This is a genomic window from Salinispora fenicalii, assembly GCF_000514815.1.
GTDB classification, from domain to species: domain Bacteria; phylum Actinomycetota; class Actinomycetes; order Mycobacteriales; family Micromonosporaceae; genus Micromonospora; species Micromonospora fenicalii.
Window position 1 is genome coordinate 57,672 of the sequence record NZ_AZWQ01000009.1, and the last position, 56,916, is coordinate 114,587.

Sequence of the window (56,916 nt, forward strand, 5' to 3'; positions counted from 1 at the left end):
GGGTTAGCTGACGGGTTCGGGACGGAAGATCCCTACCGCTGACGCGGATGCACCCCAGGTACCTGGTTCCCCGGCTCACCCGGGCGGGTGATTAGGCGGCGGCCTCGCCGGCACCGGTGTGCCGCCTGGCGCAGGCCGGCTCAGAGCCTAACCGGTGCGGCTGAGGCGGGCGTACTCGGTAGTTGAGCGGAGCTCACTACCACTCGACGGACCCGCAGTCCCCGCTGTCCGGCCCCGACTCGACCTGTAACGTCGCGTGCTCGATGTGGAAGTCCTCCTTCAGCGCGGATCGGGCGGCTCCGAGGACCGCGCCGACATCGGCGGTGGAGGCGACGGTGAGGTGCGCGGAGGTTACCTCCATGCCGGAGGTGAGGGTCCAGATGTGCAGGTCGTGCACCTCGCTCACTCCGGGTACGGCGACCAGCCGGTCGTGCACCGCGGTGACTTTGAGGTGGTCCGGCGCGGCCTGGACCAGGATGCGTAGGGCTGCCCGCCCGAGCCGCCAGGTCCGCGGCAGGATGAACAGCCCGATCGCCACTGCTACGAGCGGATCAGCCCACCGCCAGCCCGTGCCGGCGATAACCAGTGCCGCCGCGATCACGCCGAGGCTGCCGAGCAGGTCGCCCAACACTTCGAGGTAGGCGCCCTGAATATTGATGCTCTCCTTTGCGCCCGGGCGTAGCAGTGCGAAGGCGACGATATTGGCGAGAAGGCCCAGGATGGCCACGACCAACATGGGCCCGGTGCTTACCTCGGGCGGATCACCGAAGCGGCGGACGGCCTCCACCAGCACATAGATCGAGACAGCGGAGAGGAGTAGGGCGTTGGCGAGGGCGGCCAGCACCTCCAGCCGGTAGAGCCCGAAGGTGCGCTGCGGGTCCCCGCCGCGGCGCCGGGTGGCGGTCAGCGCGGCGAGGGCCATGCCGATGCCGAGGACGTCGGTGAACATGTGCCCGGCGTCGCTGAGCAGGGCCAGAGATCCGGTGCGGACAGCGGTCACCGCCTCCGCCACCATCAGGGCGGCGAGCAGGGCGAAGGCGGCCCAGAGGCGCCCCCGGTGCCGCTGCCCCGCGTTGGCTACCGCCCCATGGTGGTCATGTGCTGCACCCACTCGGACACCTTCCGCCGGCTGTCCGGTCCTGCACCCAACCTATGTTCACATTGCCATGTGTATGCCGAAATCGCCCTGAGCCGTGCCGCGGAACCGCGACCAGCGGGGACGCCCTGGGCGGTGACACCCTGGGCGGTGACAACCCAGCGGTCGCGCCCCGGGCGGCGACACCGGGCAGCGCGATCAGTCGAGCGCCGCTCAACCGGACACGTCAACCGTGGTGAGCCGTTGGGTGGCGCGGGACAGCGCGACGTACAACGTCCGCACGCCCGACCCCGGCTCCGCTCGGATCTCACCCGGGGCGACCAGGACGACGCCGTCGTACTCCATGCCCTTGGCCTCCAGACTCGTCACCACCTGCAACCGGGGCGCGTCGAGCCCGTCCAGCCAACCGGCGACCTCGGCCCGGCGCGGCACCGGCGTGACCACGCCGACCGTACCGGGGACCTCGGCGAGCAAGGTGGTGACCGCCGCCAGCACGGTGGTCTCCAACTCGGCCGGCGGCACACTCAGCCGCACCGGGTCGACTCCGGTCGAGCGGACGGCGATCGGCAGCGGGAGGTCCGGGTCAACCCGCCGGATTTCGGCCGCCGCCACCGCGAAGATCTCCGCCGGGTTGCGGTAGTTGGTGGTCAGGGTGAAGTGGTGCCGCGGACGCCGGCCGAGTGCTTGGTCGCGGGCCCGCGCCAACTCCGCCGGGTCGCCGGTCCACGCCGTCTGCGCGGGATCGCCAACCACGGTCCAGGAGGCCAACCGCCCCCGCCGGCCGATCATGCGCCACTGCATCGGTGACACATCCTGGGACTCGTCCACCACCACGTGCGTGTACTCGCGATAGTCCTCGGGCCGCTCGCGGGCGGCCTGTCGGGCGGCGCGCTGCCGATCGGCGAACGTGCTCAGCTCGCGCACCCCGCCCGCTAGCTGGAACGGGTCCCGCCGGGGCCGGGCCGGCTTCATCGGTTTGCCGAGCAGGGCGTCCAACTCGTCGAGCAGCGCGACGTCGGCCACGGTCAACCCAAGGGCACCCCCGGCCCGGTACGCCTCGCCGAGCAGGCGGACCTCGTCGGCGGAGAGTACGCCCGCGGCGTACCGGCGCAGCCGCTCGGGCTGGGCCAGCCAGTCGAGTACGTGCCGCGGGTGTAGCCGGGGCCACCACGCCTTCAGGAACTCGCGGAAGTCCGTCCGGTCGGCCAACTCGTCCTCGAACGCCCGCTGCTTCGGCAGCCCGGGAATGCCTAGCTTCCGGGCCTGCGCCCAGAGCGCGGCGAAGACCCCGTCGAAGCCCACCCGGCGTACTTCGTTGCGCCGTGCGCCCCGCCGCAACGCCCGATCGCGGATCGCGGTCAGTTCGCGACGGTCCACCCGCAGTAGCTCGCCCTGGTAGAGCAGCCGCAACTCGTCCGGGGTGCCCGGCGCTGCGTCCCGGGCGGCCCGCTCCAGGACCCGCCGCATCCGCAGCGAGCCCTTCACCGCGGCGACCTCCGGCGGGTCGGTACGGGTCGCACGCACCCCCGGGAAGAGCCCACCGAGGGCGGCGAGGGTCGCGGTCTCCTCGCCCAGCGACGGCAGCACCGACCCGATGTACTCGACGAACACGGCCGACGGCCCGACCACCAGAATGCCGCCGCCGGCGTACCGGCTGCGGTCGGTGTAGAGCAGATACGCCGCGCGGTGCAGGGCCACTGCCGTCTTGCCGGTCCCCGGGCCGCCGGAGACCACGGTGACACCGTTGCCCGGGGAGCGGATCGCCTCGTCCTGCTCGCGCTGAATGGTCGCCACAATGTCCCGCATTCCCCGTCCGGTCGCCTGGGACAGGGAGGCCAGCAGGGCGCCGTCGCCGACCGTCGTCATCTCCGGCGGAGTGGCAGCCGGGTCGAGTAGGTCGTCCTCGACTCCGGTGACCCGCTCTCCGCTTGAGGAGATCATGCGGCGGCGGATTACGCCCAGCGGCTGCGCCGGGGTCGCCCGGTAGAAGGCGGCGGCGGCCGGGGCCCGCCAGTCCACCACCAACGTCCTGGCATCCTCGTCCCGGATGCCGAGGCGCCCAACGTGCAGCACCTGCCGGTTGTGCAGGTCGAGTCGGCCGAAGACAAGCCCCTCGTGCTCAGCGTCGAGCAGGTGCCGGCGCTGCGCCGCGTGGAAGACCATCGCGTCCCGCTCGACCAGCGCGCCAAAGTTGCCGACCCGAGCCAGGCGATAGCCGTCGGACTCGGCGCGGACCGCCGCCTGGCGCAGCTCGGCGAGGCGTGCGTACACCCGGTCCAGGTGCCGTTGCTCGACGGCAATCTCCTGCTCCAGCTCGGTCCGGTCGGTCAACGTTCGTTCCTCCTGGCGTCGGTGACCTGCTCGGCGGTCAACCGCACGAGGGTACGCCCCGTTCGTCGAGGACCTGGCCCAGCACCCCGGCCAGGGCGGTGTTCACCACGCCGGGGCGTTCCAGCATCAGCAGGTGCCTGCGCCGGGGCACACGGTCCGCCGGAAGGTCGGCAGCGCGGCGGTGATGGACTCCGTGCACGGCAGCGGGGTCAGCCGGTCCCGGTCGCCGACCAAGGTGGCCCTTGGCAGGTGGGCCAGGCCAGTCAGGGCCGCCAGCCGATGTTGGGCTCCGGTCGAGGCGCGGAAGCCGTCGATCGAGCGGAGTGACGCGTGGGCCACGGCGCGGGTGACCAGGCGAAGATCGGCTGGGTTGTACCGGTCGCCGAAGAGCACCCAGCGGCTGCTGGGCCGGGGGGCGCGGAGTAACGGCCGGGGCGGCCGCCGAGTTCCGCAGCGGGCCAGGACGCCGGCGCCGGTGCTCTCCGCGAGTCGGATCAGCCGGGCGACCCGGGGCGACAGGGCATAGACGGTGTGCGCGTGCCCCTCGGCGGTGGTGGAGACGAAGACCAGACCGGCGACGCGGGCGGCGACGTGTGGGGTGGCGGTGGGCGTACCCCATATAGCGGGAGCGCAACTCCGCTGACCAGCGAAAAATGGTGCGGCACGGCGGGAAATCCCGCCGTGCCGCACCATTCGTTGCTCCCCCAGCGGGGCAGCCGGGTAGCGGGAGGGTCAGCCCTCGAAGACGCCGGCCTCGACGAGGCGCTTCTCGGTGGCGTCCCAGCCGTCACCCGGGTGGATGGTGTTGAGGGCGCTCAGCTCCGCCCGAATCTTGGCGGCGTGGCCCGCGGCGGCCAGCGTCCGGATCTCCTCGACGAAAGCGTCGGAGTCGGTGCGCAGGTGCTCGGTCTTGCCGTTGGTCAGGTTACGCACGTACACGTTCTGGCCGCCGTTGAGTGGAATCAGGTACTTGAACTCGCCCAGCACGCTGAGGGCACCACCCTGGCCAGCCTGGCCGGCCCGGACAGACGCGCGCGCGGTCTTCGAGGTGTTGCTCGCCACGGAGGTACTCCTTGCAGACGTACGGGAGGACGCGGGTAAGACGTCCGGGGGCTGGTGCGGACCTCACCCGGTGGGTGATCCGCGGAGAAGTTCGCGGCACAGGCCGCCAATGGAACTGTACACGAGCGGGTGGCTGGGTTGGCCACCGCCTCGGGTTGGTCCAACGGGCTCACCCGACCGGCTATTCCGGGACCCGGATTTTCCGAATCCCTGGCGTACCATCCGTCACACCAGTCATGATGTGCCCCGGTAGCCACCTGGCTCGACGAGGTCGTAGGGGAAGACGCACCTCGCTCCCCGGGAGGTCACCGTGCCAACGCGTGGCGTCGTATACGTCCACTCGACCCCGCTCGCCGTGTGCTCGCACGTCGAGTGGGCGATCGCGCGCGTCCTCGCGGCGCCGGTCAACCTGCAGTGGACAGCTCAACCCGTTGACCCCGGCGCCCGCCGGGCGGAGTGCGGGTGGACCGGTCGCCCCGGAACGGGCGCCGAGCTGGCTGCTGCCCTCCGGCAGTGGCCCATGATCCGTTTCGAGGTCACCGAGGAGCCGAGTCCCGGCGTCGATGGGGAACGCTTCATGTATGTCCCAGGCCGTGGGCTCTTCCGGGCAACCATCGGCGCAGCCGGCGACATTCAGCTCGGTGAGGACCGGTTGCGCAGCATCATGACGGAAGCCCGGGCGCCCGAAGCGCTCGCCCATGCCCTGGAGAAGGCCCTCGGGGCGGCCTGGGATGCCGAGCTGGAGCCCTACCGGTACGCCGGTGATGGCGCCCCGGTGACGCTGCTCACCCGCGTTGGCTGAGGTGCACCCACGAAGGTGAGGGCGCTACGTGTTTCGGTGGCGGCCACTCGGCGCGGGTAGGGTCGACTTGCCCCGACCGGCGTCGAGAGAGTGGGATGACTCGCGTGTCGATACCTTCACGACGTGGCGGTGTCGCGGTCATCGCGCTGGCCGCACTCACTGCCCTGCTCCTTGCCGGCTGCACCGGCGGTCCGGGGCGCGCGCAGCCGACCCCAGCGCCGAGTGGCCCAGCGGCTGGCTCGCCGCCCACAGGTTCGGTTGACGATCCGGCGGCCAGTGCCGCTGCCCTGGCCAACTCGCTGGCGGATGAGGATCTCGTCGGCCAGGTATTGATGCCGTACGCCTACGGCGCCGCCGCCGATCAGGTCTCGGCCGGCTCGGCCGCCGGCAACCAGGAACTGGCCGGCGTCGACACCCCCGCCGAAATGATCGCGAAGTACCGCCTCGGCGGGCTCATCCTCGTTGGTTTCAGCGCGGATGACCCGACCAGCGGCAACCAGGAAACCACCAACGTCGACAACCCGGAACAGGTCCGGGAGTTGACCACCGGGCTGCGGTCCGCCGCCGCCGGCCTGGCCACCGGCGCGGCGCCGTTTCTGATCGGCACCGATCAGGAGTACGGGGTGGTCACCCGGATCACCGACGGGGTCACCCTGCTGCCCAGCGCGTTGGCCACGGGGGCGGCCGGCAAACCGGAGCTGACCGAGGCCGCTTGGCGGGCTGCCGGCACCGAACTCGCCGCGATGGGCGTCAACATGGACTTCGCTCCTGTCGCCGACGTACTGGTCACCCCCAGCGCCGTGATCGGGTCCCGGTCGTACGGCGCCGACCCGTCAGTGGTGGCCGATCAGGTCAGCGCGGTGGTGAGCGGTCTGCAGGCGACCGGTGTTGCGGCAACCCTGAAGCACTTTCCCGGCCATGGGCATAGCGCCACCGACTCCCACGAGGCGCTGCCGGTGCTGCCGCAGCCCCGCACCGTGCTTGAGCTGGAGGCCTGGCGTCCCTTCGCGGCTGGTATCGGGGCCGGCGCCCTCGCCGTGATGTCCGGGCACCTCGACGTCCGCGCGGTCGACCCGGGCACCCCGGCGACGTTCTCGCACACCCTGCTCACCGAGGTGCTTCGGGGCGAGCTTGGCTTTCAGGGGGTGGTGATCACCGACGGGATGAACATGGCCCCTGCCAAGCGCTGGTCGCCCGGTGAGGCCGCGGTCCGTGCCCTGAAGGCCGGCAACGACCTGATCCTCATGCCCCCGAATGTCGGCCAGGCGTACGACGGGCTGCTCGCCGCGCTGCGTGACGGCTCGTTGCCCCGGACCCGGCTGGTGGAGGCGGTGACCCGGGTACTGACCATGAAGTTCACTCTGGCCGGTGCGGCCACCCCGAAACTGGATGTGGTCGGTGCGCCGGCCCACCAGGCGGCGGCCACCGAACTCGCCACCGCCGCGGTGACCGCGCTACGCGGCCCATGTGGCAGCCCGGTCTCCGGGCCGGTCACCGTGACCGCTTCCGCCGGCCGGGAGCACACCCGGGCGACGCTGATCGAGAAGCTGACTGCGGCCGGGGTACCGGTGACCGACACCGGCGGTGCCGTGATCCACCTGGTCGGCTACGGCGACAGCGCCGACGATCTGAGCGCCGACGCCGCCGTGACCGTCGCCATGGACACCCCGTACCTGTTGGCCGAGGCGGACTCCCCGGCGTTGCTGGCGACCTACTCGTCGAGCCCGGCGTCGATGACCGGACTGGCCCACGTGCTCGCCGGCGAGGCCACCCCGGCCGGCCGCGCATCGGTGCCGGTGTCCGGCCTGCCCGCCACGACCTGCGGCAGCTGAGTGACCCGGTCGGCCGGGGCCAGCCGGTCGGCCGGTCGGGGGGGTCAGCCCGCGGTACGCAACCCCTGTACCGCCAACCGATACACCGGCAGTAGGTCGGAGTGGTCGGCGAGCAGGCTCTCGTTGGTCACGAACAGCAGGGCTTGCCCGTTGGCCGAGACGGCCGTTCCCCAGCTTCGGCTGTCCTCGTCAAGCGCGTTTTGGCTGACCCAGGTCGCCTCCACACCGGTGAGATCATTGACGGTCAGGTCGCGGAACTGCGCCTCGGTGGCCTGATCGAGCGACGTGTCGGCGAGGAAGGCGTCCAGGGCCGCCCGGGGTGTGACGCCCTGCTCGGTGGTCCAGACCCGAAGGAAACCGCCGCCTAGGCCGCGGCCCACCTCGCACTGTACGGTGGCGCCCCCGCGCAGCGTCATTATCGCCGCCATCTCGGCGGCCAGCTCCGGGTCAGCGGCGGTAGTCGGGTCCAACTCGATGGTCTCGGCCTGCCAGCCCTCGGCGACCGGGAAGGTGACCGGCAGCGGGCACGGCCCGTCCGCGCCACCGGCGGCACCCTCGGCGTCGGCTGGGGTGATCTCGTCGTACCAGGGTTCGCCGACGGCGGTGTTCTCGGCCGGCGCCGGCTCGTCGGCCGGATTCTCCTCCGCGCCGCAGCCGGCCGGCACCAGGAGGGCGAGAACGGCCAGTGTGGCCGGTAGACGATGACGCAGCACAGTACACATCCCCAGGATCGAACTGGACCGACACTGTGCAGCGTGCCGGCCACCCACTGGGATAGAGGTATACCGCAGCCCCCGGACACCGCGGTTTCAGCGGTACCCGGGGGCCGTCGGAGGTCCGCTAGAGCGGGATGTTGCCGTGCGCGCCGCGGCCGGCTGGTGCCCCCGCGAGAGCCTCAGCGATCTGCCGGCGGGTCTCGGCCGGCTTGATGACGTTGTCGACCACACCGATCTCCAACGCGCGGTTCACTCCACCCGCGACCCGGATCTGCTCCTCGATCAGCTCGGCGCGCAGCGCCTCGCGCTCCTCCGGTGGGGCGGCAGCCAGCTTCTTACGGTGCAAGATGTTCACCGCCGCGCTGGCGCCCATCACCGCGACCTCCGCGTTCGGCCAGGCGAAGACCGCGGTCGCGCCCAGGGAACGGGAGTTCATGGCGATGTACGCGCCGCCGTACGCCTTGCGGGTCACCAGCGTTACCCGCGGCACGACCGCCTCGGCGAAGGCGTGCAGCAGCTTCGCGCCGCGCCGGACCACCCCGTCCCACTCCTGGCCCAGCCCGGGCAGGTAGCCGGGAACGTCAACGAGCACGATCAGCGGTACGCCGAGCGAGTCGCACATCCGCACGAAGCGGGCCGCCTTCTCGGCGCTGGACGCGTCGAGGCAGCCGCCGAGCCGCAGCGGGTTGTTGGCGATCACTCCGACCGTCCGGCCGGCGAACCGCCCCAGGGTGGTGACGATGTTCGGGGCCCACTTGGCGTGCAGCTCGACACCGGGCGCGTCGAGCAGTGCCTTGACCACCGGCTTGACGTCGTACGCCCGGTTGGTCTCGGCCGGCATCTTCGCGGCCAGGTCGTGCCCCTCCTCGGCGGTGGCCGGCACATCGTCTGGGCAGAGCCGACCCTGGTGGCCGAGGAGCGCCGCGAGCTGGCGCGACTCGGCCAGCGCCTCCGCATCGTCCCGGCACGTCACGTGGACGACGCCGGAGCGTCGGCCGTGCGGTTCGGGACCACCGAGGCGGGCCATGTCGACCTGCTCGCCGGTGACGCTGCGGACGACCTCCGGGCCGGTCACGAAGATCCGGCCGGCACCGCTCATCACCACGATGTCGGTGAGCGCCGGCCCGTAGGCGGCGCCCCCCGCGGCGGGACCGAGCACGACGGAGATCTGTGGCACCCGGCCGGAGGCACGGACCATGGCGGCGAAGACCTGACCGACCGCGTCGAGCGCGACCACGCCCTCGGCGAGCCGGGCTCCGCCGGAGTGCCAGAGCCCGAGCACGGGCACCCGCTCCCGGACGGCGGTGTCAATCGCGTCAACGATGTGTCGGCAGCCGTCAAGGCCCATCGCGCCACCCATCTTCGTGGCGTCGGTGGCGTACGCGATGGCCGGTGTGCCCTCGATCTCGCCACGGGCACAGAGCACGCCGGAGGTGTCGCGGGGGGCGAGTAGGCGGAGCGTGCCCGCGTCGAACAGGGACCGGAGCCGCAGCTCCGGATCCCGATAGTCCACGGTAGACGTATCGGGGCCGGCAACAGTGGTGGTCACGTGAGCCTCCAAGGCTGTGGTCTCAGGCCCGCGTGAAGACGAGAGCCACGTTATGCCCGCCGAAGCCGAAGGAGTTGTTCAGCGCAGCGGGGATCTCCAGGTGGCGCGCTTTGTTGGCGGCCACATCCAGGTCGAGACCGTCGTCCGGGTCGTCCAGGTTGATCGTGGGCGGTACCACGCCATCCCGGATCGCCAGGATCGTGGCGATCGACTCCAGTGCGCCGGCCGCGCCGAGCAGGTGCCCGGACATCGACTTCGTCGCCGTCAGGACTGGGTGGTCGCCCAGCGCCTGGCGCAGTGCCTTGATTTCGGCCAGGTCGCCGACCGGGGTTGACGTCGCGTGGGCATTGACGTGCATGATGTCGCGCCGGTCGATGTCCGCGTCGGCGATCGCCTTCGCGATGGCCCGAACCGCGCCGGCGCCCTCCGGGTGCGGCTGAACGATGTCGTAGCCGTCGGAGGTTATTCCGGCGCCGGCGAGCCGGGCATACACCCGGGCGCCGCGGGCCGCGGCGTGGTCGGCGCGTTCCAGCACGATCGTCCCAGCACCCTCGCCGAGCACAAAGCCGTCGCGGGCCTTGTCCCAGGGGCGCGAGGCCTTCTCCGGCTCGTCGTTGCGGGTGGACATCGCCCGCATCGAGGAGAAGCCAGCGATCGGCAGCTGGTGGATGACTGCCTCGGTGCCGCCGGCCACCACCACATCGGCGCGCCCGGCGCGGATCATGTCCATGCCGAGGGTGATCGCCTCTGCGCCGGTGGCGCAGGCGCTGGCCACGCAGTGCACGCCCGCCTGGGCGCCCAGCTCCAGGCCGACCCAGGCGGCGGGGCCATTCGGCATCAGCATCGGAATGGTGTGCGGGGAGACCCGCCGCGGACCGGACGCTTCGAGGATGTCGTCCTGGGCGAGCAGGGTCAGTGCGCCGCCGATGCCCGAGCCGACGCTGACGCCGAGCCGCTCCGGGTCCAGCCCGGAGTCGGCGAGACCGGCATCCGCCCAAGCCTGGTGCGCGGCGATGATCGCGATCGCCTCGGAGCGGTCCAACCGGCGCAACTTGACCCGGTCCAGCAGTCCAGCCGGGTCGACTGCGAGCTGGGCAGCGATCCGGACCGGTAGCTGTTCGGCCCAGTCCGGGGTGAGCGCACTCACCCCGGACTGGCCATTGAGCATGGCGTCCCAGGTTGACGCGACGTCCCCGCCCAGCGGGGTGGTCGCGCCGAGACCGGTGACGACGACGTCAGTATGGGCCATGGTCAGGACTGCGCCTCGATGTAGCTGACGGCGTCCCCGACGGTCTTCAGGTTCTGCACCTCGTTGTCCGGGATCTTGACGCCGAACTTCTCTTCGGCGGCCACCACGACCTCCACCATCGACAGCGAGTCGACGTCCAGATCGTCGGTGAAGGACTTCCCCTCGGCCACGTCGTCCGGGGTCACCCCGGCAACCTCTTCGAGGATCTCGGCGAGGCCGGTGGTGATCTCGTCACGGGTCATTGCTGTTGGTTCCTCTCATCGGGGTTGCTTCGCCGCGGTGGCGAAGGGTGGCGTGCTACCGCACACCGGGTCTCAGGGGCAGCGGATGACCTGACCGGCGTAGGTCAGGCCACCGCCAAAGCCGAACAGCAGCACTGGTGCACCGGAGGGCACCTCACGCCGCTCCACCAGCTTCGACAGGGCCAGGGGGATGCTCGCCGCCGAGGTATTGCCGGACTCGACCAGGTCCTTGGCGACGATCGCCTGCGGGATGTTGAGGCGCTTGACGATGCCGTCGATGATGCGGGTGTTGGCCTGGTGTGGCACGAACGCCGCCAGCTCCGACGGGGCGACTCCGGCCCGCTCGCACGCCTGGAGTGCGAGCGGCGCCAGCGCGGTGGTGGCCCAGCGGAAGACGGTCTGTCCTTCCTGCCGCACGTACGGGCGCCATCCCTCGATGCGGACCGCGTCGCCGCGCTCCGGCACCGAGCCCCACACCACCGGGCCGATGCCGGTCGGCTCATCGGCCCCGGTGGCGGTGACCACCGCGGCCCCCGCCCCGTCGCCAAAGATGATGCACGTCGAACGGTCCGTCCAGTCGGTGAAGTCGGAGAGCTTTTCCGCGCCGATGACGATGGCGTTCCGCGCCGCGCCGGCCTGGACCGCGTGGTCGACCGTGCCGAGGGCGTACGCGAAGCCGGAGCAGGCGGTGTTGAGGTCGAACGCGCCGGGCGAGGTGATGCCGAGCTTGGCCGCGACCCGGGAGGCGACGTTCGGGCTGCGGTCGACCGAGGTGCAGGTGGCCACCACGACGAGGTCGATGTCGGCGGCGGTCAGGCCGGAGCCGGCCAGCGCCTTGCCAGCGGCGGCGGCGGCCATGTCGGTGACCGTCTCGCCGTCGGCGATCCGGCGGTTGACGATGCCGACCCGGTCGCGGATCCACTCGTCGCTGGTCTCCACCAGCTGGGCGATCTCGTCGTTGGTCACCACCCGGGATGGCTGGTAGTGGCCGAGCGCAACGATCCGGCTGCCCGTCATCAAGGGTGTCCTTCCCTATGCGGCCATGGGTACCGCGATGTCATGTGTGGCCGCCGATTCGGGCCAGCGGCTGGCCCGGGGCCACCGGGTCGTCGTGGTGGGCGAGCCACTCGGTGAGTAGGCCGCTGTCGTGTGCGGTGACCTCGACCGAGCCCTGCCGGGTGGCGACGTGGCCGATGATCTGACCGGCGCGTAGGTCAACGCCCTCGGTCAGCTCGTCAGCGGGGACGAAGGTGCCGGCGGCGGGGGATACCACGACCCGGAACTGGATGATCGGCTCGTGGCCACCAAGGCCGCTGTGCCGGGCGATCAAGTCCCGCGCGGCGGGCAGGTCGTCGGGCGTGTTGAGGGTGACGATCTCCGGGGCGGCCTCGCCCTTCAGCTCCCGCTTGACCAAGCCGGCGAGGGTGCCGGCCGGGGGTAGCTCAATCACCGCGGTCACGCCGAGGTCGGCGAGGGTGCGCAGGCACAGGTCCCAACGGACCGGGGCGGTGACCTGGCGGATCAGCCGCTGCACCATCTCCCGGCCGTGGTTCACGGCGGCGCCGTCGAGGTTCGACAGCAGGATGTGAGTTGGATCGGTGGGAGTGACGCCGGCAGCCACGGTGGCCAGGGCGGCCTCGGCCGGAGCCATGTACGGCGTGTGGAAGGCGCCGGCCACCTGGAGCTGGCGGACGCGGGCGCGGGCGGGTGGCTCGGCGGCGAGTCTTTCCAGTCCGCCGAGGGAGCCGGCGGCCACGACCTGGCCGGCGCCGTTGCGATTGGCGGGGTGTAGCCCGTGTTTTTCGATAGCGGCGAGCACCTCGCCGGGGTCGCCGCCGAGTAGGGCGGCCATCCCGGTCGGTTCCAGCGCGCAGGCAGCTGCCATCTCGCGCCCCCGGACGGCGGCTAGAGTGACCGCGGCCTCCGGTGTGAGCACTCCGGCGAGCGAGGTCGCGCCCAGTTCCCCAACGCTGTGGCCGGCGGTGAGTGCGACATCGTGCATCGGCAGCTGCTCGGCGGCGAGCAGCGCCGCGGCAACGAGCAGCGGCTGGGTGCGGGCAGTGTCTTTGATCTCGTCAGCGTCCGCGGCGGTGCCGAGGTGCACCAGGTCGACCCCGGCGAGCGCGGACCACCAGCGCAACCGCGCCTCGGTGCCGGGCAGGTCGAGCCAGGGGGTCAGGAAGCCGGGTTTCTGTGAACCCTGGCCGGGGGAGAGTACGGCGAGCACGGATATGACTCTCCCGGATTTGCGCGAGTAGCGCTGTGCCGCCTGGCACCAAACCGCACTAGAACCTTTGGAGGAATCCTACAAAGATCTACGGGCATCGTCAGTTTATTGCCCTGTTCTGGGAGTAATCTGGCTGGTTGTCCGGTTCGGTGTCTGGGCGACTACTGGGTCTAGTCGGCCGACGGTGAGCGCCACTTGGAGCGCGTACGCGTCCCGTGCCGCGAGGGGCGACAGCCCGGTCACCTCGGCCACCCGCCGCAGCCGGTACCGCACCGTGTTCGGGTGTACGAACAGCGCCCGGGCCGCGCTCTCCAGGGTGCCGCCGGCGGTGAAGAAGGCGTCCAGGGTCTCCAGCAACTCGCCGCCGGAGCGGGCCAGCGTGGCGTACACGTCGTGCCGCAGCCGGCGGCGGGCCTCGGCATCGCCGGCGAGCGCCCGCTCCGGTAGCAGGTCGGCGGCGGGCACCGGTCGGGGTGCGGCCGGCCAAGCGGGGGCGGCCCGGAATCCGGCGAGCGCGGCCCGGGCGGAGTCGGTGGCCTCGTCCAGGCTCGGCACGGCCGGGCCCACCACGACCGGGCCGGTACCGAAGGCGTCGAGTAGCTTGCCGGTGGCGGCCAGCGGATCGGCCACCCCGCCGAGCACGATGACCAGGCGGTCGCCGTGCACGCCGCCGATCACCTCGGCACCGATACGCCGGGCCAGTCGGTAGACGGTGTGCAGCACGGCGGAGACCTCCCCGCCGGGGGAGCGGCCCACCGCCACCGCCACCGGGGGCGCGTCCGCCCAGCCCAGCGCCGCCGCCCGGCTGGCCAGGACATCTGGTGAGTCGCCCCGTAGCAGCGCGTCAACCAGTAGGGCCTGGAGTCGGGCGTCCCAGGAACCACGAGACTCGGCGGCCCGCGCGTACACCCGGGCGGCGGCGAACGCGATCTCCCGGGAGTAGCGCAGCACCACATCCCGTAGCTGCTGCTCCTCACCGGGAGCGGCGAGGGTCGGGACCCGTTCCTCCACCACATCGATGGTCACCTTGATCAGGGCTACCGTCTGTTGGAGGCTGATGGAGCGGGCCAGGGCTTGCGGTGCGGTCGCGAAGACTTCGTCGGAGACCTCCTGGGTGCTGTCCGCGGTGCCGCCGCCGGCGCGCAGCCACTGCACCAGGGATCGGGCACCAGCCTGCGCCACCAACATGACCCAGGAGCGTTGGTCGGCCGGGAGCTCGCGGAACCAGGGCAGTGTCTCATCCATCCGCGCCACGCTGGCGGTGGCGAGCGCTCCCGCAGCCCGCTCGATTCGGCGCAGAGTGGCCGCCAGCTCGGTTCCCGGCTCGTTCACTGCCCTAGCCTGACACGTCGCTACCTGCGGTGTTGTGCCGGGTAAGCGGGGGCTGCCGGCGGTATACGGGTGGCCTTCCCGGTCTACCCGGAAGGCCGCATCGGTCTTGATTCGCGTCGATTTGAAATGTGACCTGGTACGCGCGCCGCACCGCCTGTCGGTCCCGGCCAGTACGGTGACAGGGCACGCCGGGGCAGCGCCGGCGTGCGACGGCGAGGGTGAGGAGACCTGGATGGCGCACGGGGAGGCCGAGCGCGGCTGTGCCCAGGACGGGCACTGCCGGCCGGGCCACCACGAGTTGCCGGCAACCAAGAACCACCGGTGGCTTGGCGGCAGCGCGCCGGGCGAGACACCGAGTGGGCCCCTACCGGAGTGCGTTGATGACGATTCAGTGGTGCCGCGCCAACGGTCCGCCGAGTCGGTCGGATCGCCGCCGGGCCCGGTTCAGGGCTGTCTCAGCGGCCTGCCGGGCTGGGCGGGCGCGCACCGGCACGGCCCGGTTCGACCTCGGTCACGGGCTGGGCGTCCGGGCCGGCCCCCCAGCCGCTGGTGTTGACCCAGCGGTGGGGAAGCGGTCGCTGAAGGCAGTGCCCGCGCCCCGACCAGCTCGGCACCGGAGCCACGCCGACGGCGTCAGCGAGACCGACGCCGGATCAGCAGGGCGATCCCGGCCAGCCCGAAGGTGATCGTCAGCACGACGGCGACGTTGACCAGGAGCAGCCGAGGCAACCCGCTGAAGGCCTCGTTGATGTTCCCAGCGGGGTTAAGCGAATCTTCCGGAATCATCCGTTCGCTGCCGCCGGCCCCACCGCCGACCGTGTCCACCTGCCGTTCCAACGGCAGGCCAGCTTTCCGCAGCGTCTCCGACATGGTAAGCCGGCCGAAGAACCAGCCGGCGGCGGTCTTGTGCGAGTCCGGCTGCTTGGCCGGTCGATAGATGCGGGGCCCGCCGGTGGCCTTCGGGTACAGGTCGTAGGTCTGCTTGGGCTTGTCGCCGGCGAGCACGACGACGGTGTACTTCGGACCGCGGCCGGCCTGGTCCGGTTCGCTGCTTTGACCGGCGTTGCCGAGGAAGTTGACCTGGTCGATGACGGCCGCCACCTGGCTCGGGTGGGTGTCGGCGCTGAGGCGTAGCGGCTCCACCAGCCCGACGCCGGTGATCTCCACACCCGCAGGCGGCGGCTTCGACGTCGCCGACGCGGGTGCGGCCAGGCCGAGCGAGAGCACTCCCGCCGCGAGACCACTGGCCATGACGGCGGCCAACCGCCGGATGCTACGGACCATCGCTGCCTCCTCGCCCCCGTTCGATGGATGGCATCGCTGCGGGCTTCGTGCACGCGGATCGCCGTGGGCACCCGGATGCTAGGCCGGACGCCCCCACCTCAATAGACTCCGTCACGCGACAGCTGGCCACATCTCCTGGTGAAGAAATTTCAACTATCTGTGATCCTCCACCGAGGAGTAACCGATCGCGGTCGGTCGACCCGCGCATTTTACCTACCGCGCCGGACAATCGGACGGCAGGGTAGGTATCTCGCTTCAGGGGAGGCGGAGTCGGGCGGCCTGTAGGCGGGCCAGGGTGCGCTCGCGGCCCAGGACCTCGAGCGATTCAAAGAGGGGGAGGCCGACCCGGCGACCCGTTACCGCGACCCGGACGGGTGCCTGGGCCTTGCCCAGCTTCAGGCCGTGCTCCGCGCCGACCGCCTCCAGTGTCGACTTGGTCGAGTCCGCGTCCCACGAAGGCACTGCGGTGAAGGCGGCGATCACCGCGTCGAGCAGGTCGCCAGCGCCCTCCTTCATCGCCTTGGCCCATGCTCCTTCGTCAATCAGTGGCGAGTCGAGGAAGAGAAAGTCCACGTTGGGCACGATCTCGCTGAGCACTGCAATCCGGGTCTGCGCCAGCGGTGCCACCGCCGCGAACGCCTCGGCGTCGAACTCGTCCGGCTGCCACGGCGGAGGCGCGATGGTCGCGGTGCCGGTCAACCATGGCTGGCATGCCGCGATGAAATCGGCGACCGGCAGCGCTCGGATGTACTCGCCGTTGAACGCGCGTAGCTTCTTCTCGTCAAAGAAGGCCGAGGAGGGATTCACCCCCTCCAGCCGGAACTCCTCCTCAATTGCCGGCCAGGGCACGATCTCCCGGTCGCCGGCCGGCGCCCAGCCGAGCAGCATCAGGTAGTTGCGCATCGCGTCGGCCAGATAGCCCTCGTCGCGGTACGCCTCCAGGGCCACCTTGTCGCGGCGCTTGGACAGCTTCTGCCGTTTCTCATTGACGACGACCGGGACGTGCGCCCACACCGGCGGCTTCACGCCGAGTGCCTCCCAGAGCAGCTGCTGCTTCGGCGTGTTGGGTAGGTGCTCTTCGGCCCGGACGACGTGGGTGATCCCCATCGTCATGTCGTCCACCACATTGGCGAGCAGGAAGACCGGTGAACCGTCGCTCCGGGCGATCACGAAGTCCTCGATCAGCCGATTCTCGAAGGTTGGTTCACCGCGGATCAGGTCGACCACCACGGTCGCACCCTCGTCCGGGGTGCGGAAGCGGAGGGCGCGGCCGGCACCCGGTCCCAGATTCCGATCCCGGCAGAAGCCGTCGTAGCCGGTGTGTGCTGAGCCGGTACGGGCCTGTACGGCCTCCCGGGTGCAGTCGCAGTAGTACGCCCGTCCGGCCTCGTGTAGCCGGCTGGCGGCGGCGCGGTGCTCGGTCGCGTACGAGGACTGGAAGTAGGGCCCTTCGTAGCTGCCGCGCGCGATGCCGATCCACTCCAGCGCCGCCAGGATTCCCTCGGTCCACTCGGGCTTGTTGCGGGCCGCGTCGGTGTCCTCGATCCGGAGTACGAACACCCCGTCCTGCTGCTTGGCGAAGATCCAGTTCTGTAGGGCCGAGCGGGCACCGCCGACGTGGAACATTCCGGTCGGGGAAGGGGCGAAGCGCACACGTACCGTCACGCCCCCAAGCCTACGGCCGGCCGTACGGGCGTCCGGAAGGGCCCCTCGCCATCGGTGGCGGCCATACCGGTATCACACGGATGGAGGCAAGGGTCTTCGGCGTGTCTTCTACCTACCTGTCCGTTTAAGTCCGAAATTGCGCATAGAGTGCCGATATTGTGGGTTGTCTGCACTGGAGGAAGACGGAAAATGATCCTCGTGGAACGCAGCTCGCACGTAACCGCGCCGATCGAAGCGGTCTGGGGCGTCGTGCAGCGGGCTGAACAGCTACCGGCCTGGCTGGCCGGGGTCCGGGCGGCGGAAGTGCTCTCCGGGGAGGGCTTCGGCCGGCGGCAGCGGGTCCAGGCGGGGCGCGGCGCGGCCCATGAGGCCGAGGTGATCGCCTACCAGGAGCCGACCCTGATCGGTTGGCGGGAACGCGCCAAGGGCGCCGGTGCCCGAGCGGAGGCGCGCACCGAGATCTACGTCCAGCTCACCGCGGACGAGGCGGAGGGCGGGACGGTCGTGCGGCTGATCGTCGTACGCTGGCCGGCTGGTCCGGTCAAGGCCGCCCTGCTCCGGCTCGGCCTGCGTCGGGTCGGCGCCGACCTGGAGGACTCGCTCGCCCGGCTGACCGACCTGGCCGCCGTCGGCTGACCGGGCCTCGTCCTGGCGTCACCCGTACCGGCGGTGGCCCGGGGTCCTAGCCAGGGATCCGGGCCACCGCCACTGGGTAACTCCCACTCCCACTCCCGGGTACGGGGCGGTTAGCACTTCCTGCGAGCCTGGTCGCGGAACCGGGTCAGCGAGACGGCTTCGCCGCGATCGACCAACACCTGGTCCGGGCCGAGAGCCGCCAGTTGCGCGAGAGTGAATTTGATCGGCCGGGCACGCTCCGCCCGACCGTAGACGGCGACTGAATACTCCTGGCCCGGCTGGAAGGCGTCCAGGGTCTGCTGGTCGAGCTCCCAGCCCGAGGGCACCTGGAACAGGGGAACCTCCCCGACCAACTCTCGGGTGTCCTGGGAAATTCTCCACTTGCCGCTTGTGGTGCTGCCGACTGGGTACACACTCACCGAGGTGGCCGTGAAGGTGGGGCAGTCGGCCAGCACCAGAACCGCCGCTCCGTCGATGTTGCGTAGCGCCGCCACCGGCAGGGGTGCCGGGGTGCACCCGGCCAATCCGGCCGCGGTGGCGAGCACCAGGAGGGCACCGACCGGGCGGCGCCATCGCCTCGTCACCGCGGCCGCCAGGCCGGTGGCTACCGACCGGCTGGATCCATCATGGGCAGTACGCATCCACATGCGTTGAGTATCCGCATGAGGGGATGTGGACGGAACACCCGAGAGACGCCGCCGGCCCGGCGCGGAACACTCCGCGCCGGGCCGGTCGTGACCGTCGGTCAGCTGTCGCCGCCGGTCTCACCGACCGGGGCGGCTCCGATGTCATCGATGGCGTACTTCTTGGCCGCCTCGGCGGGAACCCCCGCCGGGACCGCGCCGCGGAGCGCGAGCTGCCGCAACGTCGCGACCACGATCGACTCCGCGTCCACGTGGAAGTACCGACGCAGCGCGTGCCGGGTGTCCGACATGCCGAACCCGCAGGTGCCGAGCGAGGTGTAGTCGCCGGGCACCCAGCGGGCAATCAGATCCGGCACCGCGCGCATCCAGTCGCTGACCGCGACCTTCGGTCCGTCGGCGTCGGCCAGCTTGGTGGTCACGTACGGGACCTGCTGCTGCTCGGTCGGGTTGAGCAGGTTGTGCTCCTCCGCCTGGACCGCGTCGCGGCGCAGCTCGGTCCAGGAGGTCACGGACCAGACGCTGGCGGCCACCCCCCAGTCCCGGGCGAGTAGGTCCTGCGCCTTGAGCGCCCACTGCATGCCGGTACCGGAGGCGAGCAGCTGTGCCGACGGGCCGTCCACCTGGGGCGCCGGCGCATACCGGTAGATGCCCTTACGGATGCCCTCGACGTCGATCTCTGCCGGCTCCGCCGGCTGCACGATCGGCTCGTTGTAGACCGTCAGGTAGTAGAAGATGTTCTCCTGCGCCTCGCCGTACATGCGGTGCAGGCCGTCTTCCACGATGTGCGCGATCTCGAAGGCGAACGCCGGGTCGTAGGCGACCACCGCCGGGTTGGTGGCGGCGATCAACAGCGAATGACCGTCCTCGTGCTGGAGGCCCTCGCCGTTGAGCGTGGTCCGTCCGGCGGTAGCGCCGAGCAGGAAGCCCCGGGCCATCTGGTCGGCCGCCGCCCAGAGCCCGTCCGCGGTCCGCTGGAACCCGAACATCGAGTAGAAGATGTACATCGGGATCATCGGCTCGTTGTGCGTGGCGTACGCGGAGCCGGCCGCGGTGAAGGAGGCGACTGAGCCGACCTCGTTGATGCCCTCGTGCAGGATCTGCCCGCTGGTCGCCTCCTTGTATGACAGGAACAGCTCCCGGTCAACCGAGGTGTAGCGCTGGCCGTGCGGCGAGTAGATCTTCCGCGTCGGGAAGAGCGAGTCCATCCCGAAGGTGCGGGCCTCGTCCGGGATGATCGGTACCCAGCGCCGGCCGAACTCCTTGTCCTTCATCAGGTCCTTGAGCAGCCGGACGAAGGCCATCGTGGTGGCCACCTTCTGCTTGCCAGAACCGCGCTTGACGTCGCTGAAGCTCTTCGAGCCAGGGATCGTGAGCCGCTTTGTGCCGGGCCGCCGGGAGGGCAGGTAGCCGCCGAGCTGCCGGCGCCGCTCGTGCAGGTACTCGAGCTCGTCGGACTTCGCCTCCGGCCGGTAGTACGGCGGCAGGTAGGGGTTCTCCTCCAGCGCCTTGTCCGGGATGTCCAAGTAGAGCCGGTCGCGGAAGGTCTTCAGGTCCTCCAGCGTCAGCTTCTTCATCTGGTGGGTGGCGTTGCGCCCCTCGAAGTGCGAGCCGAGCGTCCAACCCTTGATGGTCTTGGCCAGAATCACCGTCGGCTGCCCGGTGTGCTCCATCGCGGCCTTGTACGCCGCGTAGAGCTTCCGGTAGTCGTGGCCACCCCGCTTCAGGTTCCAGATCTCGTCGTCGCTGAGGTGCTCGACCATCTTGCGGGTCCGCGGGTCGCGGCCGAAGAAGTGCTCCCGGATGTACGCCCCGGACTCCGCCTTGTAGGTCTGGTAGTCACCGTCGGGCGTGGTGTTCATCAGGTTGACCAGCGCACCGTCGGTGTCCCGGGCGAGCAGTGGGTCCCACTCGCGGCCCCAGACGACCTTGATGACGTTCCAGCCGGCGCCCCGGAAGAACGCCTCCAGCTCCTGCATGACCTTGCCGTTGCCGCGGACCGGTCCGTCCAGGCGTTGCAGGTTGCAGTTGATGACGAAGGTGAGGTTGTCCAGCTCCTCCCGGGCGGCCGCGCCGATCGCGCCCAGCGTCTCCGGCTCGTCCATTTCACCGTCGCCGAGGAACGCCCACACGTTCTGGTCGGAGGTGTCCTTGATGCCGCGGTGGTGCAGGTAGCGGTTGAACCGGGCCTGGTAGATGGCGTTGACGCCGCCGAGGCCCATCGAGACGGTGGGGAACTCCCAGAAGTTCGGCATCAGCCGGGGGTGCGGGTACGACGGCAGCCCGCCGCCGGGGTGCGACAGCTCCTGGCGGAATCCGTCGAGCTGGTGCTCGCCGAGCCGGCCCTCGAGAAACGCCCGCGCGTACATGCCGGGGGAGGCGTGCCCCTGGTAGAAGAGATGGTCGCCGCCCCCCGGGTGGTCCTTACCCCGGAAGAAGTGGTTGAAGCCGACCTCGTAGAGCGAGGCCGAGCTGGCGAACGTCGAGATGTGCCCGCCGACGCCGATCTCCGGCCGCTGGGCCCGGTGCACCAACACCGCCGCGTTCCACCGGATGTAGGCCCGGATGCGCCGCTCGACGTGTTCGTCACCGGGGAACCAGGGCTCCTGCTCCGGAGCGATGGTGTTGATGTAGTCCGTGGTCGTCAGGGATGGCACCCCGACCTGACGCTCGCGGGCTCGTTCCAGCAGGCGCAGCATGACGTAGCGGGCGCGCTTCGTCCCGCGCTCGTCGATGACACCGTCGAGCGACTCGACCCATTCGCCGGTCTCGTCGGGGTCGATGTCCGGAAGCTGGCTCGGCAGACCGGCACTGATCACCGGGCGCTTGCGTTCCGTGGCCACAGGCGTTCCCTCGGTTGGATTTTGGTCAGGTTATAGGGCCATCCTGCCTTCTCGAGGCACTCCGCGTCACTTCACCTGCAGGAGACGCGATGCTCGACACAGGTACTCATCGGTAACCTCATTCGGAGTGGCCCGACGGTGTCTCGATGTCACGGGTTGGTCTGGACGGGCCGCGGGGCAGAATTCGGCGTATGCGTACCGAAGTTATTACTGTGCAGACCGGGTCCCGTCTCACCGTCCGGAACATCACCGCCGAGGCGGAGCGGTTCGTGGTCGGACAGGGAGACGGGCTGCTGCACGTCTTCGTGCCCCACACCACCGCCGGCCTCGCGCTCATCGAATTCGGTACCGGGTCCGATGACGACCTACGGCGGGTGCTCAACGACCTACTGCCCGCTGACGACCGGTGGCGGCACCGGCACGGGGCCCCCGGCCACGGGCGGGACCATCTGCTGCCCGCCTTCCTGTCGCCGTACGCGACACTGCCCGTGTGTGCCGGAAAGCTCGTGCTCGGAACCTGGCAGTCGCTGTGCCTGGTGGACCCGAACGGGGACAACCCGACCCGCCAGGTCCGCTTCTCGTTCCTGCCCGGCTGACCAGTCCCCGAACCGGCTGACCGGCCCCCGAACCGGCTGACTGGCCCCGACGAGCAGAACCTCCTCGGGCCGGTGCGTGGCGCCGACACCCGGTGCCGTCGTTTCGGGGATTGACCACCTCGCGTTTCGGGAATTGACCACCTCGACTGTGGCGGCGGGTAGGGTGCCGGTCATGGCGCATCGCACCATCCAGCGGGTCGGCTCCCCCGAGGGCAGTCGGTCCGAGCTGGCCGGGGACGCCATCCGCCGGATCATGCAGATCGCCTCGACCATCCGGCAGGACCAGGAAATCGACATCACCCGGCTGGGGCTCACCCCCGCCGTGGCCCGCGCCCTATCCGAACTCGACCCAGACCGGCCGCTGCCCGCCCGGGAACTCGCCGAGCAGCTGCGCTGCGACCGGTCCAACGTAACCGCCCTAGTGGACCGGTTGGAGCAGGCCGGCCTGGTCGAGCGCCGGATCGACCCCGCCGACCGGCGGCAGAAGACACTCGTGGTGACCACAGCCGGGCGGCGCGTGCGAGTGCGGCTCCACCAAGCGATGTCCGAATCCCGGCTCCTCGCCGGTCTCAGCGATGAGGAAATCAGCGACCTGCGCGCCCTGGTGACCAAGATGTCCGACCGCGGCTGCCCAGAAGCCGACGCGGCGGAGTAGACCGGGCCGCCAACCGTCGTGTCCCTGGGCGCGCCGGGCTTCGGTCGGTAATGCTGTCCGAGTGACCACCCAGTACGACCTAGACGAGCGGCTCCGCGCGACATTGGGGACTCTGGTCGCCGCCGGGCGTCGTCGGGACCCCTCCCGGCCGGTCCGCGAGGAGACGCCGCTGACCGGCGCGCGGGTCCTGGAACTGTTCGACGCCCAGATCGTCAGCCGCCAGCTCGATCTGGCGGGCCGCTGGCTCCGCAGCTTCGGCGAGGGCTTTTACACCATCGGCTCGGCCGGCCACGAGGGCAATGCCGCCGTAGCCGCCGCGCTCGCCCCGACCGACCCGGCCTTGCTGCACTACCGCTCCGGCGCGTTCTACTGCGTCCGCGCTGCTCAGGCCGCAGGTGATCGCACCCCGGACGAGCACGACCACGCCACCGCCAGCGCGATCGCGGGCACCTGGGCTGTGTCGGCAGACGACGGGCAACGCTCCCTCACCCCCGAGTACGCTGAGGCGGCCCGCGACGTGCTGCGCGGGATGGTCGCCTCGGCTCGGGATGCGATCGCCGGCGGCCGGCACAAAGTCTTCGGCCGAGCTGACCTCGCCGTCGTGCCAACCACCTCCACTGTCGCCTCGCACCTGCCTCGCGCGGTCGGTCTGGGGCTGGCGCTAGAGCGGTCGCGCCGGCTCGACGGGGCGGACCAGCACACCATCCCCGACAACGCGCCGTGGCCGCCAGCGGCCGTCGTGCTCTGCTCCTTCGGCGACGCGTCGGTGAACCACGCCAGCGCCACCGCCGCCCTGAACACCGCCGGCTGGTACGACCACATCGGGCTACGACTACCCGTCCTGTTCCTCTGCGAGGACAACGGCCTTGGCATCAGCGTGCAGTCACCGCAGGGCTGGGTCGCGGCGGTCCTACGCGCGAAGCCGGGAGTCCGCTACTTCACCGCCGACGGAACTGACCTGGTCGAGGCGTACGCGGTGGCGACCGAGGCGGTGCAGTGGGTCCGTCGACACCGCCGGCCGGCCGTGCTGCACCTGTCGACCGTACGACTGATGGGGCACGCCGGTGCGGACACCGAGACCGCGTACCGCACCACCAACGAGATCACCGCCGACCTTGAGCGGGATCCGCTGCTGGTCACCGCCCGGCTGCTCACCGGTGCGGGCATCACCACCGGCGCGGCCCTGCTGGCCCGGTATGACCAGATCGGCTGGCAGGTCCGCCGGATCGCCGAGGAGGTGCTGGAGGAGCCGAAGCTGGCTGATCCGGCGCAGGTCCTCGCCCCGCTGGCACCACGGCGGCCGGCACGGGTCGCCCAGGCCATCGCCGCTGCCGCGGCCCGCGCCGAAGGCCCCGGCGCGGCTGCCCGAGCCGAGGCCTTCGGTGGCAAAGTGCCCGAATTGGCCGGTCCGCTGACCCTCGGGCAGAGCATCAACGCCGCCCTCGCCGACGGCCTGCTCGACCACCCACGAATGGCCGTGTTTGGTCAGGACGTCGGGGTGAAGGGCGGGGTGTACGGGGTGACGAAGGGGCTGCGGGAGCGCTTCGGAGCAGCCCGGGTCTTCGACACCCTGCTCGACGAGACCTCGCTCCTCGGGCTCGGCCTAGGCGCTGGGCTGGCCGGGATGCTGCCGGTGCCGGAGATCCAGTACCTCGGGTATCTGCACAACGCCGAGGACCAACTGCGCGGCGAGGCCGCCACCATGCAGTTCTTTTCGCAGGGCGCCTTCCGTAATCCGATGGTGGTCCGGATCGCCGGGCTGGCGTACCAGCAGGGGTTCGGTGGTCACTTCCACAACGACAACTCGGTCTCCGTACTCCGGGATGTCCCCGGCCTGGTGGTCGCGGTGCCGGCGCGACCGGACGACGCCGCGCCCATGCTGCGTACCTGCCTGGCCAGTGCGGCGGTAGACGGCAGCGTCTGCGTCTTCCTGGAGCCGATCGCGCTCTACCACGCACGCGACCTGCGCGCGGAGGGCGATGGGGAGTGGCTCGCCGAGTACGCGGGGCCGGACTCCTGGGCGAGCGCGCAGGTGCCGATCGGCCGGGCCCGCGGCTACGGTGTCGGCTCGGCCGAGGACATTACGATCATCACCTTCGGCAACGGGGTACGGCTGTCGCTGCGTGCCGCCGCGGTGCTCGCCGAGGAGGGGGTCGGCAGCCGCGTAGTCGACCTGCGGTGGCTTGCGCCGCTGCCGGTCGCCGACCTCATTCGGGAGGCCACCGCGACTGGGCGGGTCCTGGTCGTGGACGAGACCCGGCGCTCCGGCGGCGTGGGGGAGGGGATCATCGCGGCCTTGGTCGATGCCGGATACGTCGGAGCGGTGCGGCGTGTCGCAGCAGTTGACTCGTTCGTACCATTAGGCCCGGCGGCCCGTCAGGTTCTGGTCACCGAGGATGCCATCACCCAGGGTGCCCGAACGCTCTTGGCAGGGTAAATTCCGTTCCACCCGGTGTGCCACTTGCGCGCCGAGCCGCAACTGTGTGGACTTGGCTCACGGCGTTGACCGACGCCGTGAGCTGGATGAAAGAGGAGGCACGCGACAGTGAGCGCGACCGCTGGTCAGGCCGCCGACGGGGTACGCAGCCTGGCGGACCGGTTCGGAATCGAGCCGGGGATGGTCGTCATGGAGATGGGGTACGACGACGACGTCGACCAGGATCTCCGAGACGCACTGACCAACCGCTGTGGGGAACTGGTTGACGAAGACACCGACGAGGTGGTCGACGCGGTACTGGTGTGGTACCGGGACGGCGACGGTGACCTCTTCGAGTTGCTCGTTGATGCCCTCGGCCCGCTGGCGGACAGCGGAATCGTGTGGCTACTGACGCCGAAGGCTGGACGTGAGGGGCACGTGGAGCCGAGCGAGATCGCCGAGTCCGCACCCACCGCCGGTCTGCAGCAGACCTCCACGATCAACGCTGGCCGGGACTGGAGCGGCGCCCGGCTGGTGCTGCGCCGCGGGTCGAAGAGTAAGAGGTAACTGACTTCGTACCGTTCAGCTCCCGCCGTATGGCAGGCTTTTGTGACGTTGACCCGACTGCAAGGAGTTCCGTATGCCCATCGAGGTTGGCGCGCAGGCGCCGGACTTCGTGCTCAAGGACCAGAACAACCAGGAGGTTCGGCTCGCCGACTTCCGCGACAAGCGCAACGTGTTGCTGGTCTTCTACCCACTCGCCTTCACCGGTGTGTGTCAGGGTGAACTGTGCGAGGTACGGGACAACCTGAACCAGTACGTCAACGACGATGTTCAGGTGCTCACCGTCAGCGTTGACTCGGTGTACGCCCACAAGATCTGGGCAGACCGGGAGGGCTACCAGTTCCCGCTGCTCTCCGACTTCTGGCCGCACGGCTCGGTTGCCCAGGCCTATGGGGTCTTCAACGAGGTTGCCGGCATCGCCAACCGGGGCACCTTCGTCATCGACAAGGCGGGTGTGGTCCGCTTCGCCGAGATGAACATGCCGGGCGAGGCCCGCGACCAGCAGGGTTGGCGTAAGGCGCTGGCCGAGGTGACGGCCGCCTGACACCGGTCGGCCGTCGGAGTGGGGTCGGTGGCGGCAGGGTAAGCTTGCCAGCCTCCGGCCCGTCTCACCGGCGCCCGGGGCGCGTAGCTCAGTGGGAGAGCACTCGCCTTACAAGCGAGGGGTCGCAGGTTCGAAACCTGCCGCGCCCACCCCGTACCACCAGCACTGACGACGGCCCGGAGGTCACTTTCCGCGCCCAGCGGCTAGCCGCACTCGTCTTCCGCCCGTCCGGCAGGTGGGAGGTCGCCCGGGCCGCGGATCAAATAGATCGCCACCAGCAGTAGGTAGGCCAGCAGGCTGAGGATCGGATTGATGAAGACGATCGCGAAGGCGATCAGGTAGAGCAGCGGGCGGATGAGGTACCGGCGGGAGACCGACGCCGCCAGCCGGGGATCGAGATCCGGGCTGAGTAGGCCGCGCCAGCGCGCCCACCACCAGCCCAGGTTGAAAAACAGCGCTTCGCCGAGCACGGCGCCGACGTAGATCGCGGCCGACAACTGCTGGTCCACATCGCTGCCGCGAAGGTGGTCCGAGAGCTGGTTGGCCGTGAACGGGATGGCCGCCACGAACATCAGCATCACCAGGTTCAGCACCAACATCATTTGGTCAATCCGGACCACGTATCGCCAACTGTTGTGGTGGGCCAGCCAGATCTGGCCGACGATGGCGAAGGTGATGACGTAGGCGAGGAAGGCCCGCCACTCCTCCTTGAGTCTCGCCACCAGGTCTGTGTCGGCCGTTCCATCTGGGGTGAACTGGAGCAGCTCCACCGCCATCAGAGTCAGTGCGACGGCGATCACGGCGTCGCTGAAGGCCTCCACCCGGACAGTGTTTCGGGACATCTCACTGTCTCGTCGATACCGGTGTCTCGGCCCTCCACCCGCCTGCTTCACGTCATCCCCGCCCCCCGCTGGATCCATCTGATCGTCACCCGGCGGGGTGGCGTGTGGGGCGAAATCGCCCTCACTCGACCGGAGCGAACGACTTTCGAGGGGTGAGCGGGTGCCGGTCGATGGGTGCCGCGCGAGTGCCATGACGAATGTCGTCGTGGCATCGGCGACTGGGCTGGTGCGGACGGTTCACCACGGAGGAGGTTGCTCCGGAGAAGTGGTAGCAGGAAGCACTTCGTCGAGTCTTCGGAAGCGTAGGCCGCGTGCAATGAGAACCGGAAGCGCGCGTTCGACGCCGGCGGCTGTCTCCGACCCAGGGCGGTTGAAGTGTGCCAGCAGGATTCCACCGGGGCGGAGCTGCAGGAACTGCTGGTAGACCTGGTCAGCGTCTGCGGTGGCACCGGAGTCGCCGTTGACGCTGAACATCACGGTCCACTCGCCCATCGCCCGGGACACCTGCGTGGCCACGTTGTCGGCGTGGGCTGTTCCCGGGCGGAAGAACTTTGGTTGGAGGTTGTAGTTGGTGGCCATCCACGTGTGCATTCCGGCGATTTCGTCGTACACCTCGGCAACGTTCTTCGTGCCGGCGATTCCGTACGCGGAGCGACCGGAAACTGACAGTGGGCGATGATTGCTGCCGTGATTGCCGATCTCGAACAGGGGGTCAGCCACGAGGCTTTCGAATTCCTGTCGATGAGTGGTTGCCCAGCGCTGGTTGACAAACAGCGTGGCCGGTATGTGGTGCTCCCGCAGCGCGTTGATCAACCGTTCGTCGTAACCGCTGCTGTCACTGCATGCGTCGAATGTCAGGCAGGCGGAGTCGCGGGCCAGTGAGGTGCCGGTCGGAAACGTCGACCAGGAACTCTCCGGGTGTAATCCCCAGTAGTGTGGTGTCTGGGCGCCGTACCGGCTGATGATCTCTTGTCGGGGCGGTAGCATGCCGGTGGCCGTTGCTGACGGTGGTGCCGGGGTGGCGCTGATTTCGACCGGCTCGGTCCAGGCAGAACCGTTTCTGTGGGGGCTGCGGTCGGCCTGCCCGGGGGCTAGCTTCGCCGCGGCGAGGACGGTTAGCCCACCGAGTGTTCCGACGCCGGTCAGCGTCATCATTTTTCTGCGGCTGAACAATTGTGTTGGCCGTTCCCGACCACTAAGCGCCTCCGGCCTGCCTGTCATTTACGGATCATACCCAGTAACGCGAGGTGTGTTCGCGTTACATCGTCCCTGCTCGCGGCTGGTGCGCCGAACAGCTCCGGGCGAGACGACGCCCAACGACGCTTCCGTCCCCAGAGCTGCCAGTACGCAGGCAAGCAGTAGGAACGGGGTTATGTGATTCCACGACAAAGCTGGAAGAGTCAGCTGACGGCGGCGTCCGGGCAATAGGATCGACGGTATGCACGGTGCTGCGGGCTGCCGGAAGCCGGGAGGGGTGCCGTGAGCTACGCCGAAGTCAATGGGCTTCGAATGTGGTACGAGTGGCACGGCACCGGACACCCGCTGGTGTTGCTGCACGGCGGCTTCGGGTCGACTGAGATGTTCACCCCGCTCCTGCCGACCCTGACGAAGCGGCGCAACGTCCTCGCGGTGGATCTCCAGGGGCATGGGCGTACCGCCGACGTAAACCGTCCACTCCGGTACGAGTCACTGGCCGACGACGTCGCCGCGTTGATCACGCAGCTGGGTTTGGCCGAGGTTGACGTGCTCGGATACTCGCTGGGCGGCGGGGTGGGGCTGCGTACCGCGATCCAGCATCCGGACCTGGTCGGCCGGCTGGTGGTGGTCTCCGCGCCGTGCCGCCAGCAGGGCTGGTATCGAGAGACCCGCACCGCGATGGCCCAGCAGGACGAGGCGGCTGGGAAGCGGATGCGGGGTACGCCGGCGCATCAGCGCTACACCCAGGTCGCGCCCCGGCCCGCGGACTGGCCCCGGCTGTGGGCGAAGTCGGGGGAGCTGCTGCGGCGCGAGTACGACTGGTCGGCGGAGGTTGCTGCCCTCGTCCTGCCCACGTTGCTGGTCTTCGCCGATGCGGACTCGGTGACCACCGCGCACATGGTGGAGTTCTTCGGGCTGCTCGGTGGCGGTCACAAGGACGCCGGCTGGGACGGCACCGGTCGGTCGGCCGCCCGGTTGGCGGTGCTGCCCGGCCTCACCCACTACGACATCCTCTCGTCCCCAGCCCTGCCGGCGGCGGTGCTGCCCTTCCTCACCCACCCCACGGGTCCCCCCGGCTGACGCCGACCCCAGCCCGACGACGGTTCATCCGCCGCCGGGGCAGGACTGTTCCTCGGCGTACCGGGAAATCCGCGTGGACGTACCCGGGAGGAGCGACGGATGACAGCTGGCGCCGGTCTGACCATCGGTGTGCTCGGCTCCTACGGCGGTCGTAACCTCGGTGACGAGGCGATCCTCACCGGCCTCCTGGCCGACCTGCGGGGGCAGGAGCCGAATGCGCGGATCATCGTCTTCTCCCGCAACCCCGATCACACCCGGGCGGCCCATCCGGAGGTGGAGGCGGTGCCGTGGGAGGGGGTGAGCCGCACCGACTCGTCCCCGATGCTGGCCCAGCTTGATCTGCTCATCCTGGGGGGCGGCGGCATCCTCTACGACCAGGAGGCCCGGCGTTACCTGCGGGTCGTCCGGGTTGCCCAGGAGCGTGGCCTGCCGTTGCTCACCTACGCGGTGGGGGTCGGCCCGCTCAGCGAGATCGTGGACACCGGGATGGTCCGCGAGACGCTGGCCGGGGCGACCCAGGTCACGGTACGGGACCAGGAGTCTCGGATGCTCCTGGAGGAGGCTGGGCTACTCAACCCGATCACGGTCACCGCGGATCCGGCGTTTCTACTGGAGCCCGAGGACTTTCCCGTGCACCTGCTTCGGGAGGAGGGAGTGCCGGCGGGTCGGCATCTGGTCGGCATGAGTGTGCGGGAACCGGGACGGGCTGCCGAACGGCTCGATGTCGACGGCTACCACCGGCTCCTAGCCCAGATCGGTGACTTCTTGGTGCATCGAATCGACGCTGATGTCCTCTTCGTCCCGATGGAGCGGGACGATATCCGGCACTCCCATGGCGTGTTGTCGCACATGGTCGCCGCCGAGCGGGGACGCATCCTGCACGGCAGCTACTCACCCCAGCAGGTGCTCGGCCTGATGCGCCACTTTGACCTGGCGGTTGGCATGCGACTGCACTTTCTGATCTTCGCCGCGATGGTGAACACCCCGTTTCTTCCCCTGCCGTACGCCGGCAAGGTCTTCGATCTGGCCCAGCGCCTCGGCGTCCCCGCCCTACGCGGGGTGGAGCGGGAGGTCGAGGGGCCGCTGCTAGCTGAGGTCGACCGGCTATGGGACGAGCGGGACCAGCGCGCCGAGGCCACCGCCCGGCGGGTCGCCGAGGTGTGCGAAGAGGCCCGGGGCACCTCCAAGGTGACCCGCGCGGTGCTGGATAGTCTCCGGACCCAGTCGATGGTCTCCGTGGACGGGTGAGCCGGTCAGACCGCCGGACCCCGCCAGCAGTAGCGCCACCTCCTGGCATCTCCCCCCACCGTCTCCAACTCGTAGATTTCGGCGTCGGCGAGCCCGCCGTCGCCGAGGTGGTGGTGGGTCAGCGGTGGGCGACCGTTCGGGTCCAGTTCGACGGTCACGGTCTGCCCGTCGGACGAACCACCGGCCAGCGGAATCTCCACGGTTGGCGCCATGGGCCCATCCTGCCCCGACCGGCGTGCCGGCGGAGCGGAAGCGTCGGCCCCAGGAAACGGGTACGGGTCAGGAGCGGGTCTGCTACAGCGGTCCCGAGCCGCGCTGCCACCCCGCCTATCCTGGGCTGGGGCGCCAACGAGGGGAGATCGCGTGCTGGTTATCCACGGGTCGTGGCGGCTCGGCAGCGGGCTCGCCATCTGGGCCGAGGACAGCACGTCGCCGCCGCGGGCACCGCGCCGGGCCGGGCGGGCGCCCCGCGAACGACCCCATCCGTTCGCCGCCGGTCACCCCGTGCTCGCCGCAGCCCTGGCCGAGGTCGCCGACCCGACCGCGCCCGGCACGGCGCTGCTCACTCTGCCCACCCGAGCTGGTTCCCCGCTGGACTCGCCGGAGCTGATCCGCACCGCGCCGGTCGAGCCGCTCCGTGGCCCGGTCACGTTGGCCGGGTGGCGGGTGCCGGCCCTGGTGTATGCCCCGGACACCGCCCTGTCGCTGCTTTCTCAAATCACCGCGGCCGGTGCGCTACCGGACGCCGTACCCGGCGCCACCCTGCGTCACCTCGCGGAGCTGGCGGCCTTCGCCGTGGACCTCGCCGCCCGCGGTCGGGTCCTGCCCGGCGTACGGCCGGAGCCTGGTGGTGAACCGCGGCCGGTTTCGGAGACACGGCGGCGAGGGACGGGCGCCTGGCGAGCCGTCCCGGCCCGGTCCACGCCGACGTCAGGGGAGCGCGTCAGCGCCGCGTGGGCGGTGTGGCGGCCGTTGCTGACCGGTGCGGACGCCGGGTGGGCCCGTGCCCTCGCCCTCGCCCTGCCGCCCGCGGCCCGCGCCGCCGTCGAGGTCGCTCCGGATCCGCTTGCCGTAAGCGGACCAGAAGTACCCGTAGCTGGTGGACCGGAAACGCCCACCAATGGTGCTGCGTCGCTGCGGGCCCGGGGTGCGAGGCGATCGACGGCGGTCGTCGGGGAGCCCGGGGAGCTGGTGGCCGAGGCGCTCGACGCGCTCACCGACGCGGCCGTACGGGCCGCCCTCGCGGAGACTTCCCTCACCCGGGGAGCCCGTCCGCGGGGTGCGGTTGCGGCCTGGCTGGCGGCGCTCACCGGCCCGCGTCGTGACTTTACCGCCGACTCGGCGGAGCTTGACACTCTGCGCGGTGAGCTGGACGTCTGGCAGCGCGATGCGGTGGGAGGTTCGGTCCGGGCCAGCTTCCGGCTGGTGGAGCCGCCGACGGACGGGTCCTCCGAGACGGCGGCCGGCGGGCTGATCGCGGCTGAGGGCACGTGGCGGGTCGAGTTCGGCCTGCAGCCCGCTGACCAGCCGGGTCTGCACGTTGACGCCGCACGGATCTGGCACGAGCCGGCGGACTTGCCCGGCCCAGCCGCTCCGCCGGAGGCCCTGCTGGCCGAGTTGGGGCGAGCCAGCCGGCTCTGGCCAGAGCTGAACGCGGCCCTGCGCACCGCCACTCCCGAGGCGCTGGAGCTGGACGCCGTGGGCGCGCACCGCTTTCTCCGCGACGGCGCGCCGGTGCTGCACGCAGCCGGGTTCGCGGTGCTGCTGCCCTCGTGGTGGCGGCGTCCCTCGTCCCGGCTCGGCGCTCGACTACAGGCCCAGAGCCGCACCGCCCCCGGCACCGTGGCCGGGGCGGGCGGTGGGGTGGGGCTGGATGCCCTGGTCGACTACCGCTGGGAGGTCTCCCTCGGTGACCATCCGCTGACCGCCGAGGAGCTGGAGTCGCTGGCCGCGCTGAAGTCCCCGTTGGTCCAGCTGCGTGGGCGCTGGGTGGAGCTGGACCCGAAGCGGCTCGCCGCCGGCCTGCGGCTGCTCCGTTCAACCGGTGAGCTGACCGTCGGCGACCTGCTGCGGCAGGGCCTCTCCGACCCCGCTACCGACGCGCTGCCGGTGCTTGAGGTAGCGGCCGACGGTGCATTGGGTGACCTGCTTGCCGGAGCCGTGGAGCGGCAGCTCACCCCGGTCGACCCGGCCCCGTCGTTCCACGGCGTGCTCCGCCCCTACCAGCGGCGAGGACTGGCCTGGTTGTCGTTCCTCCAGTCCCTCGGCCTGGGCGGGGTGCTCGCCGACGACATGGGTCTCGGCAAGACGGTGCAGCTACTCGCGTTGCTCGCCGGCGACCCACCGGGCGTCGGCCCGACCCTGTTGGTCTGTCCGATGTCACTGGTCGGAAACTGGCAGCGGGAGGCGGCGACCTTCACCCCCGGCGTACGGGTCCATGTGCATCACGGCGCCGAGCGGGCCCGGGGAACGGCGTTCACCGCGGCCGTGGCGGGGGCGGACCTGGTCCTCACCACGTACACGGTGGCGGCCCGCGATGCGGGGGAGCTGGCCGGGGTCGACTGGCATCGGGTGGTGGTGGACGAGGCGCAGGCCATCAAGAACGCCTCGACCCGGCAAGCCGAGGCGGTTCGCGCGTTGCCGGCCCGACATCGGATCGCGGTCACCGGCACGCCGGTGGAGAATCGGCTCGCCGACCTCTGGTCGATCATGCAGTTCGCCAATCCCGGTCTGCTTGGTCCGGCCGCCGAGTTCAAGAAGCGGTACGCCGAACCGATCGAGCGGCACGGCGATGCGGAGGCGGCCGAGCGACTGCGCCGGATCACCGGCCCGTTCGTGCTGCGTCGACTCAAGACCGACTCCTCGATCATCTCCGACCTGCCCGAGAAGCTGGAGATGGAGGTGGTGTGCAATCTGACCGCGGAGCAGGCTGCCCTCTACCGCGCGGTGGTGGACGACATGATGGCCCAGATCGAGTCCAGTGAGGGTATCGAGCGGCGTGGGCTCGTGCTGGCCGCCATGACCCGGCTCAAGCAGGTCTGTAACCATCCGGCGCACCTGCTGCGGGACAACTCGGCGCTGGTCGGCCGCTCCGGCAAGCTGGCTCGGCTGGAGGAGATCCTTGACGAGGTGCTTGCCGCAGGCGAGAAGGCCCTGCTCTTCACCCAGTACGCCGAGTTCGGCGGCATGCTGCGCGGCCACCTGTCGGCGCGGTTCGGACAGGAGACGCTGTTCTTGCACGGCGGTGTCGGTAAGGCCGACCGGGACGCGATGGTGACCCGGTTCCAGTCCCCGGACGGGCCCGCGCTCTTCGTGCTCTCGCTGAAGGCCGGTGGTACGGGCCTTACCCTGACTGCGGCCAATCATGTCGTGCACGTTGACCGCTGGTGGAATCCGGCGGTGGAGGACCAGGCCACGGACCGGGCGTTCCGCATCGGGCAGCGACGGCGCGTTCAGGTTCGAAAGTTCGTCTGCGCCGGCACGGTGGAGGAGAAGGTTGCCGCACTCATCGCCGACAAGCGCCGGCTCGCCTCGACGGTGGTGGGCGCGGGTGAGCAATGGGTGACCGAGCTGTCCACAGCACAGCTGCGGGAGCTGTTCCAGCTGGAGGCCGGGGCGGTGGCCGAGTGAGCCCGCGCGCCACCGGCAGCGCCAAGCCGGGCCGCCCGGCCGACCGGTTCGCCGACTATGGTCCACCCCGCAGGGTCGCCGGTGGGCTGCGGGCGCGCAGTACCCGCGGCGCGATCGGTACCTCCTGGTGGTCCCGCCGGTTCCTGGAGGTGCTGGAGTCCTTCGCGCTGGGCACTCGCTTGACCCGCGGTCGGTCGTACGCCCGGGCGGGGCAGGTACTGCGGTTGGAGGTGACGCCGGGCGAGGTGACGGCCGCGGTGCAGGGCTCGCGACCCCGGCCGTACGAGGTGCGGATCACGCTGGCGCCCTTCCCGGCGACCCTCTGGTCCCGGGTGGAGGAGGAGCTGGCCGCGCAGGCGTTTTTCAGTGCTCGCCTACTCGCCGGTGATCTCCCCGCTGAGCTGGAGGAGCTCTTCATCGCGGCTGGTGCACCGCTGTTCCCCGCCGGCCTGGCCGAGCTGGGCCAGTGGTGTAGCTGCCCCGACGGCGCAGTGCCGTGCAAACATCTCGCCGCGACCTTCTACCTTCTTGCCGAGGCGTTCGACGCGGACCCGTTCGCACTGCTGCACTGGCGCGGCCGGGGTCGAGACGAGCTGCTGGACCGGCTGCGGGTGCGCTGGGGTGGTGCCGCCGCCGTACCCGAACGGTCCGACTCGGACGAGGTGTCGTCGGCGCCGGTGACTGGTGCTGCGCGGTCGGTGGCGGGTCTGCCGCCGGCGTCGCTGGCCGACGCGGTGGATCGGTTCTGGTCCTCGCCGGTTCCGCTGCCCGACCGGCCGCCGACGTTGGTGACGGGGACTGAGTTGCTGTTGCGGCAGCTCGGCGCGCCCGCCCCGGCCATCGGTGGCCCTGGGCTGGTGGAGCGACTACGTCGGGCGTATCGGCGGCTCGGCGAGCAGGGCACCGACTGACTGTCCGCGGCGGAAGGCCGGGTGACTCATAGCCAGCGGCGCCGGAAGCGCCACATAACCACGGCGTTGGCTACCAGGACCACCGCGCAGACCGCGCCAGCCACCGGGCCGGCGAGCACAGTTGTCGCCGGAAGCGCCGCCCAGAGCACGATGGTCAACAGCATCAACCACCGGCCACGGTGGCCCTTCGCCCGATGGTCCAGCCGGGCGAAGAATGCTGGGTCGCTCTCCCGGAGGTTGCGGGTGATCTGCTCGAACCTGCGCTGATCCTCTTTGCTGAGCATGTGCCTTCCCCTCACGTGTTCAGCGGTTCGCCGGGCATACCCGCTGCGGTGGCGGCTCACGCTCCTGCTGCTGACACTTTCCGACGGGCGGCGCGGCGCCAGCGGCCAACTCGATGGGGCTTTGGTCCGGATAAGTGTTCTTTGTGCCGTCTGTCCGGAGGGCGCGATAGGTCCGTCGATGGCCGTGCCGGTCAGCGTCCCCGCCGAGGAAGCGGCAGGTGGCCAGGGACCAGCTGCTCCGCTGCCAGCGGTACCCCGCTCGCCCGTAACTCCGCGATCAGGCTGTTCTGCATCAGGTACGAGTCGGGGAGCTGCCAGCGTGCCTGCTCCGGGGCGACCACCCAGCGCACGGCCCCCTCGGGTAGCCGCGTCGGTGGGGCGGGGATCCACGAACCCGGGCCGTGCCGTACCACGTGGAAGCAGTGTTCAAGTTCGGGTCGAAGTGGGTCGCCGGGTCGGACCAGGAACATCCATCGGCCGGTGGGGGTGGACAGCACCGGCCCACGTACTCCTGGGCCGGCCGGGTGGTTCTGGACCGCGAGGAGCATGTCGCGTCCGATGTGGGCCGGCACCTCCAGGACGTCGAACGCCCGCCCGGTGGGTAGCAGAACGCCGTGCGGCCGGGTGCGCCACCACGTCGCGATCCGGGCCGGGTCGGCGCTGGCGGAGTGCTCCCAGTCCACCAGCGCAGGATGACAGCCGACGGTGGGGCAGCCCGCCCGCCCGCAGACGAAGCGGCTGCGGGCCAGGCACGCGCCGGGGGTCACCTCCCAGCCGTGTAGCGCGTAGCGTACGGCGACGCGGCGCAGCCGTACTCGCTCCAGGGGCGATAGCTGGGCGACCCGCGGTCCGATATTCCCCCACATATGTGCCATCTCCCCTCGCCGGATCCGGTCGTGCCGGTGGCATCTGTCGAGCACCGTCACTGCCTCGACCCGCGATCGTTGAGTTGACGAACGGCCGATGCAACTTGCACGAACGCTAGGAGTGCCGGCTGATCAGCTGACGTACATGCTGTGCGACCGGAAGAAATCTGAACAAAGCGCCGCGCCCACGACAAACCTGGCTAATCGGTCGGACGGATGCGTAGGAAGGGATGGGACATGGACGAGCTACCCATCGGGCGTCGGGTGGCCTACTGGCGGGGGCGACGCAAGATGTCCCAGCAGGTCTTCGCGGACCGGCTGGGTAAGTCCAAGAGCTGGGTGGACAAGGTTGAGCGGGGGGTACGTCGGCTGGACAAGTTCTCCGTGATCTACGAGATCGCCGACACCCTCCGGGTTGACGTGCAGCTACTGCTCGGCAAGGACCCGGAACGGCGGTCCGACGCGCTGAACTGCATCGACCAGACTGAGGTGCAGGAGATTCGGGCAGCGCTGGAGCGGTACGACGCGATGAGCGCCTACTTCCGCGCGGCACCGTACCCGCCGCCCCTGCCCGACATGCGCAAGGCCGTCACCCACGCCTGGTTGACCTATCAGTACGGCCGATACGGGATGCTGACTCGCTCGCTACCCAAGCTGCTGCGGGACGCTCAGGCGGCCGACGCTGGCTTCGGCGGCGACGACAACCGCGAGGCGGCGCACCTGCTCGGGCAGGTCTACCAGATCGCCTCGTCGGTTCTGCGCAAGCTGGGGGAGTGCGACCTGGCATGGCTCGCCGCCGACCGGGCAATGGCGGTCGCCCAACGGGCCGACGATCCACTCCTGGCCGGTATCGCCACCACCCGGGTCGGTAACGCCCTGGTGGCGATGGGGCGCCCCTTCCCGGCCCTGGAGGTGAACGTCGCAATCGCGAACCGATTGGCCCCGGGCGGTGACAACGACGCTACCCCGGATCGGCTGTCGGTCTACGGCATGCTGCTGCTTCAAGGGGCGATGGCCGCCTCCCGGATCGGGGACACTGCCACAGTGGATGACCTGCTGGACGGTGCCGACGAGGCGGCCACCCTGCTCGGCGGCGACCAGAACCACTATTGGACCTCCTTTGGGCCCACCAACGTGGAGCTGCACCGCGCCGCAGCGGCCGTCGAGCTCGGTGACGGCGGCCGAGCAGTGGAGGTCCATCAGCGCATCGGGCCGGAGTTCAACGCCCTGCTACCCGAGCGCCGCGCCCACCATCTGCTCGACATCGCCCGAGGCTACGCACAGGTTGGTGATGTGGCGAACGCCGGTGAAATGCTGCTGCAAGGCGACCGGCTCGCTCCGTCAGAGATCCGTTGCCGGCCCATCGCCCACGAGGTGATGTCCGACATCCTGCGTCGTACCCGTGGCACCCCGTCCGCCGCGATCGCGGAGTTGGCTGAACACATGGGAGTCGGGATATGAGTGTGGACGCTTCGATGACCACGTCGCAGCCGAGCAGCGCTGCGCGCCGGGTTCTCTACGTGATCGCCTGCGGTTCGCCGCTGGCCCGGCGAGTCGGCCGGCTCGTCGAACTGGCCCAGCAGGCCGGGTGGGAGGTCTGCGTCGTCACCACCCCCGACGGGGCCAAGTTCGTTGACCGGCCGGCGTTGGTCCGACAGACCGGCTACCCGGTCCGTAGCCACTACAAGAATCCGGGCGACCCGGATGTCCTGCCGCCGGCAGACGCGATGATCGTCTGCCCAGCCACGGTGAATACGGTCACCAAGTGGGCGGCGGGGATAGCCGACACCCTCCCCCTCGGCCTGCTCGTGGAGGCGCCGGGCCGCGGGGTGCCGCTGGTCGCGGTCCCCTTCACCAACGCGGCGATGGCCGCCCACCCGGCGTTCCAGGCAGCCCTCGGCCGGCTCTCCGAATGGGGCGTCACCGTGCTCTTCGGCGACCACGTCGTCCCGCTGCACCCACCCGGATCCGGTGAGCGTCACCTACCCGCCTTTCCCTGGGAGGCGGTGGTCGCCGCGTTGCCGGAACCATCGGCGGCGACCAGGGTCGCCTGACCGCCTGCCCGGGTGGCGACGCGTTCTGTCCCCACCCGCGCCGGTAAGCTGGCCCGCCGTGAGGACACCCGAATTTCCGCCGACCGTCGCCGATGTGGTGACCGAGTTGGAGCGGCGCTACCCACCGGCGTGGGCGCAGGAGTGGGACCGCGTCGGTCTGGTCCTCGGCGACCCGAATGCGCCGGTCCGCCGGGTGCTCTGCGTGGTGGACGTGGTGCCGGAGACGGTCGCCGAGGCGATTGACGCCCGGGTCGACCTGATCGTGGCGCATCACCCGCTGCTCCTGCGGGGGGTGTCGTCGGTCGCCCCAACCACCTATAAGGGGCGGATCGTCCACCAGCTGATCAAAGCCGACGTCGCGCTGTACGTGGCGCACACTAACGCGGACGTCGCCGCACCGGGCGTTTCCGATGCACTGGCCGCCCGATTTGGGCTGACCGGGCTACGGCCGCTGGCGCCCCCCGCCGTCGGTGCACCCGCACACGGCGCCGGCCGGGGGATCGGCCGCATCGGTGAGCTACCCGAGCCGATGACCCTCGCCGAGCTGACCCGGCACGCCGCCGCCGTGCTCCCGGCCACCGCCTGGGGCGTACGCGCCGCCGGTGACCCGCAACGCACGGTGCGTACGCTCGCCGTCAGTGGCGGATCGGGCGACAGCTTCCTCGCCGCTGCGACAACCGCCGGGGTCGACGCGTACCTCACCGCCGACCTGCGGCACCACCCCACCAGCGAGCACCTGGCCACCGGCGGTCCGGCGCTGCTCGATGCCGCACACTGGGCGACCGAACGCCCGTGGCTGGACGACCTGGCCGCCGCCCTGCGGGAGACGACGGGCGTCGAGACGCTCGTGTCCGACCTGGAGACTGACCCGTGGACCGTACACGCCGCCCCGCCCGCGGCGGACGACAAGGAGCCCGACTGTGAAGGCTGAACCGTTAGTCCAGCGCCGCCTGCTCGACCTGGCCGGGATCGACACCACCCTCGCCCAACTCGCGCACCGCCGCCGGACGCTGCCAGAGCGGGCCGAACTGGACGCCCTCGCCCGGGAGCTGTCCGCGCTGGAGGACGAACGCGCCCGTGCCCAGGTGGCCATCGATGACCTGGACCGGGACATCGACCGGCTGGAACAGGACGTTGACCGGGTGCGAGCCCGCAAGCGCAAGGACGAAGACCGTCTTGCCGCCGGCGTTGGCCCGGCCCGGGAGTTGGAGGCGCTTCAGCACGAGTTGGCCTCCCTCAACCGCCGCCAGGGCGACCTCGAGGACGCCGAACTGGAGCTGATGGAGCAGCGGGAGACCGCGCAGGGCGTCCTGACCGGGATCGAGAAGCGGATCACCGAGGCCCGGGAGAAGCGGGATGCCGTCGAGCAGCGCCACAATGACAGCCTGAGCGAGATCACCAAGGAAGAGGAGTTCAAGCGAGGCGCCCGCCAGCCCCTCGCCGCCGACCTTCCCGGTGAACTGGTCGCGCTCTACGACCGGATTCGGGCGGAGAGCGGACTCGGCGCGGCCCTGCTTACCGCTGGTCGCTGCGGCGGGTGCCGGCTGGAGCTCTCCGGCGCGGACCGGGCCCGCATCCGGGCGGCGGATCCGGACGACGTGGTGCGCTGCGAGGAGTGCCGCCGGATCATGATCCGTACCAACGAGTCCGGGCTGTAGTCGTGGCGCCGCGGTTGGTCGTCATCGAGGCCGACGGTGGATCTCGGGGTAATCCCGGTCCGGCCGGATACGGCGCGGTGCTCCGTGACCCCGACACCGGTGAGGTGCTTGCCGAACGCTCCGCCGCGATCGGCACCGCCACCAACAACGTCGCCGAGTACCGCGGCCTGATCGCCGGCCTGGAGGCCGCCGCCGAGCTGGGGGCCGCCGAGGTGGAAGCCCGGTTGGACTCCAAGCTCGTGGTCGAGCAGATGTGCGGCCGTTGGCAGATCAAAAACCCCGGCCTGCGTCCGCTCGCCGCGCAGGCGGCCGGGTTGGTCGGCCAATTCGCCGCCGTCCGGTTCACCTGGATCCCCCGAAACCGCAACCGACACGCCGACGCCCTGGCCAACGCCGCCATGGACGCCGCCGCCGGAGCACCAGCCCGGCCCGCGACCCGAGCAGCCGAGGAGCCACGACCGGTGGCCGCCGCTGACTCGCCCGCCCGCGCGGCGGCCCGCGAGGCCGCGGCCCGCGCCGCCACTGCCCGTACCAGCGGGACCGACCCGGCCACCGCCCCCGCCTCCTGGGAGCCGCGGCCTAGCTTCACCGCAACCCGGCTGGTTATCGTCCGGCACGGGGCAACCGAGTACACCGAACAGCGCCGCTACTCCGGCCGGGTCGACGTGCCCCTCTCCGACCAAGGCCGGGCCCAGGCCGAAGCCACCGCCAACCGGGTGGCTGCGCTGGCCCCGTCGGCCGCGGCCGTGGTCAGCTCCCCACTGAGCCGGTGCCGGGACACCGCCGGGGCCATCGCCGCGGCGCTCGGGGGAAAGCCGGTCCGGGACAACGACGACCTCGTCGAGTGTGACTTCGGGGTCTGGGACGGCCGCACCTTCGCGGAGGTGCGGGAGCGCTGGGCCGGGGAGATGGACGCCTGGCTCGCCGCCACGACGGTCGCCCCGCCCGGCGGAGAGTCATTCGCCGAAGTCGCCACGCGCAGCCGCCGGGCGGTTGACGAGTTGCGGAAGGCGTACCCGGGGGAGACCGTCGTGGTGGTCTCGCACGTCTCGCCGATCAAACTGATTCTGCGGGACGCTCTTGGGGGCGGAGACACGCTGCTGCATCGGCTGTTCCTCGATGCGGCCGGCATCTCCGTGGTGGATCTGTGGCCCGACGGGGGAGTGGCCGTCCGCTCCGTCAACGACACCGCCCACCTTCCGTCCAGCTGATCAACCCCGGCTTGCGGGCCTACTCAGCCGCTGGCCTACTCAGCGGCTGGTCCATTCAGCTTCTGGTCCGCCAGAGCAGGTACAGGCCGATGACTGTTCCGAAGACCACAATCACCGTTCTGAGTACCATCGGTGGCAGCCGGGGGAGCAGTCGCGCGCCCGCGTACCCACCGACCAGCGTTGCCGGTGCGACCACGGCAACCGCCGCCCAGTTCACCGGCCCGAACAGCGCGAACACCACCAGCGTGGTGAGCCCGACCACCGCCGAGAGCAGGTTCTTGATGGCGCTGACCCGGACCAGCGAGGCGTCCAGCACCAGCGCCAGGCCCGCCACCAACATCACCCCCAGCGCCGCGCCGAAGTAGCCGCCGTACACCGCGGCGAGCGCAACCATGGTCTGGACCCAGACGGTACGGTGGCGTGTCGACCGGTCGCGGGGGTGCCCGACGAACCGGCGTAGCGGCCCCTGGAACGCCAGCACCGCCGTCGCCCCGAGCACCAGAAACGGTACGACCAACTCGAACGCCCGGGCCGGCGTGGCCAACAGGAGCACAGTGCCGGCGACCGTACCGAGGATGGTGGTGGGCAGTAGAGGCAACAGCTCCCGACCACGCGGCAGCTCTGCGCGGCTGCCCGCGACGCTCGCCACGTAGCCCGGGAAGACCGACACCGAGTTGCTCACGTTCGCTGATACGGGCGGCAACCCGGCGGCGATCATCGCCGGGAAGGTGATCAGCGATCCCCCACCGGCTACCGCGTTGACCGTCCCGGCGGTGAGGCCGGCGGTGACGAGTAGCGCGGCGTCGGCGATGTGCATGGTCAGGCAGGCTAGTACGCCGCGGTGCCCCGTCCACTCCGCGGCGCCCGGTGCGGCGCGTCGGTGTGCGCTGGTGTGGTCTGTTGGGGCGGAAATGGGCGCGGCGACGGCGTCGTTAGGATGAGTGCGCGACGGACGAGTCGACCGGGCGGTCGCGTCGACGGGTTCCGGCCCGTCGTCGAGGAACGTCCGGACTCCACAGGGCAGGGTGGTTGCTAACGGCAACCCGGGGTGACCCGCGGGACAGTGCCACAGAAAACAGACCGCCGTCTCCGGACGGGGGCGGTAAGGGTGAAACGGTGGGGTAAGAGCCCACCAGCACCCCGGGTGACCGGGGTGGCTCGGTAAACCCCACCCGGAGCAAGGCCAAGAAGGGGCGTCATCAGCTGAGACGACGACCCGCGCAGGCGATCGAGGGCGGCCCGCCCGATGTCTGCGGGTAGGCCGCTGGAGCCTGTCGGTGACGGCAGGCCGAGATGGATGACCGCCGCCGGCGCGTGCCCTCGGGTTCGTGTCGCGCACAGAATCCGGCGTACAGGTCGACTCGTCCGTCGCCCACCAGCTCAGAGCCCTGATCAAGGCTCTGAGCTGGCCCTATTTCGGGTGTCGATAGTCGTTTACGGTCAACGTTGGCCAGCATTTGACAGCCTTAAGGTTCGGGTCGCTCATCACCCTGCAGGGATCGCAGCTCCGGCCATTCGGTAGATATCTATGCAACTTGCCCATGGTGGGAGTGCGCCCGAAGACAGGTTCGCCTTAATCGAGGTTGCGTGTTTGTGCCTACGGCATTGATCGAAGCATGCTGCAAGAGTGGGCAATTCGGGCGAATATTGTCGTTATCGGCAGTGCGTCATGCCGTCGCCCTGGGGTGGAGCGAGCGAAAGCCCTGCGCCTGCTTAGTTTCACTTGACATCCGGCGTGCCGGTCGACTCGTTCGTTGCCGCCAGCTCCATGTACTGATTGAGGCAACACGCTAGGTGTGAATCTAGATAAATTTCCGCTGATCTTAACATTTTTTAAATATTTCTGCTCTGGGTGATTTGTTCCATCTTCACCGTAGGTAAGGTGCTTTTCGCTGAGCGTATCCTGGGTGCCGTTGATCGATGATCTAGCCGGTAAGTGGATAGCTTGGAGTGAAATTGTTTAGTAGATCCTTACGGGTCAGGGTTGGCGTCATGCTGGTGGCCGGGCTGGCCGCTGGTGTGCTGACGGGGGGCGCTGTATCTGCAGTCTCCGGCGGAGAAGAGGTCCCTGACGGGGGGTATCCCTTTTCGGCCAAGGTGAACTTTGGTGAGCTGCATAGCTGCACTGGCGCTCTCGTTGCCAGTCGATGGGTCGTTACAGCGAAATCCTGTTTTGCCGAAGGAGGGTCAGCGCCTGCTGAGGCTGCGCCCAGCCGCCCGACCAGCGTGCTGGTTGGGCGAACCAATCTCGCCGGCAACGCGGGCCACCGACTCGGAGTGACGACTCTAGTTCCGCATCCGACCCGTAATGTTCTGCTGGTTGAGCTGTCGGCGCCCGTTGCTGGCGTGACGCCAGTAGAATGGTCGACGGTCGCGCCGTTGGCGCAGGAAACGCTGAGGGTCACCGGATATGGTCGCACTGCGACCGAGTGGGTGCCCGACCGTTTGCATTCAGCTACCTTTACGGTTTCCGAGGTGGCAGCCACGACAATCGGGGTCATCGGCACCTCGGCTGCGGCAACGATCTGTAAGGGCGACGGCGGTGGGCCCGCGTTTCGTGAGACTGAGTCCGGCGTCGAACTCGTTGCGATCAACAACACCAGTTGGCAAGGTGGCTGTCTCGGTGAGACCGAAACCCGGACCGATGCTACCCAGACTCGCCTCGATGATCTGGCCGACTGGTTCCGGGAGAGTACTCGCCTGCAGCCATATGCATTGACCAACACGGTCACGGGAGAGTTCACGGGAGACGGCCGTGATGATCTGATGGCGGTCGAGCCGGGTACCGGCAAGCTCTGGCTTTACCCTGGGACCGACACCGACCGGTTTTGGGACGACCGGATCCAGGTCCGATCGGATGTCATCTGGACGGACTACCGCGACTTTACTGTCGGCCAGTTCGGCGGGGACGCCAACGAAGACCTGCTCGTCATTGAAACCGCTACCGAGAATCTCTGGCTGTTCCCTGGCGACGGTGCCGGAGGGCTCGGAGAACGGGTGCAGGTCGGCAGTGGTTGGCAAGGCAAAACCGACCTGGTCGCTGGCAAGTTCAACCGGGATGGCCATGACGACATCGCAGCGGTCGCGCGTACCACGAACGAACTGCTGATGTGGCCGGGCAACGGCGCTGGTGGTTTCAGTGTGTCAACGCGAATTGGTAAGGGCTGGGGAGGGCTCACCGAACTGGTCGTCGGCCGCTTCAATCGGGACGGCTACGATGACATCGTGGCGTTGGCGAAAAACACCGGTGACCTCCTAATGTATCCCGGTAGCGCCGCTGGCGGTGCAGTCTGGGGTCAGAAGACTACGATTGCCGGGGGCGGTAGCGCACTTGGTTCGCTCGCAGCCGGCAAGCTCAATCCCGACGGTTACGACGACCTGATCGCCACCGAACACGACCAGCTCTGGCTTTACCCCGGCACTGTGGCTGGCGGCCTGCTTGGTGAGCGGGTAGCACCGATCGGGCGTGTTCCAGTACTGCAGCCGCACGGGTTGTTGGAAGCGGTCACCGGCGAGTTCACCCGCGACGAGTACGCGGACCTGATCGGCGTCGAGAAGGGTACTGGTCGACTTTGGCTTTACCCGGGCACGGGCACCGGCATGTGGGCTCCCCGAATCCAGGTGGGTATCGGCTGGGTCGGGTACCGGGATCTGGCGGTGGGCCGGTTCAACGCGGACAGCTACGACGACCTGCTAGCCATCAACTCCAGCACCGGCGACCTTTGGCTATGGCCGGGCACGGAGAGCGGAACCGACTGGGGCTACAAGGGCACGGATCCTGTCGGATGGGATTGGCATGGATACGAGCGGCTCACCGCTGGCCGTTTCGACGACGACGCCTACGACGACCTCGTGGCGGTAGATAGGAATACCGGCAAACTGCGCATGTGGGCAGGGCGCGGCAATGCCACCTGGGCGACGAGCGTCGATCTCGACACCGCGAACTGGAACACGCTTGGCGCTCTGGCGCGAGGCCAGTTCAACGACGACTCGTACGACGACTTGGTGGCTGTGGAGGAAGACACCGGTAAACTATGGTTGTATCCGGGTAAGGCCGGTGGCGGCTTCGACGACCGAGTTGAAGTCGCGAGCGGAGGTTGGGCCGAACGCGACGAACTCGTCTCAATTCGCCCCGATCAGGACGGGTATGACGCCCTGATTGCAGGCGCGTCGGCGAGTGGGCAGGTGTGGCTCTACCCCGCGACGAAGCCAGGCGATCCGGGGTGGAATGACCCAACCGAGTTCGGCCCAGTTTTTTGATCTACGCGGCCTAGCGTGACCCGGTCGGGTTCTGCGGACTTGGTCTGGTGAACTCGCCGGAGGGTGCTGGGTCCGTTCGTTGCCGAACGGGTGTCGCCTCCTGGTCTGTTTGTATGGCTGGGCGCGGGAGGTGCACCCGTTACGGCACCGTTACCGGGGTATGTCTGGATTTGCGCTCCGTATCCCATCTCCCGGGGACGGATTGCAGTCGGACCTAGCCTAATTTGTGAATGTATAACGGACGGTCATCTGTTGGCCGGCACCCGAACCAGGGTGCCGGCCAACAGCCATGTCTGGGCGGATACCAAGCCCGCCATGGGCGGGAAACCGCTGGTTGGGGCCGGGATCAGCGGTGACCGCGCCGGACTGAGTGAAGTTCTCAGAGGATACGGTTGTCGTCATGGCAAAGCCGACCCGATGGGTGACCGACACCGGCCCAGAGCACTCCCAGTGGTACATCGACCGATTTCGTCGGTTAGCGGCGGAGGGGGCAGACCTCGCCGGCGAGGCCCGGCTGATCGATGCCTTGGTAGCGCCGGGTTCCCGGGTTCTCGATGCCGGCTGCGGCACTGGTCGGGTCGGGGCCGCGCTGGCCTTGCGAGGTCACACGGTGGTGGGCGTTGACGCCGACCCCGTCCTGGTCGAGGCGGCGGGGGCCGCCTATCCCGGTCCGCGCTGGCTCGTGGCCGACCTGGCGGAGCTCGACCTGGCCGCCGCCGATGAGCCGGAACCTTTCGACGCCGCCGTGGTCGCCGGCAATGTGATGACCTTCGTCGCTGCGGGCACCGAGGCCGACGTGCTGCGCCGGATCACGGCGCACGTGCGTCCCGATGGCATCGTGGCGGTTGGTTTTGGCACTGACCGGGGCTACCCGCTGTCGGCTTTTGACGACGATTCGGCTGCTGCCGGGCTACGCCGGGAGCACCGTTTCGCCACCTGGGATCTGCGCCCGTGGCGGGAGGAGAGCGACTTCGCCGTCACTCTGCTCCGTCGCCCCGCCGAGTGAGCAGTCGGAATCTCACCAGTCGCTGATCGTCCTGGAGCGGCATCAGGAGTTTCCTGATGCCGCGGGTGTTGCGCGTTCGATGAGGGTGGCGAGCCCGTCCAGGAGACGGCGGAGACCGAACTCGTAGGCATGGGCGGGGTCGTGGGCGCTGCCGTGCGCTGCGCCGGCGGCGCTGCCGACCCGGCTGGCCAACGGGTAGGCCGCGGGGTCGAGGACCCGGGCCAGGAGCGGTCCGGCGGCCGCCCACCACTGTTCGTCGGTCACGGTGGTGAGCCGGGCAGTGGCGTGGGCATCGGCGGCGACTCGGGCGTTGGCTTGGACGAAGCTCAGCAGGAGGGTCAGGCAGTCGTCCATCTCGACGTCGTCGAGGCCCAGGCCGTCCAGGGCGGTCAGCTCGTGCTCGTACTTGGCGATCGCGCCCGGTCCGAGCGGGGGCCGCAACGTGGAGACCGTGGCGGTCCACGGATGAGTCGTGAAGAGTGCCCGGTTCTCCTCGGCCACGGCGGTCAGCCGTACTCGCCAGGGTTGTCCGGTGGTGTCGGTGCGCGACATCCGGGCGTACGCGGCGTCGAGCATCACGTCCAGTAGCTCCGCCTTGCCCGGCACGTACGTGTAGAGGGTCATGGGGGAGACCCGCAGTTCCTGGGCGACGCGACGCATGGTGAGACCGGTCAGCCCTTCGGTATCGGTGACGGCGGTCGCCGCTTCGATCACCGCGTCCAGGTTGAGGCCACGTTGCGGGCCTCGGCGCGCTGCTGTCGATGGCTCTCGCCAGAGCAGGGCGAGCGTACGCGCGGGGTCTCCGCCGCTGGTTACGTCAGGTGCACGCATAGTCATCTCCGCATTTTCTCTATACGCTGTACAATGTACAGCGTACGACGTACGAGGTATTTCGGATCACGAGAAGGACTCTTCCATGAAGATCACCTCCACCGCCGTATCGCTGAATGTCGAGGATGTCCCCGCCGCTGCCGCCTTCCTGACCAAGCACTTCGGGTTTCGTCAGGAGATGGCCGCGGACGGGTTTGCCTCGCTGACCCGAGACGACGCCGGTGTCCACGTTGTCTTCCTGCGGCGTGGACTCGCCACCCTCCCCGATGACCAGCGTGACGACCATGCCCGTGGCGTGATTCTGGCGTTCGTGGTTGACGACCTTGAGGGCGAGCTGGCGCGGCTACAGGCTGAGGGCGTCAAGATCACCATGCCGCTGACCACCGAGGAGTGGGGTGAGCGCGCCTTCCAGGTCCGCGATCCGAACGGGGTCATCGTCCAGCTCGTCGACTGGAACGGTGCACCGGAGTTTGGTCCTGCAACACGTGGCACCGCTGCCGGTAGTCACCCCAGGTTGGGATGACCTGATCGAATCTGGCACAGCTTGTCGGGTTGGTGCTGCCCGCGTGGCCCTAGCGTCGTGGGCGCAAGGGAAGGAGGTCCGGGTGCTGAAGCGGCTCAACGATGTCATTGCCCACCTCGAGTAGCGACTCGACCAGCCGGTCGACGTGGCCGAACTGGCGCGGATCGCCGCGACGTCGGAGTACCACGCGATGGCGCTGCCCGCCGGCAAGTGGGCGGTCTTCACCACCTCCGGTCCGTTCCCGCAGACCGTCCAGGACCTGTGGCGGGACGTCGTCACCCTGTGGTTTCCGGCCAACCCGTACCGCAGTCGTCCGGGTCCGGAGATCTCCCGCACCTGTGTCGCTGCGGACGGCACGACCGCGGAGTCCGAACTGTGGATTCCGGTGGAGCGGGCCTGACCCCAGCGGGGATTGTCACAGCATCGACTGCTGCTCGTGCATCGGCGGTTTGCGAGGATGTTCGCATGGCTTACGACGCGAGCAACCTACCCGATGTGTCCGGGCTCACTGTCGGTATCGTCGGCGGCACGGGCGACCAGGGGCGTGGTCTCGCCTACCGGTTCGCCCGTGCTGGCCAGACCGTGCTGATTGGTTCCCGCTCGGCCGAGCGCGCTGCCCAGTCCGCTGCGGAGATCGCCGCCCTGCCGGGGGTGCCCGCCGGCGCGAGCGTTACCGGGGCCGCCAACGATGAGGTCGCCCGGCGCAGCGATGTGGTGGTGATCGCGGTGCCGTGGGACGGCCACGCCAGCATCGTCGGTGCGCTCGCCGAGCCCCTCGCTGGCAAGATCGTGGTCGACTGCGTCAACCCACTCGGCTTCGACAAGCAGGGTCCGTACGCCCTTGCCGTGGCGGAGGGCAGTGCTGTCCAGCAGGCCGCCGCGTTGCTGCCGCAGTCCCGGGTGTGCGCGGCGTTCAACCACGTCAGCGCTCCGTTGCTGGCGGATCCGCAGATCGACCGGATTGAGCTGGACGTGCTGATCTGCACCGAGGAGCGGGAACTGGCCGGCATCGTCGGTGCCCTCGCCGCCCGGATCCCCGGCATGCGTGGCATCTACGCCGGTCGCCTGCGGAACGCCCACCAGATCGAGGCTTTCACGGCGAACCTGATCGCCATCAACAAGCGGTACAAGGCCCACGCCGGCATCCGCGTCACCGACCTCTGAAGGCGGCGCGGGTCCGGACGCACCAACCCTCCCCGGGGCGGCGTTCGGAGGTTGGGCGAATGTGCGTGCGGCCCGTGGGGCTTCCAGCGGGCCGCACCAGTGTCCTACCGGGCCATAGCTAGCCGGCGGACATTCGTCAGTTGGCCCCAGCTGCCGTGGGCTCAGAAATCGACCGAAACACCGACCGCCTGGCAGGCCTCGGTGGCGGTGTCGGTGGCCTTGTCGAAGGCGGGGTTGTCGGCGGCTTCCGGGCTCTCGGCGGCAGCCGCCTTGCCGGCCTCCTCGCTGTACGCGGTCAGCGCGGCGGCGACCGCACTGTCGTCGGCTCCGGTGGCGGCGATGGTGGCGAACTCCGTCGCCAACCCCGTGAAGATCTCCTGGAACATCTCCGTCGGCTCCTCGCCCGCCGACACGGCGTCGAGCAGGGCTTGCCGGAGCTCCATGCTGACCTTGTTGGCCGCTTCGCAGAGTTCCTTGTCGCCTTCGGCGGCAGCAGCCGCAGGTGGCGCCGACGAGGAGGCCGTCGTGGGGTCGGTGGTCGACGGTGCGGACGCGGCTGGCTCCGGGTCGTCCTCGCCACCGCAGGCGGTGAGCGCCAGGACGGCGGCAGGGACCAGCAGAGCCCGGAAGAGTGTTGTCGTATTCACGAAGAGGAATCTTACTCGGTTGGTCGCCAGTGGAGGCCGGCCAGCGAGGTGGGCTCCTCCCCTCCGGCTCCTTGGCCGCTGGGGTCGCCTGTGGATGGTGGGTGCGAGCTCCGCCGGGGTTGCCGGGTGGTGGTGAGCGTGCGCTCCGCCGGAAGTACCGGCGGAGCGCACACCTGACACGACACCGGTTAGCCCACAGCTACCCGGGCCTGTCGATCAGATCGCCATCATCCGATTACGACGCCGACCTTCTGGCAAGCTTCGGTGACGACGTCACCGGCTGATTCGAAGGCGGGGTTGTCCGGGCCTTCCATCAGGTTCGGGTCGGCGGCCATCTTCTCGGCCTCCGCGCTCAGCGCCTGCATGGCGGCGGTGACCTCGCTGTCGGCGCTGCCGGTGGCGGCGATCTCGGTGATTTCCGTCGCCATCTCGCCGAAGGCCTCAGCCACCGCTTCGTCCGTTGAGTCATCGGTGGACATGAGGCTCTCTACCATGGCCTCCTGGAAGATCTCCAGGCTTGTCGCCAGCGCTTCGCAGACCTCCTCGTCGCTTTTGGCCGCGGCTGCGGCGGGGGCCGAGGAGGAAGCTGCCGAGGGGTCGGTCGGCTCAGACGCGGCTGACTCCGAGTCGTCTCCGCCGCCGCAGGCGGTGAGGGCGAGGACGGTGGTAGGGATCAGTAGGGCCCGGAAGAAGCTTGTCTTAAGCACGATCGGGGATCTTACCTGTTTTGTCCTGAGAGGATGGTCGACGGCGGCCCGGTGTTGACCGGGCCGCCGCCAGCCCGGTCAGAAGGTGTGCTCGGTGGTGGGGAAGCCGCCCTCGCGGACCTCGTCGGCGAAGCGACGGGTCGCCTCGCCCAAGGTGTCGGCGAGGTTCGCGTAGCGCTTCACGAAGCGGGGCATCCGGCCGGTACGGAGGCCTGCCATGTCCTGCCAGACCAGCACCTGGGCGTCGGTGTCCGGGCCGGCGCCGATGCCCACGGTCGGGATGGTCAGCTCGGCGGTGATCCGTTTCGCCACGTCACCGGGGACCATCTCCAGCACCACCGCGAAGGCCCCCGCCTCGGCGACCGCGTGGGCGTCGGCGAGCACCTCCTCGGCGGTGTCACCGCGGCCCTGGACCCGGTAGCCGCCGAGGGTGTGTTCCCGCTGCGGCGTGAAGCCGATGTGCGCCATCACCGGGATGCCGGCTCGAACGATCGCGGCGATCTGTTCGGCGCAGTGGCGGCCACCCTCGAGTTTGACCGCGTGGCAGCCGCCTTCCTTCATGAAGCGGATGGCGGTGCGCAGGGCTGCGGTCGGGCCCTCCTCATAGGAGCCGAATGGCAGATCGCCGACGACCAGCGTCTGCTGGGTGGCCCGGACCACGGCCCGGACCAGGGGCAGCAGCTCGTCGGCGGTCACCGGGAGCGTCGTGTCGTAGCCGTAGACGTTGTTCGCGGCCGAGTCGCCGACCAACAGCACCGGGATGCCGGCGGCGTCGAAGATTCCTGCCGTGTACTGGTCATACGAGGTGAGCATCGCCCACCGCTCGCCACGCTCCTTCGCGGCGAGCAGGTCACGGGCGCGGACCCGTCGGGTCGCCGGTCCGCCGTAGAGGGCGGTCACCTCGGCTGGGCTGGATTCCAGCATGGTTCTCTCCTTCCTCGAGGCCGCGTACGCGGTCCCCGGGCTCTGCCGCGATCGTCGCACCATGCGGCGGGTCGCGGCAGGGGGCAGTGCAGGATGTCACTCCCGAGTCGTTCACCCGCCCCGACCGGAGGTGTCACCCACCCCGAGCCGCTCATCCGCCCCCGAGCCGCTCGGCTACTCCGGCCGACCGGCCGTCCTCGCGCCAGCGGTTGGTGATCGGCAGGCGGCGGTCCCGCCCGAAGGCCTTCATCGATATTTTCGTGCCGGGAGCGGACTGGCGCCGCTTGTACTCGGCGGTATCCACCATCCGCAGCACCTGGTCCACCAGCGCCGGGTCGTGGCCGGACTCGATCAGCCCGTCTCGTCCCAGGTCGCCGTCGATGTAGCCGATGAGGATCGGGTCGAGCAGGTCGTACTCCGGCAGCGTGTCGGAGTCCAGCTGGCCGGGGCTCAGCTCGGCCGACGGGGGCTTGTTGATCGAGCTCTCCGGGATCGGTGGGGTCTCGCCGCGGTGGACCGCTTCGGCGTTTCGCCACCGGGCGAGCTGCCAGATCAGGGTCTTCCAGACGTCCTTGACCGGGTTGAAGCCGCCGACCGAGTCGCCGTACAGGGTGGAGTAGCCGACCGCCAGCTCGCTCTTGTTGCCGGTGGTCAGCACCAGGTGGCCCTCCTGGTTGGAGAGAGCCATCAGGATTACCCCGCGGACCCGGGCTTGGAGGTTCTCCACCGAGAGACCGGAGAGCGACAGGTTGGCCAGGAACGTGTCGACGATCGGCTGGATCGGCTCGATCCGGTAGTCCAGTCCGGTGCGCTTGGCCAACTCCGCTGCGTCTTCCCGGGAGTGCTCGGAGGAGTGCTGACTCGGCAGCGACACCCCGACCACCCGGTCCGCGCCGAGCGCGTCAACGGCCAGTGCCGCCACGACCGACGAGTCGATGCCGCCGGAGAGGCCGAGCACCACGGAGGGGAAGTGGTTCTTGTTGACGTAGTCACGCAGGCCCAGCACGAGCGCCTGCCACACCTCCGCTTCGTCGGCAGCCGGTTCGAGGACTTCCCCGGCCGCCGACTCATCGGTCGGGGCGGCCGGTAGCGTTTCGATGCAGCGGTGGAGCACCCGCATTCCGTCGGCCAGTTCGATGTCGGCGGGCGGACCGTCGGCGGCAGCGGGGAGATCTACGTCGTGCACCAGCAGGTGCTCGACGAATTGCGGCGCCCGGGCGAGCAGTTCCCCCTCCGCCGTCACGATCATGGAGTCACCCTCGTACACCAGCTCGTCCTGGCCCCCGACCATGTTGACGTACGCGATGGTGGCCCTGGCCTCAGCGGCCCGGCGGCGGACCAGTGGGAGTCGGACGTCGTCCTTCTTCAGCTCGTACGGCGAGCCGTTGATGTTGATCACGAGGCCGACGCCGGCCTGCCGGGCGGCGGCGAACGGGCCCCCGACCTGCCACAGGTCTTCACAGATGGTCAGCGTGACATCCACCCCGCCGACCCGGACCACGGACAGTGTCTCGCCCGGTACGAAGTAGCGGTCCTCGTCGAAGACCCCGTAGTTCGGCAGGTGGTGTTTGAAGTAGCTGGCCACGGTCTTCCCGTCGTGCAGCAGGGCTGCCGCGTTACGCGCCCCGTGCCCCGGCTCGGCGTCGCCGTTGACCTGTGGCGGGCCGTCCGCGTCCAGGTAGCCGACCACCACCGGCAGGTCGCCCAGGCCGTCGGCGGCGAGGTCAGCTGCGAGCCCGTCCAGCGCCGCCTTCGACGCTTCCATGAAGGAGCGGCGGAAGACGAGGTCCTCGACCGGGTAGCCAGTCAGTGCCAGCTCCGGGAAGGCGACCAACTGGGCGCCGGCGTCGGCGGCGCGCCGGGCCCATTCGCGGATGATCGTGGCGTTGCCGGTGAGGTCGCCGACGATCGGGTTGACCTGGCAGAGTGCGAGACGCAGGGTGGTCATGTCCCTATCTTGCCGCAGCCATCTGAGCCAGGTACGGCGCGTGCTGGGAGAGGGGTCTCCGCCCGGTTTTGACGGAGATAGGACAGGCGGCTGCGGGTGCGGGAAGGTCGCGTAACGTCGGCGTAACGAGGCCAGTGGAGACTGGTCGGTCAGGCCGGGTCGTCCGCGAGCCGGAGGCGGACAATAGGGTCGTAAGGGGTGGAAGTGGACCGTCAGCAGGAGTTCGTCCTCCGTACGCTGGAAGAGCGGGACATCCGGTTCGTCCGGCTGTGGTTCACCGACGTGCTGGGCACGCTGAAGAGCGTGTCGGTGGCCCCCGCGGAGCTGGAATCCGCCTTCGAGGAGGGCATCGGGTTCGACGGTTCGGCGATTGAGGGGTTCGCCCGGGTCGTCGAATCTGACATGGTGGCGATGCCGGATCCGACCACCTTCCAGGTCTTCCCCTTCGAGGGCGGGGTCAGCGGCGAGAGCGCCCGGATGTTCTGCGACATCCTGCTCCCCGACGGTAGCCCGTCCTGGGCCGACCCGCGTCACGTGCTGCGCCGGGCGCTGTCCCGGGCAGCGGAGAAGGGCTTCACCTACTACACCCATCCAGAGATCGAGTTCTATCTGCTGGAGGATGGGGTGTCCGACGGCTCGGTGCCGATCCCGGTCGACACCGGCGGCTACTTCGAGCACACCACCCACGCGGTCGCCCGGGATTTCCGCCGCCAGGCGGTACTCGCCCTCGAACGGATCGGCATCTCCGTCGAGTTCAGCCACCACGAGGTCGCTCCCGGTCAACAGGAGATCGACCTGCGCTACGCCGACGCGCTCAACACCGCCGACAACATCATGACGTTTCGGCACGTGGTCAAGGAGGTGGCGCTCTCCACCGGCGTGCAGGCCACCTTCATGCCCAAGCCCTTCACCGACCAGCCGGGTAGCGGCATGCACACCCACCTCTCGCTCTTCGAGGGGGAGCGCAACGCGTTCCACGACGCCGGTGACCCGATGAAGCTCTCCAAGGTCGCCCGCGCGTTCATCGCCGGCCTGCTGGTGCACGCCCGGGAGTACACGGCGGTCACCAACCAGTGGGTCAACTCGTTCAAACGCCTCTTCCCGCAGGCCCTGCCGAACCGGGTCACCGAGAGCCCCGCGTACGTCTGCTGGGGGCACCTGAACCGCTCTGCGCTGGTCCGGGTCCCGGCGTACGGCAAGCCGAACTCAGCCCGGGTCGAGGTCCGGTCGCCCGACTCGGCGACCAACCCATACCTGGCCTTCGCGGTGATGCTCGGCGCCGGCCTCAAGGGCATCGAGGAAGGGTACGAGCTGCCGCCGGGTGCCGAGGACGATGTGTGGTCGCTGACCAGCGCCGAGCGTCGGGCGATGGGGTACGAGCCGCTGCCGGAGAACCTCGCCGAGGCGATCGACGTGATGGCCGGCTCCGAACTGGTCGCCGAGGTGCTTGGCGAGCACGTCTTCGACTTCTTTCTGCGTAACAAGCGGTCCGAGTGGGAGCAGTACCGCCGCGAGGTCACGCCGTACGAGCGGCAGCACTACCTCTCGCTCTGATCCCCGGCCGGCTGGCCCTGCTCCTGGCGTCGGTCTGCGTGCTGGCCCGGCTGATCCGGATCTGCCCGCGACTCGACGATGATCGTGGTGTGGGGCGCGGTTGCCGCAGCTCGCTCACCCCGGGTCCGGTCCGCGCCCCAGCGGGTCCGCTGGGCGGCGCGCGAAGCGGCGGCGCGCCGGGCTACCGGCGCGCCGCCGTGAAGTCCGCCCTCGGGCGGGACGACCTACTTACTCGCGGAGCCACCCGGGCCGCCGTGCCCGCCCGGGCCCCGGAGGACGCCGGCCTCGGCCGCCGCGGTGATCGCATCGGCCTGCTCCTGGGTGAGCTTGCCGTCCTCGACCGCCTGGGCCAGCCGCTGCGCGAGCACCTCCTGCCGGTCAGCGGCGTCCGGGCGCTCGCCCCGCTCGCCTCGCTCGGGTCGCTCGCCTTGCTCGTCCCGGTCGGCCGCCCGCTGTTCGCGCAGCTCCTCCAGCGCCGTGGTTACCTCGCCCACGTCAACGCCGAGCTTTTCGGCGAGCGCCTCGGCGAACGCGGCCTGCCGATCGGAGCGCTTCTGCTCCTTATCCGTGCCCTTCTCGGCGTCGGCGCTGGCGCTGGCGCTGGCGCTCGGGGAGGGTGAGGTGTTGTCAGCGGCCATGGCCATGGCCGGTGCGGCCACACCGACACCGAGCACGCCCGCTGCGGCGAGACCGGCCAGCAGGTGCTTCCTACGAATCGTGCGGGACATGGTGATCCTCCAACTCGTCGGGTGATGCGTTACGCGATCGACAGTGACCGCGTCCGCTGGAGGAAGACCGTGGCGAAGCTATGAGCGAGCTGGCAATTTCTGGGGGGACTGCCCGAGGCGATCAGGGAATTGACCACTGCCCGGCGGGTCAACGGCGGACAGCCGGGTCGGGGACAGCCGGGTCAGCAGAAACCGGGTCAGCGGGCGGCCGGGTCAGCGGGCGGCCGGGTCAGCGGACAGCCGGGTCAACGGACAGCCGGGGCGACGGTGAGAGTGCCGGCGCCCGCGTCCAGGACCGCCTCGGTGCCGACCGGAACGGTGAGCTGGCCCACCCCGTGCCCGATCGGCAGCCCACCGAGTACGGGGACGCCGAGGTCACCCAGGCGGTCGGTGAGCACATCGGCGACGTCTACCGCCCACCCGTCGGCGCAGTCGGTGAACTGCCCGACCGCCACCGCGGCCAGCCCGGCCAGCACCCCGGCCCGGCGAAGTTGGGTCAGCATCCGGTCGACCTTGTAGGGGGGCTCCTGTACCTCCTCAAGCAGCAGCACCGCCCCGGTCAGGTCCGGCAGGTCCACCGTGCCGATCGACGCCGCGATCAGGCAGAGGTTGCCACCGAGCAGCCGGCCGCTGCCCCGGCCCGGGACTCGGACGCGGAAGGTCTCCTCGTCCTCCCGCGCGGCCACCGTCACCGGTTCGGTAGTGGTCAGTGCGGCGTGCAGCGACTGCGCAGAGTCCAACGCCGTCCGTTCGTCCCGCCACGCCGCGCCGGGACCGTGTAGCCCCGCCAACCGGGCACCCCGCCAGAGCGCGAACTGGAGGGCAGTGATGTCGGAGAAGCCGGCCACCACCTTCGGGTCCCGCCGTACGGCTGCCATGTCGATCGCATCCACCATGCGCTGCGTGCCGTACCCGCCCCGAGTGCAGATGATCCCCCGGACGGCGGGGTCAGCGAACGCGGCGTTCAGGTCCGCCGCCCGCAGCTCGTCGGCGCCGGCGAGATAGCCCTGCCGGGCGTACGCGTTCGGGGCGGGCACCGGCCGCAGACCCCAACTGGTCAGCAACTCGATGCCGCGGGCGACCCGCTCCGGCCGGGTGGGCCCGGACGGCGACACCAGGAGCACAGTGTCACCCGGACGCAACGCGGGCGGACGGAGTACCTCGTCGGTGATCACAACAGTCGAGCCTAACCAGCCCTCTGCTGGTCGCACGGGATAGCCTCGACGGCGTGGCAATCGCGTTGGTGATCGAGAATGACCCGACCGAAGACGCGCGTCGGCTCGGGGAGTGGCTGACCGAAGCCGGGCTGCAGCTGCACCTCGCCCGGCCGCACGCCGGCGACGAACTCCCGGCTGACCTGG

Annotated in this window: 50 protein-coding genes, 1 tRNA gene, 1 other RNA gene, 3 pseudogenes and 1 riboswitch (2 of these 56 running past the window's edge); of the genes and pseudogenes, 27 read left to right on the forward strand and 28 right to left on the reverse strand. The window is 69.8% G+C overall.

Features of this window, described 5'->3' with window-relative positions; genetic code table 11:
* Positions 1-108: riboswitch (cyclic di-AMP (ydaO/yuaA leader) on the reverse strand; it reaches 24 nt to the left of the window's first position.
* A gap of 88 nt (positions 109-196) precedes the next feature.
* From B116_RS0101850 to B116_RS0101865, 4 genes and pseudogenes are all read right to left on the reverse strand, one after another.
* Positions 197-1,111 (reverse strand): cation diffusion facilitator family transporter, encoded by a 915-nt coding sequence (locus tag B116_RS0101850; RefSeq protein WP_018721352.1) that lies wholly within the window; start codon positions 1,109-1,111, stop codon positions 197-199.
* Positions 1,112-1,309: 198 nt separating this feature from the next.
* Positions 1,310-3,427: a HelD family protein gene (locus B116_RS0101855; protein WP_027659049.1), complete on the reverse strand. Its 2,118-nt coding sequence runs from the start codon at positions 3,425-3,427 to the stop codon at positions 1,310-1,312.
* A gap of 37 nt (positions 3,428-3,464) precedes the next feature.
* Positions 3,465-4,046, reverse strand: a pseudogene (locus B116_RS24635) (alpha/beta fold hydrolase); the annotation flags it as partial.
* Positions 4,047-4,159: 113 nt separating this feature from the next.
* Positions 4,160-4,489 carry a hypothetical protein gene (locus tag B116_RS0101865; protein WP_018721355.1) on the reverse strand — a complete coding sequence of 110 codons (330 nt, stop codon included), beginning with the start codon at positions 4,487-4,489 and terminating at the stop codon, positions 4,160-4,162.
* 310 nt (positions 4,490-4,799) lie between these two features.
* Here B116_RS0101865 and B116_RS0101870 point away from each other — a divergent pair, with 310 nt between their 5' ends.
* Together B116_RS0101870 and B116_RS0101875 are read left to right on the forward strand one after the other, a co-directional pair.
* Complete coding sequence (locus B116_RS0101870; RefSeq protein ID WP_018721356.1) at positions 4,800-5,291, forward strand: DUF3145 domain-containing protein; 492 nt, start codon at positions 4,800-4,802, stop codon at positions 5,289-5,291.
* Positions 5,292-5,386: 95 nt separating this feature from the next.
* Positions 5,387-7,123: a glycoside hydrolase family 3 protein gene (locus B116_RS0101875; RefSeq protein WP_027659050.1), complete on the forward strand. Its 1,737-nt coding sequence runs from the start codon at positions 5,387-5,389 to the stop codon at positions 7,121-7,123.
* Positions 7,124-7,167: 44 nt separating this feature from the next.
* On the opposite strand, the gene B116_RS0101880 is transcribed toward B116_RS0101875, so the two are convergent.
* From B116_RS0101880 to B116_RS0101910, 7 genes and pseudogenes are all read right to left on the reverse strand, one after another.
* Positions 7,168-7,845, reverse strand: a complete 678-nt coding sequence (locus tag B116_RS0101880; RefSeq protein WP_188115982.1) for a lipoprotein — start codon at positions 7,843-7,845, stop codon at positions 7,168-7,170.
* 118 nt (positions 7,846-7,963) lie between these two features.
* Entirely contained in the window at positions 7,964-9,388 is a 1,425-nt protein-coding gene (locus B116_RS0101885) for an acyl-CoA carboxylase subunit beta (RefSeq protein WP_027659052.1), read from the reverse strand.
* Between the two features lie 22 nt (positions 9,389-9,410).
* On the reverse strand, positions 9,411-10,637 hold the full coding sequence (gene fabF / locus B116_RS0101890) for a beta-ketoacyl-ACP synthase II (RefSeq protein WP_018721360.1): 1,227 nt from the start codon (positions 10,635-10,637) through the stop codon (positions 9,411-9,413).
* Between the two features lie 2 nt (positions 10,638-10,639).
* The gene (locus tag B116_RS0101895) at positions 10,640-10,879 is read right to left on the reverse strand and encodes an acyl carrier protein (RefSeq protein WP_012183711.1); all 240 of its coding nucleotides are present in this window, start codon (positions 10,877-10,879) and stop codon (positions 10,640-10,642) included.
* A gap of 72 nt (positions 10,880-10,951) precedes the next feature.
* Complete coding sequence (locus B116_RS0101900) at positions 10,952-11,896, reverse strand: beta-ketoacyl-ACP synthase III (protein ID WP_018721361.1); 945 nt, start codon at positions 11,894-11,896, stop codon at positions 10,952-10,954.
* Positions 11,897-11,936: 40 nt separating this feature from the next.
* A complete protein-coding gene (locus B116_RS0101905) occupies positions 11,937-13,106 on the reverse strand; it encodes an acyltransferase domain-containing protein (RefSeq protein ID WP_027659053.1) in 1,170 nt (389 codons plus the stop codon).
* A 105-nt stretch (positions 13,107-13,211) separates the two neighbouring features.
* Positions 13,212-14,589 (reverse strand): annotated as a pseudogene (locus tag B116_RS0101910) (PucR family transcriptional regulator).
* An 81-nt stretch (positions 14,590-14,670) separates the two neighbouring features.
* Between B116_RS0101910 and B116_RS28720 the strand changes: the two are divergent.
* Positions 14,671-14,994: a hypothetical protein gene (locus tag B116_RS28720; protein ID WP_026321544.1), complete on the forward strand. Its 324-nt coding sequence runs from the start codon at positions 14,671-14,673 to the stop codon at positions 14,992-14,994.
* Between the two features lie 77 nt (positions 14,995-15,071).
* Here the strand turns inward: B116_RS28720 and B116_RS0101920 are convergent, their stop codons facing one another.
* Both B116_RS0101920 and gltX read right to left on the reverse strand, forming a co-directional pair.
* Entirely contained in the window at positions 15,072-15,722 is a 651-nt protein-coding gene (locus tag B116_RS0101920; protein WP_027659055.1) for a hypothetical protein, read from the reverse strand.
* Positions 15,723-15,977: 255 nt separating this feature from the next.
* Positions 15,978-17,387, reverse strand: a complete 1,410-nt coding sequence (gene gltX, locus B116_RS0101925) for a glutamate--tRNA ligase (RefSeq protein ID WP_027659056.1) — start codon at positions 17,385-17,387, stop codon at positions 15,978-15,980.
* Positions 17,388-17,576: 189 nt separating this feature from the next.
* Here gltX and B116_RS0101930 point away from each other — a divergent pair, with 189 nt between their 5' ends.
* Positions 17,577-18,023 (forward strand): SRPBCC family protein, encoded by a 447-nt coding sequence (locus B116_RS0101930; RefSeq protein ID WP_012014582.1) that lies wholly within the window; start codon positions 17,577-17,579, stop codon positions 18,021-18,023.
* A 110-nt stretch (positions 18,024-18,133) separates the two neighbouring features.
* Here B116_RS0101930 and B116_RS0101935 read toward each other — a convergent pair whose 3' ends face one another.
* Together B116_RS0101935 and aceE are read right to left on the reverse strand one after the other, a co-directional pair.
* Positions 18,134-18,670, reverse strand: a complete 537-nt coding sequence (locus tag B116_RS0101935) for a hypothetical protein (protein ID WP_223874494.1) — start codon at positions 18,668-18,670, stop codon at positions 18,134-18,136.
* Positions 18,671-18,768: 98 nt separating this feature from the next.
* Complete coding sequence (aceE, locus tag B116_RS0101940; RefSeq protein WP_027659058.1) at positions 18,769-21,507, reverse strand: pyruvate dehydrogenase (acetyl-transferring), homodimeric type; 2,739 nt, start codon at positions 21,505-21,507, stop codon at positions 18,769-18,771.
* 191 nt (positions 21,508-21,698) lie between these two features.
* Here aceE and B116_RS0101945 point away from each other — a divergent pair, with 191 nt between their 5' ends.
* From B116_RS0101945 to B116_RS0101970, 6 genes are all read left to right on the forward strand, one after another.
* Positions 21,699-22,103, forward strand: a complete 405-nt coding sequence (locus B116_RS0101945) for a YjbQ family protein (RefSeq protein ID WP_018721367.1) — start codon at positions 21,699-21,701, stop codon at positions 22,101-22,103.
* Positions 22,104-22,275: 172 nt separating this feature from the next.
* The gene (locus B116_RS0101950) at positions 22,276-22,758 is read left to right on the forward strand and encodes a MarR family winged helix-turn-helix transcriptional regulator (protein WP_018721368.1); all 483 of its coding nucleotides are present in this window, start codon (positions 22,276-22,278) and stop codon (positions 22,756-22,758) included.
* Between the two features lie 61 nt (positions 22,759-22,819).
* Positions 22,820-25,195, forward strand: a complete 2,376-nt coding sequence (locus tag B116_RS0101955; protein WP_027659059.1) for a transketolase C-terminal domain-containing protein — start codon at positions 22,820-22,822, stop codon at positions 25,193-25,195.
* A gap of 108 nt (positions 25,196-25,303) precedes the next feature.
* Complete coding sequence (locus tag B116_RS0101960) at positions 25,304-25,741, forward strand: DUF3052 domain-containing protein (RefSeq protein WP_018721370.1); 438 nt, start codon at positions 25,304-25,306, stop codon at positions 25,739-25,741.
* Positions 25,742-25,814: 73 nt separating this feature from the next.
* Entirely contained in the window at positions 25,815-26,282 is a 468-nt protein-coding gene (locus B116_RS0101965) for a peroxiredoxin (protein ID WP_018721371.1), read from the forward strand.
* Between the two features lie 77 nt (positions 26,283-26,359).
* Positions 26,360-26,431, forward strand: a tRNA-Val gene (locus B116_RS0101970).
* Positions 26,432-26,485: 54 nt separating this feature from the next.
* On the opposite strand, the gene B116_RS0101975 is transcribed toward B116_RS0101970, so the two are convergent.
* Both B116_RS0101975 and B116_RS0101980 read right to left on the reverse strand, forming a co-directional pair.
* On the reverse strand, positions 26,486-27,124 hold the full coding sequence (locus tag B116_RS0101975) for a TMEM175 family protein (protein WP_027659060.1): 639 nt from the start codon (positions 27,122-27,124) through the stop codon (positions 26,486-26,488).
* 237 nt (positions 27,125-27,361) lie between these two features.
* The gene (locus B116_RS0101980) at positions 27,362-28,276 is read right to left on the reverse strand and encodes a polysaccharide deacetylase family protein (protein ID WP_027659061.1); all 915 of its coding nucleotides are present in this window, start codon (positions 28,274-28,276) and stop codon (positions 27,362-27,364) included.
* Between the two features lie 327 nt (positions 28,277-28,603).
* Here B116_RS0101980 and B116_RS0101985 point away from each other — a divergent pair, with 327 nt between their 5' ends.
* Positions 28,604-29,401: an alpha/beta fold hydrolase gene (locus tag B116_RS0101985; RefSeq protein WP_026321547.1), complete on the forward strand. Its 798-nt coding sequence runs from the start codon at positions 28,604-28,606 to the stop codon at positions 29,399-29,401.
* A 99-nt stretch (positions 29,402-29,500) separates the two neighbouring features.
* A complete protein-coding gene (locus tag B116_RS0101990; RefSeq protein ID WP_018721375.1) occupies positions 29,501-30,649 on the forward strand; it encodes a polysaccharide pyruvyl transferase family protein in 1,149 nt (382 codons plus the stop codon).
* 5 nt (positions 30,650-30,654) lie between these two features.
* Here the strand turns inward: B116_RS0101990 and B116_RS0101995 are convergent, their stop codons facing one another.
* Positions 30,655-30,861 (reverse strand): hypothetical protein, encoded by a 207-nt coding sequence (locus tag B116_RS0101995; RefSeq protein ID WP_018216512.1) that lies wholly within the window; start codon positions 30,859-30,861, stop codon positions 30,655-30,657.
* A gap of 151 nt (positions 30,862-31,012) precedes the next feature.
* On the opposite strand from B116_RS0101995, the gene B116_RS0102000 reads away from it, so the two are divergent.
* Together B116_RS0102000 and B116_RS0102005 are read left to right on the forward strand one after the other, a co-directional pair.
* Positions 31,013-34,279, forward strand: coding sequence for a DEAD/DEAH box helicase (locus B116_RS0102000; protein WP_027659062.1), 3,267 nt, complete (start codon positions 31,013-31,015; stop codon positions 34,277-34,279).
* Positions 34,276-35,190 carry an SWIM zinc finger family protein gene (locus B116_RS0102005; protein WP_027659063.1) on the forward strand — a complete coding sequence of 305 codons (915 nt, stop codon included), beginning with the start codon at positions 34,276-34,278 and terminating at the stop codon, positions 35,188-35,190. The genes B116_RS0102000 and B116_RS0102005 overlap by 4 nt, the downstream gene beginning before the upstream one ends.
* Before the next feature lie 26 nt (positions 35,191-35,216).
* On the opposite strand, the gene B116_RS0102010 is transcribed toward B116_RS0102005, so the two are convergent.
* Together B116_RS0102010 and B116_RS0102015 are read right to left on the reverse strand one after the other, a co-directional pair.
* Positions 35,217-35,474: a DUF3040 domain-containing protein gene (locus B116_RS0102010; RefSeq protein WP_018721378.1), complete on the reverse strand. Its 258-nt coding sequence runs from the start codon at positions 35,472-35,474 to the stop codon at positions 35,217-35,219.
* A gap of 191 nt (positions 35,475-35,665) precedes the next feature.
* On the reverse strand, positions 35,666-36,349 hold the full coding sequence (locus B116_RS0102015) for a bifunctional DNA primase/polymerase (protein WP_026321548.1): 684 nt from the start codon (positions 36,347-36,349) through the stop codon (positions 35,666-35,668).
* 228 nt (positions 36,350-36,577) lie between these two features.
* On the opposite strand from B116_RS0102015, the gene B116_RS0102020 reads away from it, so the two are divergent.
* Genes B116_RS0102020 through B116_RS0102040 form a run of 5 tightly spaced genes read left to right on the forward strand, consistent with a single transcriptional unit; the run spans position 36,578 to position 41,263 of the window.
* The gene (locus B116_RS0102020) at positions 36,578-37,801 is read left to right on the forward strand and encodes a helix-turn-helix domain-containing protein (protein ID WP_018721380.1); all 1,224 of its coding nucleotides are present in this window, start codon (positions 36,578-36,580) and stop codon (positions 37,799-37,801) included.
* Positions 37,798-38,394 (forward strand): flavoprotein, encoded by a 597-nt coding sequence (locus B116_RS0102025; RefSeq protein ID WP_027659064.1) that lies wholly within the window; start codon positions 37,798-37,800, stop codon positions 38,392-38,394. Before B116_RS0102020 ends, B116_RS0102025 begins: the two co-directional genes overlap by 4 nt.
* Positions 38,395-38,452: 58 nt before the next feature.
* Positions 38,453-39,325: a Nif3-like dinuclear metal center hexameric protein gene (locus B116_RS0102030; protein ID WP_033667243.1), complete on the forward strand. Its 873-nt coding sequence runs from the start codon at positions 38,453-38,455 to the stop codon at positions 39,323-39,325.
* The gene (locus tag B116_RS0102035) at positions 39,315-40,052 is read left to right on the forward strand and encodes a zinc ribbon domain-containing protein (protein WP_027659066.1); all 738 of its coding nucleotides are present in this window, start codon (positions 39,315-39,317) and stop codon (positions 40,050-40,052) included. The genes B116_RS0102030 and B116_RS0102035 overlap by 11 nt, the downstream gene beginning before the upstream one ends.
* Positions 40,053-40,054: 2 nt before the next feature.
* Complete coding sequence (locus B116_RS0102040; protein WP_027659067.1) at positions 40,055-41,263, forward strand: bifunctional RNase H/acid phosphatase; 1,209 nt, start codon at positions 40,055-40,057, stop codon at positions 41,261-41,263.
* Positions 41,264-41,318: 55 nt separating this feature from the next.
* Here the strand turns inward: B116_RS0102040 and B116_RS0102045 are convergent, their stop codons facing one another.
* A complete protein-coding gene (locus B116_RS0102045) occupies positions 41,319-42,080 on the reverse strand; it encodes a sulfite exporter TauE/SafE family protein (RefSeq protein WP_027659068.1) in 762 nt (253 codons plus the stop codon).
* Positions 42,081-42,216: 136 nt separating this feature from the next.
* On the opposite strand from B116_RS0102045, the gene rnpB reads away from it, so the two are divergent.
* The 3 genes from rnpB (at position 42,217) to B116_RS0102055 (ending at position 46,529) form a co-directional block, all read left to right on the forward strand.
* Positions 42,217-42,631, forward strand: an RNA gene (gene rnpB, locus B116_RS25875) — RNase P RNA component class A.
* A gap of 624 nt (positions 42,632-43,255) precedes the next feature.
* Positions 43,256-45,523 carry an FG-GAP-like repeat-containing protein gene (locus tag B116_RS0102050; RefSeq protein ID WP_082312662.1) on the forward strand — a complete coding sequence of 756 codons (2,268 nt, stop codon included), beginning with the start codon at positions 43,256-43,258 and terminating at the stop codon, positions 45,521-45,523.
* Positions 45,524-45,923: 400 nt separating this feature from the next.
* The gene (locus B116_RS0102055; protein ID WP_027659070.1) at positions 45,924-46,529 is read left to right on the forward strand and encodes a class I SAM-dependent methyltransferase; all 606 of its coding nucleotides are present in this window, start codon (positions 45,924-45,926) and stop codon (positions 46,527-46,529) included.
* A gap of 42 nt (positions 46,530-46,571) precedes the next feature.
* On the opposite strand, the gene B116_RS0102060 is transcribed toward B116_RS0102055, so the two are convergent.
* Complete coding sequence (locus B116_RS0102060; protein ID WP_027659071.1) at positions 46,572-47,360, reverse strand: TetR/AcrR family transcriptional regulator; 789 nt, start codon at positions 47,358-47,360, stop codon at positions 46,572-46,574.
* Between the two features lie 85 nt (positions 47,361-47,445).
* Here B116_RS0102060 and B116_RS0102065 point away from each other — a divergent pair, with 85 nt between their 5' ends.
* The 3 genes and pseudogenes from B116_RS0102065 to npdG all read left to right on the forward strand — a co-directional run bounded on the left by B116_RS0102065 (position 47,446) and on the right by npdG (position 49,047).
* Positions 47,446-47,883, forward strand: a complete 438-nt coding sequence (locus B116_RS0102065; RefSeq protein ID WP_027659072.1) for a VOC family protein — start codon at positions 47,446-47,448, stop codon at positions 47,881-47,883.
* Positions 47,884-48,070: 187 nt separating this feature from the next.
* Positions 48,071-48,283 (forward strand): annotated as a pseudogene (locus B116_RS0102070) (GyrI-like domain-containing protein); the annotation flags it as partial.
* Between the two features lie 65 nt (positions 48,284-48,348).
* The gene (gene npdG, locus B116_RS0102075; RefSeq protein WP_027659074.1) at positions 48,349-49,047 is read left to right on the forward strand and encodes an NADPH-dependent F420 reductase; all 699 of its coding nucleotides are present in this window, start codon (positions 48,349-48,351) and stop codon (positions 49,045-49,047) included.
* Positions 49,048-49,208: 161 nt separating this feature from the next.
* Here the strand turns inward: npdG and B116_RS0102080 are convergent, their stop codons facing one another.
* The 4 genes from B116_RS0102080 to B116_RS0102095 form a co-directional block, all read right to left on the reverse strand.
* Positions 49,209-49,694, reverse strand: coding sequence for a hypothetical protein (locus B116_RS0102080; protein ID WP_027659075.1), 486 nt, complete (start codon positions 49,692-49,694; stop codon positions 49,209-49,211).
* 227 nt (positions 49,695-49,921) lie between these two features.
* Entirely contained in the window at positions 49,922-50,401 is a 480-nt protein-coding gene (locus B116_RS0102085; RefSeq protein WP_018721394.1) for a hypothetical protein, read from the reverse strand.
* A gap of 78 nt (positions 50,402-50,479) precedes the next feature.
* Positions 50,480-51,325, reverse strand: a complete 846-nt coding sequence (gene panB, locus B116_RS0102090) for a 3-methyl-2-oxobutanoate hydroxymethyltransferase (protein WP_018721395.1) — start codon at positions 51,323-51,325, stop codon at positions 50,480-50,482.
* A gap of 151 nt (positions 51,326-51,476) precedes the next feature.
* Positions 51,477-53,273, reverse strand: coding sequence for an NAD+ synthase (locus tag B116_RS0102095; protein WP_027659076.1), 1,797 nt, complete (start codon positions 53,271-53,273; stop codon positions 51,477-51,479).
* A gap of 204 nt (positions 53,274-53,477) precedes the next feature.
* Between B116_RS0102095 and B116_RS0102100 the strand changes: the two genes are divergently transcribed.
* Entirely contained in the window at positions 53,478-54,827 is a 1,350-nt protein-coding gene (locus B116_RS0102100) for a glutamine synthetase family protein (RefSeq protein WP_033667244.1), read from the forward strand.
* A 224-nt stretch (positions 54,828-55,051) separates the two neighbouring features.
* Here B116_RS0102100 and B116_RS0102105 read toward each other — a convergent pair whose 3' ends face one another.
* Together B116_RS0102105 and B116_RS0102110 are read right to left on the reverse strand one after the other, a co-directional pair.
* Positions 55,052-55,555 (reverse strand): hypothetical protein, encoded by a 504-nt coding sequence (locus B116_RS0102105; RefSeq protein WP_027659078.1) that lies wholly within the window; start codon positions 55,553-55,555, stop codon positions 55,052-55,054.
* A gap of 245 nt (positions 55,556-55,800) precedes the next feature.
* Entirely contained in the window at positions 55,801-56,730 is a 930-nt protein-coding gene (locus tag B116_RS0102110) for a S66 peptidase family protein (RefSeq protein WP_027659079.1), read from the reverse strand.
* A gap of 26 nt (positions 56,731-56,756) precedes the next feature.
* Between B116_RS0102110 and B116_RS0102115 the strand changes: the two genes are divergently transcribed.
* Positions 56,757-56,916: the 5' end (the start) of a type 1 glutamine amidotransferase gene (locus B116_RS0102115; RefSeq protein ID WP_027659080.1), read on the forward strand. 635 nt of this gene lie beyond the right edge of the window; the window shows 160 of its 795 coding nt (coding positions 1-160); the start codon lies at positions 56,757-56,759; its stop codon lies beyond the right edge, outside the window.

Coding starts and splice junctions, on each gene's coding strand:
- npdG (WP_027659074.1), top strand. CDS start 48,349: ATGGCTTACGACGCGAGCAACCTACCCGATGTGTCCGGGCTCACTGTC.
- B116_RS0102095 (WP_027659076.1), bottom strand. CDS start 53,273: ATGACCACCCTGCGTCTCGCACTCTGCCAGGTCAACCCGATCGTCGGC.
- B116_RS0101895 (WP_012183711.1), bottom strand. CDS start 10,879: ATGACCCGTGACGAGATCACCACCGGCCTCGCCGAGATCCTCGAAGAG.
- B116_RS0101945 (WP_018721367.1), top strand. CDS start 21,699: ATGCGTACCGAAGTTATTACTGTGCAGACCGGGTCCCGTCTCACCGTC.
- B116_RS0101880 (WP_188115982.1), bottom strand. CDS start 7,845: ATGTGTACTGTGCTGCGTCATCGTCTACCGGCCACACTGGCCGTTCTC.
- B116_RS0102045 (WP_027659068.1), bottom strand. CDS start 42,080: ATGCACATCGCCGACGCCGCGCTACTCGTCACCGCCGGCCTCACCGCC.
- B116_RS0102050 (WP_082312662.1), top strand. CDS start 43,256: ATGCTGGTGGCCGGGCTGGCCGCTGGTGTGCTGACGGGGGGCGCTGTA.
- B116_RS28720 (WP_026321544.1), top strand. CDS start 14,671: ATGGCGCACGGGGAGGCCGAGCGCGGCTGTGCCCAGGACGGGCACTGC.
- B116_RS0102105 (WP_027659078.1), bottom strand. CDS start 55,555: ATGTCCCGCACGATTCGTAGGAAGCACCTGCTGGCCGGTCTCGCCGCA.
- B116_RS0101875 (WP_027659050.1), top strand. CDS start 5,387: ATGACTCGCGTGTCGATACCTTCACGACGTGGCGGTGTCGCGGTCATC.
- B116_RS0101950 (WP_018721368.1), top strand. CDS start 22,276: ATGGCGCATCGCACCATCCAGCGGGTCGGCTCCCCCGAGGGCAGTCGG.
- B116_RS0101935 (WP_223874494.1), bottom strand. CDS start 18,670: ATGTGGATGCGTACTGCCCATGATGGATCCAGCCGGTCGGTAGCCACC.
- B116_RS0101900 (WP_018721361.1), bottom strand. CDS start 11,896: ATGACGGGCAGCCGGATCGTTGCGCTCGGCCACTACCAGCCATCCCGG.
- B116_RS0102025 (WP_027659064.1), top strand. CDS start 37,798: ATGAGTGTGGACGCTTCGATGACCACGTCGCAGCCGAGCAGCGCTGCG.
- B116_RS0102055 (WP_027659070.1), top strand. CDS start 45,924: ATGGCAAAGCCGACCCGATGGGTGACCGACACCGGCCCAGAGCACTCC.
- B116_RS0101990 (WP_018721375.1), top strand. CDS start 29,501: ATGACAGCTGGCGCCGGTCTGACCATCGGTGTGCTCGGCTCCTACGGC.
- B116_RS0101930 (WP_012014582.1), top strand. CDS start 17,577: ATGATCCTCGTGGAACGCAGCTCGCACGTAACCGCGCCGATCGAAGCG.
- fabF (WP_018721360.1), bottom strand. CDS start 10,637: ATGGCCCATACTGACGTCGTCGTCACCGGTCTCGGCGCGACCACCCCG.
- B116_RS0101995 (WP_018216512.1), bottom strand. CDS start 30,861: ATGGCGCCAACCGTGGAGATTCCGCTGGCCGGTGGTTCGTCCGACGGG.
- B116_RS0101920 (WP_027659055.1), bottom strand. CDS start 15,722: ATGGTCCGTAGCATCCGGCGGTTGGCCGCCGTCATGGCCAGTGGTCTC.
- B116_RS0101980 (WP_027659061.1), bottom strand. CDS start 28,276: ATGACGCTGACCGGCGTCGGAACACTCGGTGGGCTAACCGTCCTCGCC.
- B116_RS0101965 (WP_018721371.1), top strand. CDS start 25,815: ATGCCCATCGAGGTTGGCGCGCAGGCGCCGGACTTCGTGCTCAAGGAC.
- B116_RS0102060 (WP_027659071.1), bottom strand. CDS start 47,360: ATGCGTGCACCTGACGTAACCAGCGGCGGAGACCCCGCGCGTACGCTC.
- B116_RS0102015 (WP_026321548.1), bottom strand. CDS start 36,349: ATGGCACATATGTGGGGGAATATCGGACCGCGGGTCGCCCAGCTATCG.
- B116_RS0102010 (WP_018721378.1), bottom strand. CDS start 35,474: ATGCTCAGCAAAGAGGATCAGCGCAGGTTCGAGCAGATCACCCGCAAC.
- B116_RS0101975 (WP_027659060.1), bottom strand. CDS start 27,124: ATGTCCCGAAACACTGTCCGGGTGGAGGCCTTCAGCGACGCCGTGATC.
- B116_RS0102020 (WP_018721380.1), top strand. CDS start 36,578: ATGGACGAGCTACCCATCGGGCGTCGGGTGGCCTACTGGCGGGGGCGA.
- panB (WP_018721395.1), bottom strand. CDS start 51,325: ATGCTGGAATCCAGCCCAGCCGAGGTGACCGCCCTCTACGGCGGACCG.
- B116_RS0102065 (WP_027659072.1), top strand. CDS start 47,446: ATGAAGATCACCTCCACCGCCGTATCGCTGAATGTCGAGGATGTCCCC.